The organism is Lentibacillus halodurans (assembly GCF_900112045.1).
GTDB lineage: Bacteria > Bacillota > Bacilli > Bacillales > Amphibacillaceae > Lentibacillus > Lentibacillus halodurans.
This window is the reverse complement of record NZ_FOJW01000012.1, coordinates 57,672-115,342: the sequence shown is the minus strand read 5'-3', so window position 1 is coordinate 115,342 and position 57,671 is coordinate 57,672. Positions and strand designations below refer to the sequence as shown.

At 42.8% G+C, this 57,671-nt stretch carries 54 protein-coding genes (2 of these 54 cut by a window edge); 7 read left to right on the top strand and 47 right to left on the bottom strand.

What is annotated here, in order from left to right; translation table 11 throughout:
- From BM195_RS14205 to galU, 11 genes are all read right to left on the bottom strand, one after another.
- Positions 1 to 923: the 5' portion of an ATP-grasp domain-containing protein gene (locus BM195_RS14205; RefSeq protein ID WP_090239837.1), read on the bottom strand. It extends 703 nt beyond the left edge of the window; only the first 923 of its 1,626 coding nucleotides appear in the window; it begins with the start codon at positions 921 to 923; its stop codon lies beyond the left edge, outside the window.
- A 40-nt stretch (positions 924 to 963) separates the two neighbouring features.
- Positions 964 to 2,400, bottom strand: a complete 1,437-nt coding sequence (locus tag BM195_RS14200) for an ATP-grasp fold amidoligase family protein (RefSeq protein WP_090239832.1) — start codon at positions 2,398 to 2,400, stop codon at positions 964 to 966.
- Positions 2,378 to 4,639 carry a glycosyltransferase family 2 protein gene (locus BM195_RS14195; protein WP_090239826.1) on the bottom strand — a complete coding sequence of 754 codons (2,262 nt, stop codon included), beginning with the start codon at positions 4,637 to 4,639 and terminating at the stop codon, positions 2,378 to 2,380. The genes BM195_RS14200 and BM195_RS14195 overlap by 23 nt, the downstream gene beginning before the upstream one ends.
- On the bottom strand, positions 4,626 to 6,545 hold the full coding sequence (locus tag BM195_RS14190; RefSeq protein ID WP_244535773.1) for a glycosyltransferase family 2 protein: 1,920 nt from the start codon (positions 6,543 to 6,545) through the stop codon (positions 4,626 to 4,628). The genes BM195_RS14195 and BM195_RS14190 overlap by 14 nt, the downstream gene beginning before the upstream one ends.
- 21 nt (positions 6,546 to 6,566) lie before the next feature.
- The gene (locus BM195_RS14185) at positions 6,567 to 8,114 is read right to left on the bottom strand and encodes an ABC transporter ATP-binding protein (protein WP_090239818.1); all 1,548 of its coding nucleotides are present in this window, start codon (positions 8,112 to 8,114) and stop codon (positions 6,567 to 6,569) included.
- Positions 8,115 to 8,246: 132 nt separating this feature from the next.
- Complete coding sequence (locus BM195_RS14180; RefSeq protein ID WP_090239814.1) at positions 8,247 to 9,023, bottom strand: ABC transporter permease; 777 nt, start codon at positions 9,021 to 9,023, stop codon at positions 8,247 to 8,249.
- Positions 9,024 to 9,055: 32 nt separating this feature from the next.
- A complete protein-coding gene (locus BM195_RS14175) occupies positions 9,056 to 9,859 on the bottom strand; it encodes a glycosyltransferase family 2 protein (RefSeq protein ID WP_090239810.1) in 804 nt (267 codons plus the stop codon).
- Positions 9,860 to 9,867: 8 nt separating this feature from the next.
- Complete coding sequence (locus tag BM195_RS14170) at positions 9,868 to 10,992, bottom strand: glycosyltransferase (RefSeq protein ID WP_090239807.1); 1,125 nt, start codon at positions 10,990 to 10,992, stop codon at positions 9,868 to 9,870.
- Positions 10,993 to 10,998: 6 nt separating this feature from the next.
- The gene (locus tag BM195_RS14165) at positions 10,999 to 12,129 is read right to left on the bottom strand and encodes a glycosyltransferase (protein ID WP_090239803.1); all 1,131 of its coding nucleotides are present in this window, start codon (positions 12,127 to 12,129) and stop codon (positions 10,999 to 11,001) included.
- A 389-nt stretch (positions 12,130 to 12,518) separates the two neighbouring features.
- Positions 12,519 to 13,826: a UDP-glucose dehydrogenase family protein gene (locus BM195_RS14160; RefSeq protein WP_090239800.1), complete on the bottom strand. Its 1,308-nt coding sequence runs from the start codon at positions 13,824 to 13,826 to the stop codon at positions 12,519 to 12,521.
- Positions 13,823 to 14,719: a UTP--glucose-1-phosphate uridylyltransferase GalU gene (galU, locus tag BM195_RS14155; RefSeq protein ID WP_090239797.1), complete on the bottom strand. Its 897-nt coding sequence runs from the start codon at positions 14,717 to 14,719 to the stop codon at positions 13,823 to 13,825. The genes BM195_RS14160 and galU overlap by 4 nt, the downstream gene beginning before the upstream one ends.
- A gap of 265 nt (positions 14,720 to 14,984) precedes the next feature.
- On the opposite strand from galU, the gene BM195_RS14150 reads away from it, so the two are divergent.
- On the top strand, positions 14,985 to 15,668 hold the full coding sequence (locus BM195_RS14150) for a C39 family peptidase (protein ID WP_244535769.1): 684 nt from the start codon (positions 14,985 to 14,987) through the stop codon (positions 15,666 to 15,668).
- A 114-nt stretch (positions 15,669 to 15,782) separates the two neighbouring features.
- On the opposite strand, the gene BM195_RS14145 is transcribed toward BM195_RS14150, so the two are convergent.
- From BM195_RS14145 to BM195_RS14120, 6 genes are all read right to left on the bottom strand, one after another.
- Positions 15,783 to 17,243 (bottom strand): APC family permease, encoded by a 1,461-nt coding sequence (locus tag BM195_RS14145; protein WP_090239794.1) that lies wholly within the window; start codon positions 17,241 to 17,243, stop codon positions 15,783 to 15,785.
- Positions 17,244 to 17,608: 365 nt separating this feature from the next.
- Positions 17,609 to 18,679 carry a glycosyltransferase family 4 protein gene (locus tag BM195_RS14140; RefSeq protein ID WP_090239789.1) on the bottom strand — a complete coding sequence of 357 codons (1,071 nt, stop codon included), beginning with the start codon at positions 18,677 to 18,679 and terminating at the stop codon, positions 17,609 to 17,611.
- A gap of 205 nt (positions 18,680 to 18,884) precedes the next feature.
- Complete coding sequence (locus tag BM195_RS14135; protein WP_090239785.1) at positions 18,885 to 19,190, bottom strand: PTS sugar transporter subunit IIB; 306 nt, start codon at positions 19,188 to 19,190, stop codon at positions 18,885 to 18,887.
- Complete coding sequence (locus BM195_RS14130) at positions 19,187 to 19,519, bottom strand: PTS lactose/cellobiose transporter subunit IIA (RefSeq protein WP_211772932.1); 333 nt, start codon at positions 19,517 to 19,519, stop codon at positions 19,187 to 19,189. The genes BM195_RS14135 and BM195_RS14130 overlap by 4 nt, the downstream gene beginning before the upstream one ends.
- Positions 19,520 to 19,531: 12 nt before the next feature.
- Positions 19,532 to 20,818, bottom strand: coding sequence for a PTS sugar transporter subunit IIC (locus BM195_RS14125; RefSeq protein WP_170848268.1), 1,287 nt, complete (start codon positions 20,816 to 20,818; stop codon positions 19,532 to 19,534).
- Between the two features lie 73 nt (positions 20,819 to 20,891).
- Positions 20,892 to 22,202, bottom strand: coding sequence for a 6-phospho-beta-glucosidase (locus BM195_RS14120; protein ID WP_090239776.1), 1,311 nt, complete (start codon positions 22,200 to 22,202; stop codon positions 20,892 to 20,894).
- Between the two features lie 233 nt (positions 22,203 to 22,435).
- Between BM195_RS14120 and BM195_RS14115 the strand changes: the two genes are divergently transcribed.
- From BM195_RS14115 to BM195_RS14105, 3 genes are all read left to right on the top strand, one after another.
- Positions 22,436 to 23,167 carry a GntR family transcriptional regulator gene (locus BM195_RS14115; RefSeq protein WP_090239771.1) on the top strand — a complete coding sequence of 244 codons (732 nt, stop codon included), beginning with the start codon at positions 22,436 to 22,438 and terminating at the stop codon, positions 23,165 to 23,167.
- 22 nt (positions 23,168 to 23,189) lie between these two features.
- On the top strand, positions 23,190 to 23,885 hold the full coding sequence (locus tag BM195_RS14110) for a ChbG/HpnK family deacetylase (protein WP_090239767.1): 696 nt from the start codon (positions 23,190 to 23,192) through the stop codon (positions 23,883 to 23,885).
- 74 nt (positions 23,886 to 23,959) lie between these two features.
- Positions 23,960 to 24,361, top strand: a complete 402-nt coding sequence (locus BM195_RS14105; protein WP_090239762.1) for a hypothetical protein — start codon at positions 23,960 to 23,962, stop codon at positions 24,359 to 24,361.
- A gap of 110 nt (positions 24,362 to 24,471) precedes the next feature.
- Here the strand turns inward: BM195_RS14105 and BM195_RS14100 are convergent, their stop codons facing one another.
- The 3 genes from BM195_RS14100 to BM195_RS14090 form a co-directional block, all read right to left on the bottom strand.
- On the bottom strand, positions 24,472 to 25,113 hold the full coding sequence (locus tag BM195_RS14100) for a TetR/AcrR family transcriptional regulator (protein WP_090239758.1): 642 nt from the start codon (positions 25,111 to 25,113) through the stop codon (positions 24,472 to 24,474).
- Between the two features lie 162 nt (positions 25,114 to 25,275).
- A complete protein-coding gene (locus BM195_RS14095) occupies positions 25,276 to 26,292 on the bottom strand; it encodes an ABC transporter permease (RefSeq protein WP_090239754.1) in 1,017 nt (338 codons plus the stop codon).
- Positions 26,270 to 27,010 carry an ABC transporter ATP-binding protein gene (locus BM195_RS14090; protein WP_090239750.1) on the bottom strand — a complete coding sequence of 247 codons (741 nt, stop codon included), beginning with the start codon at positions 27,008 to 27,010 and terminating at the stop codon, positions 26,270 to 26,272. The genes BM195_RS14095 and BM195_RS14090 overlap by 23 nt, the downstream gene beginning before the upstream one ends.
- Before the next feature lie 291 nt (positions 27,011 to 27,301).
- Here BM195_RS14090 and BM195_RS14085 point away from each other — a divergent pair, with 291 nt between their 5' ends.
- Together BM195_RS14085 and BM195_RS14080 are read left to right on the top strand one after the other, a co-directional pair.
- Entirely contained in the window at positions 27,302 to 28,009 is a 708-nt protein-coding gene (locus BM195_RS14085; RefSeq protein WP_090239875.1) for a threonine/serine exporter family protein, read from the top strand.
- A gap of 98 nt (positions 28,010 to 28,107) precedes the next feature.
- Entirely contained in the window at positions 28,108 to 28,551 is a 444-nt protein-coding gene (locus tag BM195_RS14080) for a threonine/serine exporter family protein (RefSeq protein WP_090239746.1), read from the top strand.
- Between the two features lie 2 nt (positions 28,552 to 28,553).
- Here BM195_RS14080 and BM195_RS14075 read toward each other — a convergent pair whose 3' ends face one another.
- The 5 genes from BM195_RS14075 to BM195_RS14055 form a co-directional block, all read right to left on the bottom strand.
- The gene (locus tag BM195_RS14075) at positions 28,554 to 28,844 is read right to left on the bottom strand and encodes a hypothetical protein (protein WP_090239744.1); all 291 of its coding nucleotides are present in this window, start codon (positions 28,842 to 28,844) and stop codon (positions 28,554 to 28,556) included.
- Between the two features lie 308 nt (positions 28,845 to 29,152).
- On the bottom strand, positions 29,153 to 32,218 hold the full coding sequence (locus tag BM195_RS14070) for an efflux RND transporter permease subunit (RefSeq protein WP_090239741.1): 3,066 nt from the start codon (positions 32,216 to 32,218) through the stop codon (positions 29,153 to 29,155).
- The gene (locus BM195_RS14065) at positions 32,215 to 33,087 is read right to left on the bottom strand and encodes an efflux RND transporter periplasmic adaptor subunit (RefSeq protein WP_090239737.1); all 873 of its coding nucleotides are present in this window, start codon (positions 33,085 to 33,087) and stop codon (positions 32,215 to 32,217) included. Before BM195_RS14065 ends, BM195_RS14070 begins: the two co-directional genes overlap by 4 nt.
- Before the next feature lie 26 nt (positions 33,088 to 33,113).
- Complete coding sequence (locus BM195_RS14060) at positions 33,114 to 33,977, bottom strand: TetR/AcrR family transcriptional regulator (RefSeq protein WP_170848267.1); 864 nt, start codon at positions 33,975 to 33,977, stop codon at positions 33,114 to 33,116.
- A 194-nt stretch (positions 33,978 to 34,171) separates the two neighbouring features.
- Positions 34,172 to 34,669 (bottom strand): competence protein ComK, encoded by a 498-nt coding sequence (locus BM195_RS14055; protein WP_090239731.1) that lies wholly within the window; start codon positions 34,667 to 34,669, stop codon positions 34,172 to 34,174.
- 258 nt (positions 34,670 to 34,927) lie between these two features.
- On the opposite strand from BM195_RS14055, the gene BM195_RS14050 reads away from it, so the two are divergent.
- Positions 34,928 to 35,119, top strand: coding sequence for a YjfB family protein (locus BM195_RS14050; protein ID WP_090239728.1), 192 nt, complete (start codon positions 34,928 to 34,930; stop codon positions 35,117 to 35,119).
- A gap of 144 nt (positions 35,120 to 35,263) precedes the next feature.
- On the opposite strand, the gene BM195_RS14045 is transcribed toward BM195_RS14050, so the two are convergent.
- The 22 genes from BM195_RS14045 to BM195_RS13935 form a co-directional block, all read right to left on the bottom strand.
- The gene (locus BM195_RS14045) at positions 35,264 to 35,548 is read right to left on the bottom strand and encodes a hypothetical protein (protein WP_090239718.1); all 285 of its coding nucleotides are present in this window, start codon (positions 35,546 to 35,548) and stop codon (positions 35,264 to 35,266) included.
- A 248-nt stretch (positions 35,549 to 35,796) separates the two neighbouring features.
- Positions 35,797 to 36,216 (bottom strand): 3-hydroxyacyl-ACP dehydratase FabZ, encoded by a 420-nt coding sequence (gene fabZ, locus BM195_RS14040; protein ID WP_090239713.1) that lies wholly within the window; start codon positions 36,214 to 36,216, stop codon positions 35,797 to 35,799.
- 412 nt (positions 36,217 to 36,628) lie between these two features.
- The gene (locus BM195_RS14035; RefSeq protein ID WP_090239702.1) at positions 36,629 to 37,027 is read right to left on the bottom strand and encodes a DNA-directed RNA polymerase subunit beta; all 399 of its coding nucleotides are present in this window, start codon (positions 37,025 to 37,027) and stop codon (positions 36,629 to 36,631) included.
- 73 nt (positions 37,028 to 37,100) lie between these two features.
- Entirely contained in the window at positions 37,101 to 37,931 is an 831-nt protein-coding gene (locus tag BM195_RS14030) for a flagellar hook-basal body protein (RefSeq protein ID WP_090239698.1), read from the bottom strand.
- 10 nt (positions 37,932 to 37,941) lie between these two features.
- Positions 37,942 to 38,745 carry a flagellar hook-basal body protein gene (locus tag BM195_RS14025; RefSeq protein WP_090239694.1) on the bottom strand — a complete coding sequence of 268 codons (804 nt, stop codon included), beginning with the start codon at positions 38,743 to 38,745 and terminating at the stop codon, positions 37,942 to 37,944.
- A 108-nt stretch (positions 38,746 to 38,853) separates the two neighbouring features.
- Entirely contained in the window at positions 38,854 to 39,855 is a 1,002-nt protein-coding gene (mreB, locus tag BM195_RS14020; RefSeq protein ID WP_090239689.1) for a rod shape-determining protein, read from the bottom strand.
- Positions 39,856 to 40,614: 759 nt separating this feature from the next.
- Entirely contained in the window at positions 40,615 to 40,899 is a 285-nt protein-coding gene (spoIIID, locus tag BM195_RS14015; protein WP_090239684.1) for a sporulation transcriptional regulator SpoIIID, read from the bottom strand.
- A gap of 432 nt (positions 40,900 to 41,331) precedes the next feature.
- Positions 41,332 to 41,547 (bottom strand): hypothetical protein, encoded by a 216-nt coding sequence (locus BM195_RS14005; protein ID WP_090239675.1) that lies wholly within the window; start codon positions 41,545 to 41,547, stop codon positions 41,332 to 41,334.
- Between the two features lie 96 nt (positions 41,548 to 41,643).
- The gene (locus BM195_RS14000) at positions 41,644 to 42,690 is read right to left on the bottom strand and encodes an AimR family lysis-lysogeny pheromone receptor (protein ID WP_090239670.1); all 1,047 of its coding nucleotides are present in this window, start codon (positions 42,688 to 42,690) and stop codon (positions 41,644 to 41,646) included.
- Positions 42,691 to 42,960: 270 nt separating this feature from the next.
- On the bottom strand, positions 42,961 to 43,893 hold the full coding sequence (gene spoIIQ / locus BM195_RS13995) for a stage II sporulation protein SpoIIQ (protein WP_090239665.1): 933 nt from the start codon (positions 43,891 to 43,893) through the stop codon (positions 42,961 to 42,963).
- A 470-nt stretch (positions 43,894 to 44,363) separates the two neighbouring features.
- On the bottom strand, positions 44,364 to 45,485 hold the full coding sequence (gene spoIID, locus BM195_RS13990; RefSeq protein WP_170848266.1) for a stage II sporulation protein D: 1,122 nt from the start codon (positions 45,483 to 45,485) through the stop codon (positions 44,364 to 44,366).
- Positions 45,486 to 45,669: 184 nt separating this feature from the next.
- On the bottom strand, positions 45,670 to 46,689 hold the full coding sequence (locus BM195_RS13985) for an ABC transporter ATP-binding protein (protein ID WP_090239656.1): 1,020 nt from the start codon (positions 46,687 to 46,689) through the stop codon (positions 45,670 to 45,672).
- Entirely contained in the window at positions 46,686 to 47,645 is a 960-nt protein-coding gene (locus BM195_RS13980; RefSeq protein ID WP_090239652.1) for a C40 family peptidase, read from the bottom strand. Before BM195_RS13980 ends, BM195_RS13985 begins: the two co-directional genes overlap by 4 nt.
- Before the next feature lie 142 nt (positions 47,646 to 47,787).
- Complete coding sequence (locus tag BM195_RS13975; protein WP_090239870.1) at positions 47,788 to 48,705, bottom strand: S66 peptidase family protein; 918 nt, start codon at positions 48,703 to 48,705, stop codon at positions 47,788 to 47,790.
- Between the two features lie 316 nt (positions 48,706 to 49,021).
- Positions 49,022 to 50,668: a peptide ABC transporter substrate-binding protein gene (locus BM195_RS13970; RefSeq protein WP_090239649.1), complete on the bottom strand. Its 1,647-nt coding sequence runs from the start codon at positions 50,666 to 50,668 to the stop codon at positions 49,022 to 49,024.
- 19 nt (positions 50,669 to 50,687) lie between these two features.
- Positions 50,688 to 51,695 carry an ABC transporter ATP-binding protein gene (locus BM195_RS13965; RefSeq protein ID WP_090239645.1) on the bottom strand — a complete coding sequence of 336 codons (1,008 nt, stop codon included), beginning with the start codon at positions 51,693 to 51,695 and terminating at the stop codon, positions 50,688 to 50,690.
- A gap of 9 nt (positions 51,696 to 51,704) precedes the next feature.
- Complete coding sequence (locus BM195_RS13960) at positions 51,705 to 52,661, bottom strand: ABC transporter permease (protein ID WP_090239641.1); 957 nt, start codon at positions 52,659 to 52,661, stop codon at positions 51,705 to 51,707.
- Position 52,662: 1 nt separating this feature from the next.
- Positions 52,663 to 53,595, bottom strand: a complete 933-nt coding sequence (locus tag BM195_RS13955; protein WP_090239637.1) for an ABC transporter permease — start codon at positions 53,593 to 53,595, stop codon at positions 52,663 to 52,665.
- A 367-nt stretch (positions 53,596 to 53,962) separates the two neighbouring features.
- On the bottom strand, positions 53,963 to 55,297 hold the full coding sequence (murA, locus tag BM195_RS13950) for a UDP-N-acetylglucosamine 1-carboxyvinyltransferase (protein WP_090239633.1): 1,335 nt from the start codon (positions 55,295 to 55,297) through the stop codon (positions 53,963 to 53,965).
- A 33-nt stretch (positions 55,298 to 55,330) separates the two neighbouring features.
- Positions 55,331 to 56,047, bottom strand: coding sequence for a YwmB family TATA-box binding protein (locus BM195_RS13945; protein WP_090239628.1), 717 nt, complete (start codon positions 56,045 to 56,047; stop codon positions 55,331 to 55,333).
- Between the two features lie 310 nt (positions 56,048 to 56,357).
- Complete coding sequence (locus BM195_RS13940) at positions 56,358 to 56,591, bottom strand: DUF1146 family protein (RefSeq protein WP_090239623.1); 234 nt, start codon at positions 56,589 to 56,591, stop codon at positions 56,358 to 56,360.
- Positions 56,592 to 57,607: 1,016 nt separating this feature from the next.
- On the bottom strand, positions 57,608 to 57,671 hold the final stretch of the coding sequence (locus BM195_RS13935; RefSeq protein WP_090239618.1) for a F0F1 ATP synthase subunit epsilon. Its footprint extends 332 nt past the window's final position; only the last 64 of its 396 coding nucleotides appear in the window; its start codon lies off the right edge, out of view; the stop codon is at positions 57,608 to 57,610.

Below are 57,671 nucleotides of genomic sequence, written 5' to 3'. Positions count from 1 at the left end.
TCTACAGCTCCATGAACCAAACCAGGAATTGCGTGTATTGCGCTAACTGCAGTATCTTTTATTTCTACTGGCAAATCTTCGAGTGTATCTACGGGATCGCCTCCGAGTGAAATATTACTCTTTTCGTTAAGAAAAACCTTTTCTCCTTTTTTAGGTACACTTTTCAAATCATAGTTTAATTTATCAATGTGTGTTTCCAATTCCTTATTAATATTTATTGGACAACTTTTCAGACGTGGATTTTTCATCCTTTCTTTATTTTTATTTTTAATTAAAATTTCTATGGAACTCATACCATCACCAATTATATTTGCCGGTATTCTGTTTATAGCACCAACTACTTTATTTCCCACAATATAAATTCGATATTCATTACCAGGTATATACTGTTCTAAAATCACATTTTTATATTTAAGTTCATCACGCACATAAATAAGGGCATAGTCTAATTCATTTTCATCTTGAATATTGGTAATAATTCCTCTACCAAAACTACCGTCCACGGATTTTACTACAACCGGAAAACCGATGGAAAAAGCGTATTTATGAATATCACTATTGGGTTGGATTTCTGAAAAATATTTCCCTTCAGGTACAGGGATTCCTCTCTTATTAAGAATATGTTTCGTTTTGCTCTTGTCTTTACCTATATAAACAGCCTGATTACTAACTTTATCTCCACGGGTACGAAAAAAGTAGTGTGTTCTATCAGCAGAGCTTAATGAAAAAAGCTGACCAGGATTGTCTACAAACCACGTTTCCATTACACTAAATTTTTCCGAATCCTTAATATGCCATCTAAGTGTTAAACCTCTCTGCCATCCTTCAAGCGAGACGGCATACGCGTCCAGCAAACTGCCATGGACGTGTGAAACAATTTCACTGGACAGGTGTGGCAGCCATTCTGTATTGTTCTCTACCATTTAGACTTCCTCCTAAAACCCTACCTGTTGAACATTCGTATTATTTGTTCACCTTATCTGTTAATTGTGTAAAGGATATAAATTGCGTTCCTTCTAGAAGATCACTCATCAGCCGTCCTTGTGCTTCAACAAAATAGTCACCAAGCCATTGATCTGTTGTTTGATCAAATTCATCATAATTGCCCGGCTTTGGCGTGAATTCACCAAAAACCAGCTCATTTCCGGATCTTAGAAAGTCAATCCTGATAAACGGTGCCGGTATTTTCATGCTGATGTCCGAAGCAGCTTCAATCTCATCAAGGGAAACGCCTTTTCCCTTAAATAAATGCTGATCATATTTGCCTGTTCGCACGCGTTCACCGGTTGCCGTCCACCAGCAGTATTTCAACTCCGGAAAGCGGACAATCTCAAGGATAATTCCTACTTTACCGTAAAAACAATAAAATTTAATATCACTCGCAGGTTGACTGTCGTGTTCCAATATAAGCTCTTCGATTGTCCATTCGTCCTGATCGACCCAGCCGGAATCAAGATCCTGTTTCATACTTGATTGTAATTCTTCCCAGCTGTCGAGTTTTTTCGACCTTTTCATATCTACTATATCATTAAAATGCTTTACAAGATAGACACCTCGTGATCCCGCTCCATCAGCGGGTTTAATGACCATGCCTTCTTTTTCCGGAAGATCGGTCATACGGTATGTTCTATCAGATGTCCACGGTCTTCTGATCCCAATGTCGTCTGCAAACATATAGGCTGCCATCTTATGATCCAATAGCCATTCAGGCAGTGAGCCTGAAAGCTGCATTTGCCGCATGCGCATATTTAAGCTTGTCCGGAACGAGACGGCCGGTCTTAATGAAATATCATTCGTCAAACCGGCTCTTATCATGAATTCCGGAATATCTTCCAGTTTCAAGCCGGTCATGACACTGGCGTACACCAGGTTTCGGAAATCCTTTTTTTCGTTCATGAAAACGCGGGCTGCATAGCGCAAGGCATAATTATAGCTGGCTTCATGTTCTTTTTTTTGCCGAATAAGGTTACTTAAATATGCCAATAAGTTTCCGTTATTTTTGGCCGTATTGACACCCTGCTCGATTTGATTGCTGTCCGGTTTACGGCTGTCCATTATAAGACGCCTGTTCTCTTCCTTTGAATCGTTCAATGCCTGCTGTGTTTCTTTTAGCTTTTCTTGCAATTGCATAATATATTCGTTTTGCCGTTTTTTGGAATTGGAGAATAAGCCAGTCACTTTTTGTAAAGGTTTGGCATATTGCCATTTTTTGCTTTTTTCGATATGCCTGAGATGTTTTTCATTCGTTTTGATCACTTCATCCATCTTTTCAGCTTGGGCTTCTTTTTCCATAAGCCGTTTAACCAATTCCATTTCTTTTTCCTTTTCAGATTGGTTCATGGCATTGGTTTCCGGTACATCTTTTAAATGGTTATGATCATGCCTGTTTATCGTCACCATCCCCTTTTACATACGGGTTCTCATCGACCAGCCAGTTCTCGAGAAAGTTGCCGTATGAGGTGCGATCCCTGGTGAATACATCCTGCCAGTTTTCATTTGCCATATGAATAAATCTCAATTCCCGTCCATGGCTGCTTTTTAATATATCACGGATTGTCTGATTTTTGGGGTACCATTTTCCCTTTTTATCAAAATACGTCACAATTCTTTTGGAGCAGGTTCGAATATCATAACCAGCCATTTGTGAAGGTGGCTGCTCCATGACTGTCAGCACGGTATTCGGTTTAATATCAGGTATATACTGCTGCCTTTCCTGTAAGATGGACGGACTTTTAATTATCAGAATGTCACACGTAATGGATTCGCCATACACCAGCATTTGTACATTACAACCGTCTATCAGTTCACGTATGGCAGGGTTTATGGTTCTTGGTGTACTGAATTGGTACTCTCCCATTTGTACTAGCCCTGTCCGCATTCCCATCAATCCATATGCACGTATTTCATCCATCGTTTCCTGGAGCAGATCAGCTGATAATCGGAAATCTGCTGCTACAACAATATCAACATGACGATGCCCGGAGGTTTTGGTTTCCCGTTTTGGCCACATCGGCTCTGGAATCGGGAAAAGCCGATCCTGTTGAATTGTAGGATAGCATAATGAATCCGTCCGGTTATGATAGAATTCAAAGCTTTCAACATATTCCTTTCGCACACCTTTGAAAAACCCGCTATAACCAAATGCTGAACTGCCGGTCAGCGATGCGACCGATTGTCTTGGTAAAGATAATGGACCTGTCTTTAAATCCACTATACTGGCTTTGCCGAACACTTTTAGCAGTCTGCGCTTAAATTCACCATCAGCTGCAAACCTTACACTGTCCCAATAGCCCATTTTTTTCATGACCGGTTCACGTCTGAACATCAATGACGACATATTGGAAAAGATATATGTTCCCGGTGTTCCGCGACGGTAAAATTTCAGTTGCTCCGTCAGTCGTGCGTGTTCCGAGGTGTTAGCCATGATTTTTTTATTGTTCATCAGGTGTCTGGCTTGTATTTCAATCTTTTCTGCATGTGACCAGTCATCTGCGTCATTGACTGTTACAAAATCACCGGTTGCTACCTGCAACGCGATATTTCGGGCAATGTACGGACCGCTATTAGTCGGTGTTGACATCAGCCTTATTCGAGAATCGTGTTTCATATAATCTCGAACGACATCTTTTGTATTATCGGTACTGCAGTCATCAACAACAAGGAGCTCAATATTCTGCCATGTTTGGGACAGAATCGACTCGATGGCGGTTGAGATACCATTTTCTGCGTTGTAAGCAGGTAAAATAACCGTTACTTTCGGGCCGCTTTCGATTGTTTTGCCGATCGGCTGTGTTGTCAAGTCATCATACGTGATGGCTTTGGTCGAATGGATGCTCCTCTCGCACGTTTGGGCTTCGTGCTCGCTCGAATTGGTGCTCCAATCGATCGATTTTGCGCCACACCTGTTTTTATCAGCTCTAAAATAAATCCGGTTGAGTTTATAAGCTTCCATGACCTTATTTATCCATTGCGTACGTACTTCGACTGCTCCTTCCAGGTTGGCATAGGCCAAATATAAATCCGGATGCTCCTGCATACGAAGCGCTTGATCAATCTCCTTTTTGCCTTCTTCCGGCTCGTCCAGTATGTCATGGCATTCAGCTTTGATAATCGCTGCTTTTCGTAATCGGTCTTTATCGTTCTCTCCATCCACGACAACCGGCAGATAGTCCAGCGCTTGTCGCACACCTAGCTTAGAATATTTTCCGGCATGCCATAAAGCCAGCTCCCACGCGACAGCACGTTTTTGATAACGATCTTCCGGCTTTTCATATAATTTTTCCAAATCGGCCAAAGCCTTTTCTGTAAATCCTAATTCATATAAGTAATACCTATATTTCTTTAATCGATTTTCAGCTTTTTTTCGTTTGTAAGATCTGCTGTACAGCTGTTTTAGATTGCGTCTCCCAAGCAAATAAGCAGTAGTAGACCTCAAAAACCTGATAAAATTTTGCTTCAATCGATTGAATGCTTTGACTTTCCGCTGGATAGCATTGAATTGAGCTTGTCGTTGAATCAATTGTTCTTCCGTCTTTTCATATCGTGCCTGTTTTTCAGCAAGCTCCTGATCTAACCTGGCCAATTCTTCCTCCAGTTCGGCGCTTCGCTTTGCATCAAGCTTTCCCTTATTGACTGGCATCGTCAAATACCTTCCCGTCTTTCATCATAATACTGATAGGAATTGCTTCCTCATGCCATATGGCCGTTTTTCCAAAATAGGATTGCAGATGCTCGCGGCAACATTCAATGTCCAGCTCATCAGGCATCACATCTGCCATGACATGAATATTATCCGCCGCTATATCAGGGATATATTGCTGCCAGTCTTCAAGTACGGCTGGGTCCATGACAATCAGTCTATTCGTACTAACTTTTTCACCATAAACAAGCATTTGCAGCCGATCCCCATCAAGGAGCTCCCGAATCAATGAATTAATCTCTTGATCGAAAGCCAGATTATAATGGTACATTTGAATGAAACCAATTCGCTTATTGGCAGCAGGCAAACTGTTGATAGTCTGGAGTATCTTTTCATGTTCATCTGCCATCCGAAAGTCAGCCGCCATTATCACGTCAAAAAACCTTCTTCCCGATGGTTTTTCTTCGCGATTAGGCCACATCGGTTCTGGCACCGGAAATGGCCGTTCTTTTTGCGGATACGGATAATACAATGTATCAGCACGATTATGGTGATGCTCAAGACTATCAACATATTCCTTTCGTACACCTTTGAAATAGCCATTATAGCCAAACGCCGAACTGCCCGTAAGAGATACGACAGATTGTCTTGGCAAGGATAGCGGTCCGGATGTCAGATCCACATACCTTGCTTTACCGAACACCTTAATAAGCCGACGTTTAAACTCGCCATCTGCAGCAAATCGGACACTATCCCAATACCCGACTTTTTTGAGGACAGGTTTTCGTCTGAACATGATCGAGGACATATTGGAAAAAATATACCTGCCAGGCATCCCCCGGCGATATAGTTTCAATTCTTCGGTCAGCCGTGCATGTTCTGATGTATTGGCAATGACTTTTTTGTTAATTTGCAGATGGTTTGCCTGAATTTCGATTTTTTCCGTGTGTGACCAGTCATCTGAATCGTTGATGGTAACATATTCACCGGATGCCGCTTCTAAAGCGATATTACGTGCAACGTATGGACCGCTGTTGCCCGGTGTAGACAACAAGGTGATCCTAGTGTCTTGTTTCATATATGCTCGGACGATATCTTTTGTTTGATCAGTGCTGCAGTCATCAACAACCAATAGCTCAATATTTTGCCACGTCTGGGTTAGGATCGACTCAATTGCTGTAGCGATGCCATCTTCTGCATTGTACGCAGGTAAAATGACAGACACTTTTGGGCCATTTTCGATTTTTCTGTCCATTGGTTTGGTTTTCAAATCATCATAGACGACCGAATCATGATCCGTTTGAAAGAAAACGGGCTGCAGATTGTACACTTCCATTGCTTTATTGATCCACTTTGTTCGTGCTTCGATTGTTTCCTCCAGGTTGGCATACGCCAGATATAAATCAGGATGCTGTTGCGATCGAAGCGCTTCGTCAATGATTTGTTTGCCTTCATTCGGCTGATCGAGTATATCGTGGCATTCTGCCTTGATAATGGCTGCCCGCCTTAATTGATCCTGATCTGTCTCACCATCTATGACAGCCGGTAAATAGTCCAGCGCCTGACGTGCACCTGCCTTCTTATATTGATTGGCATACCATTGCGTTAGTTCCCAGGCAGCTAGCCGTTTCATATGGGAGTCATTCGTCGTTGAATAAAGCTCTTCCAGTTCAGATAATGCTTTATACGTAAAGCCCAGTGTATATAGGTGGTGTTTTAATTGTTTCAGCCTTTGTTTTTGTGCATGCTGTTTTCCATGTTGTGTCAGTTTTCTCAGTATATTTTTCTGCTTGTCCGTCAGCAAATTGGATATGGCTTTTTTTTGCTTCTCATTAAGCACCGTATATAATATCCAATCAATGATTTTGCTGACTCCTTTTTCCATGAATTTGATCAAAGCATTCACCACCGTTAATTGACTGTCAGTTCACTTTTGCTGATGTGCTTTTTTTACAGATTTTTCCTCGTTATTCAATCCCAGCGATTCGCGGTATTTAGCAACAGCTTCTTCCGCTTCCCCATCAAAGCGAATTTGGCCTTGTTCCATCCAGATGGCGCGTGTGCAAACTTTTTCAACGAAATTCATATTGTGTGACACGATGATGACCGCTTTAGCACTCTCAATCATGTCCTGAATCCGTTCGCTGGCTTTTTCCTGAAAGGCGAGGTCACCGGTCGATAACGCCTCATCAATAATAAAGATATCCGGCTTAAGTGTCGCAGCTATGCTGAAACCCAGACGCGATTTCATACCACTCGAATACTCTTTCACCGGTTTATCAATAGCATCTTCAATCCCAGAAAACTCCACAATCTCATCGTATTTTTCATCGACACGTTGTTTCGGGATACCGAGCAGCATTGCATTCAAGTAAATGTTATCTGTACCAGTGAGCTGCGGATTAAAGCCGGTTCCATAGCCTAAAAGAGCCGATGTTTCACCGTTCAGTCCGATTTTCCCCTCATCAGGCTGGTATATTTTAGTCAAAACTTTGCATAAAGTACTTTTACCAGCACCATTATGGCCGATAATCCCGACAACTTCTCCAGCTCTGATTTCAAAATCCATATGCCGGAGCGCCCAGAAATTCTTTTTATTTTTCAATTGAAAGGAAACACCGACATTATTCGCCTTAACAACCGTTTCTTCCTGTATATTTGATTCTGTTTTATCAAGCTGAAGCAGACGCTTTTTTCGCGGTGGACGGGCCGGCAGCGAGGCTTTATAGTTTTCGATGACTTCTTTTGGGCCACCGTCGTCGCGGATGACACCACCATCTACCCAGATGAGTCTATCGCAATTCCGCTGCGCATATGGAAGACTGTGTGTAACAATAATCACCATTTTGGCACGCTTGACTAGCTCCTTCATCTTTTTTGCAGCTTTTTGGCTAAACTTGGCATCACCGGTATTCAATGCTTCATCCAGAATCAAAATTTCCGGCTCCAGGTGTGCTGCCACACTAAAGCCCAGTCTCGCTTTCATGCCGCTGGAGTAGTATTTCATCGGCTGATCCATAAATTGGCCAAGATCGGAAAAGGCATGAATATCATCAATATACTGATTGATTAAATCTTTATCAATCCCGAGCATCATACCGTTCAAATAAACATTTTCACGGCCTGTCAGCTCTTTATTGAATCCCATACCAAATGAGAACAGTGCCGTCACTTTGCCATCGACGCGCATATCACCTTGATCTTGACGGAGAATACCCGTAATGATTTTACTTAGCGTCGTTTTTCCCGCACCATTAGAACCGATAATCCCAAGAATTTCCCCTTGCAGCCCTTCAAAGTTTATATCCTTCAGCGGCCACACCGGCTGCGGTTTTTTCACTTTGCCACGGTTCTTGAAGAAACGGAACACCTTTGATTTATAGTCATCCTGTTGCTTGCCGGTTTGAAAGAACACACCTATATTTTTCGCTTTAATCACTTTTTCTTCTGTTGTCGCATTGTTGTTATTTGCCATGCTAAAACCTTCTTTTATCCGCCTTAATGGAGCGTAATCTCCCCAAAAAACGTGGGATAACGTTCCATTAAGGTCCGATTCTGTTTAACTAACATCCAGTGTAAAATGCACTCCACTAAATGAAGTTTCACTTTATAAAGCTTTAATAATTTTATGCTCGTTCCGGCTGTAATGATATAGTGCCAGCACACCTACTGCAATCGATATAACTGTGATAACCAGAAGCCCTGTAAAGTCGGGAGATGTCTGACGCATCAGAATGTCGCGGTAGGCACTGACAATAATGGCAATCGGATTAATATCGACAAAAAAGCTGTATTTATCCGGCAATCGCCCACCTTGCCATATAATCGGTGACGCATAGAAAAATATCCGTGTCACATAGGTCAGGATATTGTCAATGTCCCGGACAAATACGGTGACATAAGCCAGTACAAAGCCAACTGCCAACAGGAAAATCATCGTGATCATCACAAGCAGCGGCAAATAGACAATATGCCACTCCGGCGTGACACCGAAGAATACTAGGAACATGGCTATGACAATTAAGCCGAATAAAAAGTTAAACATCTGTGAAATCGTAAATGACAATGGAAAAATCGATTTTGGCAAATAAACCTGATTAATAATCGAACTGTAGCGCAAAATCGATTTTGCTGATGAATTGACAGCTGAGCTGATCCACCTCCAGACGACGAGCCCGATGACAAGGAAGACCGGGTAATTTTCATCGCCTCTTCCCAATATAATGACGACTAAAAAATAATACACGAGTACATTCAATAACGGATCAAGCAGCCACCAGAAATAGCCCAGATAGCTATTGCGATGCTCTGCTTTAAGTCCTGATTTCACTAAATAAAATAATAAATCTTTTCGTCTTAGTATTTCCTGTATATATGTTTTCATAACTTCAAATGACACCGCCTGATTTCGTACAATTAACTGCTTCGAGTCGACAATTTGAATTTTATCAGATTTTGAACGCCTTTAGCTGCATAATGCAAAAAATACCATAAACTTTTCAGCAAGTTCTGATGCTCGATTTGTCGGTAAACATACCATTGCCTTTTGGCAGCTTTAATTTTGTTGCTTGAGATCGAATTTTCGACTGTCCTGTATTTGGAAAGCACTTCCGGCAGCCCGTAGGCACGAAACCCTTTTTTGGTAATCGCCAGCCAATAAGCATAATCCTGTCTGGTCCGGATATTGACCATTTTTTGATGGCCGACTTTGTCTCTGTCAATCATGACCGTCAGACAGCCGATGACGCAATGTTTCATTAAATCATCATACCCAACCGACTCAGGTGCTTTCGACACGGTATCTCTTAATGTGCCGTCCTCTTCCATCCGCACATATTTCGTGAACGAAAATGCAATATCTTTTTTTTGCATAAAATGGAGCTGTTTTTCCAGTTTTTCCGAAAACCATAGGTCATCACTGTCCAAAAACGCAATATAGCGCCCACTCGCATTTTCCATTGCGGTATTGCGGGCAATAGCTGATCCACTATTTTCCTCTAGCTCGACCAATTTAATCCGTGTATCCTGTTCTTCGTACGTTTTGACAAACTCAACCGTTCGATCCGAGGAGTAATCATCCACAATTATCATTTCCCAATTGGAATAGGTTTGAGCGAGCACGGATTCAATGGTCCCTTTAATAAATTCCTCCGCATTGTATGCTGGTGTAATAACTGAAATGAGCGGATTCTGTTCTTGTTTAAAGTCTTTATCTTCCATATCATCACCTATTTAGTGTTAGCAATCAACCGGTCATACCATAAGATCAGCTTTTGTTCTTCTACATCCCAATTTAATTGATCCATGACGGCTTTTTTTCCGTTTTCCCCCATTTGTTTTGCCTTATCAGGGTTATCCCGCAAGTAATCAATGGCTTCTTTGATTTGCGATTCATCATAGGGATCGACAGCCACGCCGCATTCATATGTCTCCACAAAATTTTTCCAGACAGTGAAATTCGAGCATAAAATAGGGATACCCGCATTCATATACTCAAAAAACTTTGTAAGCTCTTTTTTCTTATAATGCTGTGTAGGCGGAAATAAAGCAATGCCGGCCAGCCAATTACGGCTGAGATACTTCGCTTCGATATCCTCTTTCTCGATAAATCGATCGATGCCTTCCAGTTTAAGCCGATCCTTTTGTTCTCCGGCAATATCATTTATTTCCTCGGCCAAGTGACCAGGGCATTTTCCTACAAAATGGACTGAAACCTTATCGTGAATCAGCGGAATTTTTGCATGAATTTGTGCCCCACGTACATATGACACATTTCCAGTATACAATAACTCGTCTTCCAATGGTTCATGCTGTCGTTCATGTTCAACAAACGTTTGATTAACTGTTGGATAATTCAGTATACAGTATCCCCTTGGATAAATATCTTTATAATACTTCTCAGCTAGACAAAGCGCCATCCTCCGAGAAAAAAATTTCTCCATATACTTATACGCAGCAGCTGCTAATTTTTTTATGGGCTTTGTTAAATAATCTTTTTGCAAAATACTGGTGATATAATCTTCATGTATATCATAAATAACGACATTATGCTTCTTTTTCAAGAGCCACCCCACAGGAAGCAACTCAGGGTCATGAAAGTGGTATACATCTGCATCCAATTCCTTAGACTTTTTATACGCATCCATTGTTCCAAAAATCATACGTGTCAGTCTGCTATTATATGTCTTGACAGGAATATGTCTGATCGGATGCACACCATCTTTTGCTTCCTGGGCAATCAATGTTACATCATACCCTGCGTCTTTCAATGACTGGCATTCTTTGTGATAAATTCTCGGATCATACGGATGGTGAACGGTCGTTAAATGCACGACACGCTTTTGGGTACTCACATTACGTCAACTCCTGTCGCCCCGATCAATTGTCCGGATAAATACTTCACCATATTGCTTGGCAATTGTTTTCGCATCAAATTCATATGCACGCTCTTTGCCTCTGTCGATCATTAGCATCAATTGTTCATTGTCGATTTGCAGTGTTGCAAATAGTTTCTTCGCTATATTTTCAGCGTTCCCGACTTCACACATCACACCAAATTCCCCGTCATTTAACACCTCTGCAGCACCTGGTCTGCAATCGGTAGAAACGACCGGGATTTCGGCTGCCAATGCTTCAGCCAATACATGGCCAAAACCCTCATGGATTGATGACAGTACAAACAGATCCGCATGTTTGAAATAAATGTAGGGATTGTGCTGAAACCCGAGAAAATGTACTTTATCGGAAATGCCGAGCTCCTCCGCCTTTGCCTTTAAAAAGACTTCCAGTTCTCCCTCACCAAGAATGACTAACCTGGCGTTCACCTTGTTGTTCACTTTTGCAAATGCTTGGAGCAATGTTTCATGGTCTTTATCCGGAACGAGTCTGCCGGCAGTCATGATAACTTGTGCATCACCGTCAAAAATATATTTGTGTTCTTCAGCTATCTCACCGTTATCGATATGCCGCTGTATGCCGTCTACATCAACCGGGTTATAGATGACTTCAATTTTTTCGGGATTTACTTTATACCGCTTGGCTATATTTTTCTTAACACCTTTGGACAAAGCGATTACTTTACTGGATAACCGATATAATAAACCATAGCCTCTTAATTTTATATTTGCTGAAAAACTTCCACCTAAATAAGCTGCTTCCCGGACAATATTTTTCGCTGATGTAAAAGACAATAAATTTGCCAGAATAGCAATCGTATTATAATTAGGGATTGTGCTGAATACGATATCTGCCCGTTCATTTCTGATCACTTTAGCTAACGGAAGAATGGCAGAGCGTAACCTTTTCGTTTCCAATTTGATAAACATTATATCCGACTTTAATTCGTCTTCATAGCTTCCATTGTAATTTAACGTTACAAGGATGGGATCAAATTTTGATCTGTCCAGGTTATTGATAATATTTAAAAACGTCCTGGCCGCTCCACCGCCACCCATTTGATAAATGAAAAAAAGCACTTTCTTCTTATTCACAGCATTCAGCCTTCCCCTGACAAGATCAATCTTATCCCGCCTTAACAGAAAGTAAGCTCCCCCCACAACAGAATGATAGAAGACACTTTAAAGTGCGATAGGGGGCACAACTGTCTGTTAAGGTCCGATTCTGTTCGGGCATGTACGATGCAGGCCACAAAGGCGTTGCAACAGGACGTTGCGAATTTAGCCTTTGGTCCTTGTCATTGCAGTGGATAAACCCGCTCCACTGAATGAAGTTTCACTTTATATTGTTTCTATTAATCTCAACGCATTATACCATAGCACAGCAAATTAATAAATTGTCAAAATAGTAACGGATTTATGGTGACAAATCACTTATTGCCCAAATCAAAAAGGAGTCGGCGGTTGGCCAACTTCCTTTTTATTTAACGATTTATGACAGGTCGTCCAATGGAGTGATATTCAACGTCATTTCCGATCCGCTCATCTAAATCGAAGCAATTTCTGCCATCAAAGATGACTGGATGATTCATATATTTTTTATAGTCACTTAACGGAATCTCCCTTATCTCGTTCCATTCTGTCAGTATTAATGCTATGTCTGCTCCATCCAGGGCTTCCTTAACATTGGCAGCATAAGTGATTTTGTCTGACAATATTTGTTTGGCATTTTCTGTTGCAACCGGGTCATATGCATGAACAGCAGCACCTTTGTCAAGGAGACTTTCTGTCACAAAAATAGATGGGGCCTCTCGCATGTCATCGGTATTTGGTTTGAACGCCAGCCCCAATACGGCCACTTTTTTTCCCTTGATCTCTTGAAAACGTTCCATGACTTTATCCACGAGTATGACTTTTTGCCGTTCATTTACGCCTATAACATTTTCTAATAGCGGCATATCATAACCCACATCTTTGCCAACTGATATGACGGCTCTCGTATCCTTTGGAAAACAGGATCCGCCGTAACCTATACCGGCATTCAGAAAAGAACTTCCGATACGCTTATCCATCCCCATTCCATTCGACACGTTATCAATATTGGCGCCCAGCCTTTCACACAGGTTGGCCATCTCGTTAATAAAACTAAGCTTCGTGGCCAAAAATGCATTTGATGCATATTTGATCATTTCGGCACTGCGCAAATCTGTCTTGACGATAGGTAGATGAAAATCAGCATTTACTTCTTCCAAAACATCAAGTGCTGATTGGTCATCAGAACCAATAATGATCCTGTCACCGTTAAATGTATCATACACCGCTGATCCTTGACGTAGAAACTCGGGATTGGAAGCAATTTGAATTGTTATATTTTCTGATAATGCGGATTGTATCTTTTCTTTGATATATTCATTCGTTCCAACCGGTACCGTACTTTTCGTAACAATAATCGCATCCTGCTTTAGCGCAGCCGCAATCGATTCACTTGCTTTATCGATAAAGGTTAAATCTGCAGAGCCATCCTCTCCTTGCGGGGTACCGACGGCAATATAAATCAGCTGATTATCTGCAAGGCCTTCATTATAATCCGTTGTGAAGTGAAGGTTTTCCTTTTCGATATTTTTTTGCATTAGATCGGTTAAACCTTTTTCATAAATGGGGCTTTTTCCTTCTTTCAATATTGCAATTTTTTCATGATCAATATCGATACAGGTGACTTGATTACCGATTTCGGCCAGACAAACACCGGTTACCAGGCCCACATAACCTGTTCCGATAACTGCGATATTCATTTTGTGTCCTCCTGGTTTTTTAGGTTTTCGAGTGTTTTTTCCATATAAGCTTTAATATCTGTGTGCAAATCTTTTCGCCTCAATGCGAAATCAATCGTCGCTTGAACAAATCCTAATTTATTACCAACATCATATCTTTCACCTGTGAAATTGTATGTCAAAACCTGTTCCTGCTCATTCAGTTTTTCGATTGCATCGGTCAGCTGAATTTCGTTGTCTTTTCCAGGTTCCTGATTTGCCAATATGTCAAAAATCGATGGATTGAGGACATACCGTCCCATGACTGCCAAGTTGGAAGGTGCCTTCTCCTTAGGCGGTTTTTCTACGAGTGATTGAATTGTTCCTGCGTTTGGACCATAATTCTGGAAGCCCGGTTTTACAATGCCATATTTGGAAACATCTTCTTCCGGTACACTATGGACACCGACAACAGACAGCTGATGCTGTTCATATAGATCGATCAGTTGTTTTAAACATGGTTCATCCGCTTCTACGATATCGTCACCCAAAAGGACTGCAAACGGCTCAGTTCCCACAAAACTACTAGCACATGAAATCGCATGACCTAGCCCTTTAGGTTCTTTTTGCCTGATGTAGTGGATGTTTGCCAGATTCGAAATGGATTGTACCATCTCCAGCATTTCCGACTTACCGTTTTGAGCTAGCTTTTCTTCCAGTTCATAAGAAATATCAAAATGATCCTCAAGTGTTCGCTTGCCTCTTCCGGAGATAATAATGATATCTTCAATTCCCGAAGCAACTGCTTCTTCAACAATATATTGAATGGTTGGTTTATCGACAATTGGCAACATCTCTTTAGGCTGTGCCTTTGTAGCCGGCAGAAATCTTGTACCAAGCCCGGCTGCAGGTATGATCGCTTTTCTGACTCTCATATTTTTTCTCCTTTGGAATACGCTTGTCAAAATTGCTCGTTTTTATGTTCTATTCATTATAAGTTTATCACTGGGCTAAATCGTAATCAATCGACAGTATTCTATATAGCTTGCCTGTGACCGCAAAGAAAAAGACCTGATGATTGTCCAGGTCGTGAGTGAAGAGTTATTGATCGGGTTTTTGTCAGATTCAGTCTAAATACATTTCAATTCCATTTATGTTATATTGGCCTATAAATACTGTATTTTCAAGGGGGATAAGTGTTTGGCAAAAAAGCTGTTGATCGGTTTTATTTTGTTCATGTCTTTTTTTATTGCGGGTAGCAAAAGAGTCTTTGCACCAAGCATGAAAGTAAAAATCAAAGGTGTTCCTTCCTGTAAACAATATCCGGACTTGCCTACAGGCTGTGAAGCCACGTCACTGGCAATGCTGCTGAACTGGGGCGGCATGCAGGTAAGCAAATATGATGTGGCGAATGCACTGCCGAAAGGCGATAAAGTGCACAAATTCGGCAGCGAGTGGAAAGGTGCTAACCCAAATAAGGCATTTGTCGGGGACCCGTATACCGACTCGGATGATGGAAGTTTTGGCGTGTTTGAAGGGCCGATACTAAAGACAATTGAGGCATTTATGCCCGGAAAAGGGATTAACTTGATCGGAAGGCCGTTTGATGATCTGCTTAAAATCATTCGTGCGGGAAAACCGGTGATGGCATGGACAACACTCGAGCAACGTCAGACATTTTATGGCAAATCGTGGACAGATGAAGAGGGAAACGTAATCGACTGGTACGAGAATGAACATGCTGTTGTTCTGACAGGTATTGATGGGGATTATATGATTGCGCATGATCCGCATACAGGCAGAGCGGAATATTATGAATGTGATTTATTTGAACGGAATTGGGCGTCAATGGGCGGACGCGCTGTAACATTGAACGTCGAATAAGTTTTGAACGTAAAAAACCACGGAGCAGTATGATAACTCCAAAAGTGCGATTTTCACGCTAACTTTTGGCGTCAAGTACAGCTCCGGGGCTTTTTATTACATATATTGACGGGATTAACCGCGATTCTTCGCTTCAATTTTCTTATTGCCCAAGATCAGATAATTAAGTTCTTCTTTCGGTATTTTTTTCAGCTCTGTCCGGTTCGCCAAGTAGAAAACAGCGCCAAGGGCAATCCAAATAACGAGTGCAATAAATGATTCCATCCCCAGTGCTGCCGGTGATCCCGGGATCAGCAGAAGTCCAAGAAATGTAACGCTTGCCAGCATACCAAAAGCTGCGAGCGTCTTTTTCACCGGTGCGACGACATGTTTTTTCGGATTGAAGTCTTTGCCTTTTGACCATTTAAATAACGTGAATGCAGTAAAACATGTATAAAAATAAGCAATCGTTACACCTACGGATGACATATCAACGACCCATGTCAATGCCTGGCGGCCGAACCATGGTGCCAGCGCTGCAACGGCCACGGTAAAAATAATGCCGACATACGGTGTTTCATATTTCGGATGCAGTTTGGAGAATGCCTTTGGAATAATTTTCGCACGTGACATGGCGAACAATAGACGGCTTGATGAAATGGTAAATCCATTTAACCCTGTGAAAATCCCCATTGTCAGTGCGGTAACCAGAATAACCAGTCCCATATTACCGAGCATTCCTTGAATCGCTGCCCCTGTTCCCCAAGTTCCTTCCTGAGCGACAAGTCCTTGCCATGGCTCAACCATTGCCGTTGCAAGAATCATCATGCTGTAAAGCAGCGCAGCAAAGAAAATGGCCAAGATAATTAATGTAAAGGCTTTTTTGGATGAAAAATGAAATTCCTCTGCTGCCTGTGGAACATTATCAAAACCGACATATGCCCACGGCGCAATCGCAACAATGGAAATGATAGCCGCAAATGCTGTCGTGTCAGCCGGGAATAATGGTGCAACATTGTCAAGACCCGCTCCAGGCTGTCCGCCGACCATGAACGTAATGGCAATGACACCGATGACCATGATCGAACAGAACACAAATTGCATGCGCCCTGATAAACTGGATCCTTTCACATTGAAATAACCAAAAATACCCAATAAAACAGATGCAATGATGACTTCCATAAAATAAACATCCCAGCCTGCAATTGTGTACATATGCATGTTTTCAAGCAATGCCGGGAAAACAAATTTAACCATTAATGAAAATGCGGATGCGTTCAACGCAACAATACATAAATAGCCAAGTGTCAAAAACCATCCACTGATGAACGCGTGTGTACGTCCCAGACTAATATACGAATAAGCGAACTCTCCGCCTGATACCGGAAAACTTTTGATCAGAAATCCATAGCTCACAGCAATCAGCATCATCAGCAGCGCGCCAATGAAAAACCCGAGGATAACACCTAATGGCCCTGCCGTGGACATCCAGGTGGTCGGCTGTACAAATGCCCCCCAGCCAATAGATGACCCCAGGGCGATTGCCCAGACCCAATGTGGCTTTAGTGATCTCTGCAACGTCGTTCGTTCTTCCATGCTTCGTCTCCTTTTTAATCTCTTTTTGGATACCCCTCATTTATACCAAACAAGACCTATATTCGCAAAATTCATATGCCTGGAAAAATGTATGATATTATGCATTAATTCGGCGTATTTGAGTATTGGTGTGATTGTCAGATTGGATTTTCGCTTGTTTTGGACAGATTTCAAGTGATTTCAATTTTTATTCGCTGTGTGAACAGCTATACAGCAAATGAATCGGCGGTTGATTGATTTCATTCTTACGTATATAGTGCTGTGCTGGTCAAGTTGAGCTGCCGTGTTAAACGCCACTTTTCTCCCTTTACTTTTTGTTATATACAGGATACATAAATTTGTCAGCTATATAATGATCATCAATTCTACCCCTCGCGCTTCCGAAACATTCGTCCCACCGAATCCAGTACTGGCTTTTTCCCACCCATTACAAGTCCGCCAAGTTCGGCAAAAATATGCAGCAGTACGAGCACTAGAAACGTGATGATGAGTGCTGTTGTCAGGCTGGCATAGGAAAACAGAATAGCCATAATCCCAAATAAGGCGCTGAACGCATAAATGATCAGCACTGTTTTCCGATGACTGAATCCGGCTGTGACCAGCTGATAATGAATGTGCTTATTATCCGGCATCATGATCGGCTCTTTATTATAAGCGCGGCGGACAATCGCAAACACCGTGTCGAAAATCGGAACAGCAAGCACAATGACCGGAATGATAAAACTGAACAGGGCAATATTTTTGAAAAGACCAACGATGGATACCACTGCAATCATATAACCTAGAAAATTGGATCCGGTATCCCCCATATAAATTTTGGCCGGGTAAAAATTGTGGTACAGAAATCCGAGATTCGCACCAATCAGGACGATGCACAAGTATGCGGCCAATACTTGACCATCAATGATCGCCATGATAAACATGCTTGCGAGCGCAATCGTCGTAACGCCTGTGGCGAGCCCGTCCAGTCCATCGATCAGGTTAATCGCGTTGGTAATACCCACAATCCATAGAACTGTAATAAGCACACTTGTGAAACCGAGATCGACCATGCCGATAACCGGAAGTGTGATACGTTCGATAATCAGCCCGGATGAGATGAGAAATGAAGCAGCAATAAGCTGCCCGGTCAACTTAATAACTGGCCGGATTGAAAAGCGATCATCCAGCGCACCGGTGATGAGGATGACAATCGCTCCGAGAACAATCTCCGGCAGATGCTCATGGCGCGGCTGTAAAAAAAGTCCGCCCAGCAAAACACCCATGAAAATGGCCAGACCACCCAGCCTTGGTGTTACTTTCTTATGCATTTTTCGATAGTTCGGTAAATCAACTGTCTTTAGTTTAATGGCCAGTTGTTTGACCGGATATGTTAGCATAAATGTAGAAATAAGAGCGATCAAAAAGGCAATCGCCAAATCGGTAAAGTTAAACATCATCTGTCTCCTTGGATGTATCTATGGCTAGAGTTTCTGCTCTTCGGCCGATGTCGAACGTTGTTGTTTAGGTTAAATTATAGCGAATTGGGGGATGCGGGGCAAATTTTAATGGCGTCAATTAGGCAAATGAGACGAACGAGTAGCGCTTTTCAATACAAATACCTGTCACATGAAATGACTTTGTGACAGGTATCTTAAAGACTTATGCATTTTTTAGTTCAATTGCCTGATCTAATACCTTTTCTCCTTTAATCATTCCATATGCCATCTGATCAATGATACCAACTTTTATTCCTTTTGGTTCAGCGTGTTGTCTTATTTGCTTTTCGAGATAGCGTACTTGCGGTCCGATTAAGACAACATCCAGCTGATCCAGGTTATTTTTTAGATCCGCTTCCGCAAAGGCGTCAATTTCTACTTTAATCTCTCTTTCCTCCGCGGATTTACGCATTTTATTCACCAGCATGGATGTAGACATGCCTGCCGAGCATACAAGTGCAATTTTCATTTTGAGTGATCCTCCAATCGTTCGATTCGTTCATATATCTCAATCATTTCGTTCGCCAAGTCTTTTACGGTCATCGCTGTCATCAAGTGATCCTGTGCGTGCACCAGAATCACATTGACCTCATGCTGCTTCCCTTCTGCTTCATCCTGCAACAGTTCAGTCTGAATATGATGTGCTTCGGTAAATTCATTATCTGCCTCACTTATTTTATTGCGTGCTTCATCAAATTTAAATTCTTTTGCCAATTTGATCGCTTCCATAGCATTGGATCTGGCATTTCCGGCATGCAGAATAATATTAAATGATAACATTTGCATATTTTCTGTTATTTCGTTCATGATTCATCCCTCCATTTTCTGCTTAAGTGCCCTTGCTCCTGCTTGAATAAACGGAATATACATGAGGGTCGCTACTGTTAAGTTGACAACTTGCAAGGCAACTCCCTGCCAGTTTCCGCCTGTTACCAAATATCCGCTTAAAATGGGCGGTGTAGTCCATGGTACGATCGCTACTGTTTTCGGAACAATGCCTGTTGCGAGTGCTGCATAGGATATAATCGTCAGCGTAACTGGTACAAGAATGAATGGAATCAACATGACCGGGTTCAATACAATCGGCAGTCCAAAGATAATTGGTTCGTTAATATTGAACAGCCCGGCTGGTGCAGCAACCTTTGCCACTTCATTGTAAGGATGCTTACGTTCTCGGCGTAACACGATAAAGACTGCAATCAGTAATGCAATCGTCGTTCCCGATCCGCCCATGAATACAAATGAGTCCAAAAATGGCTTTGTTACCAGATTTGGTACATCAAATGCTGACATCCCATTCCGAAATAGTTCAAGATTTTCTTCAATCAGCGGTAAATAAAGTGGCTCGATAACCGAACCGATAATGTTCGTTCCATGCAGCCCGAAAAACCATAGCAAATGATTCAGGAAAGATATGATAACAGCTGCCGGAAGTGTATTACCCAATCCCTGGAGCGGTTCCTGGATCGCGTTAAAGATCACTTCAAAGATACTTGTTTCCACAAAAACCGTCATAAGTGCCTGAAACAATCCAACAACCAGTAAAATAATCGACGCTGGGATCAATGCCTGAAATGACTTGACGACCCCTTCAGGAACTCCTTCAGGCATTTTAATGGTCCATTTCGACTGGACAAGCAAGCGGAACAGTTCAGTTACGATTAAAGCGACGATAATTCCGACAAACAGCCCTTGTGCCCCAAGCCATGTCGTACTTAATCCTCCGTCGTCTGTCCATGGTACGAGCATAATGTATGATGCTGCGGAAATAAGACCTGCAGACAAACCATCCGCTTCGTATAATTTAGCTAAATTATACGCAATTGAGAAAGATACTAATAGTCCCAATACGGCAAACGTTCCATTCCAGATACTTCCCCCGACTGACTGCCAATTTCCGTCACCAAATATACCGTTCATCCATCCAACAAACTCAAAACCACCAAGTGGTGGAAAATTGTTAATTAGGATAGCCAATGATCCAATGATAATTAACGGCATAATGGCTATAAATCCGTCACGAACCGCTATAAGATGACGCTGTGACCCGATACGACCGGCAATTTCAATAAACTTTTGCATAAACTTGCTATTCATTCCAATTCCCCCTTGTTTAAATGGTCATCATCATTCCACCGACTGAATTTCATACTTGACGATCCGATATCCCCTAAAAATGAAACTGTGGCAAATACGATTGATGTGCTGTTAAAAGTTCGTCAAGCACAATTTTACTTTGCTTTTCATCTCCCATTAACGGATTCATCACAAATGCTTTATATGCATCGTTATAATCACCGGTTATGGCGGCTAGAATGACAAGTTCCTCAAACGCCTTCATTTGATACACAATGCCTTTGACACTTGCCGGAAGTGCTCCCTCTGTGATCGGCTCAGGTCCATGGCTGGTAATCACACTATTGACTTCAATAACTGCGTCGTCCGGCAAATCAGGAATTGCCCCATTATTGGTGGTGTTTACCGTCTGCACATCTTCCCTGTTGTTATAAATCGAATCCATCAAACTGCACGCTACATCACTGTAAAATGCACCCCCCCGCTCTTCCAGTTCTTTTGGCTTATCTTGCAGTTGCTGGTTACTGTAAATTTCAAACAGAGATTTTTCCAGTTCCATCACTTTTTCGGCCCGCGTTCCGTGTTCATGGAACGATTGTATATCCTTTTTCAGGACATCCCTCGTTTGAAAATAATATTGATGGTATGGATTTGGTAATAGCCCGGTAGATTCAATAAACGTTTTAGACCAACCAAGGTTTACAATATTTGCCGGAGAATAATTAAGTTTATCTCCCTGCAATTTTTCCAAAACTTCGTTTGTGCGGTCGATACCTTGAACATACACTTTTTTTCCGAATACAAAATGATTCATGCCGACAAATTCGATTCTTACGTCTTCAGGTGAGACGTTTAATATTTCCGCAGTTGAATGCCGCATATTAAACGGAATATTGCAAACCCCGATCACTTTTTGGTGAAATGAGTGTTTTAATAATGCTTCTGTAACAATGCCCGCGGGATTCGTGAAGTTAATGATCCAGGCATTTGGACAAATACGATGAACGTCCTCAGCCAGCTCCATTAAAACCGGAATGGTACGGAAAGCTTTCATGATTCCGCCTGCACCATTTGTTTCCTGCCCGATAAATCCATGGCTTAATGGAATACGCTCATCTTTAGCACGTGCATCCAACCCACCAACACGTATTTGTGTCGACACAAAGTCCGCATTTTCGAGTGCTTTTTCCCGGTCGAGTGTCCATGATAGTTTAATAGGTTTTCCGGATTTTTCAACCATCCGTAACGCAAGATTCCCGATAACTTCAAGCTTTCCTTTGCCTGCCTCAATATCAACTAGTACAATTTCACTTACCGGGAAGCTGTCATAGCGTTTGATCATACCTTCAATAATCTCTGGTGTGTAGCTGGATCCCCCGCCAATCACTACCAATTTCAATGCCATATCCGTCAGACTCCTTTTGTTTTTGTAATCGCTTTTATATCCGGCCAAAAAAGATGTTTGACCCTGTTAAGCGATTTTTCCTAGTTGGTTGTTTAATGATCACTAAAAATGTATCATACAATTATATAAATGTCTATACATATTTATATTTGTTACTACAATATAGAAAACATTGTATTCAGTTGTATTCTTTTGTAAACTTTATATATAAAGACCATTAAAGGGAGTACATTATGGAAAAAAACCAATCATTGCATGCGTATATCAAAGATGAATTACTTAATCGAATTAAATCGGGCAGCTATAAAAAAGGTGAAAGAATCCCTACTGAGCTTGAACTCTGCAAGGATTTTAATGTCAGCAGAACAACGGTCAGATCAGCATTAAACCAGCTTACACTTGAAGGGTATTTAGTTCGGAAACAGGGAAAGGGTACATATATTGCAGACAAAAAAGTAAGTCAGACACTGTCGCACACTATGAAACGCTACAGTGATCAGGTCGCTGTCCAGGGTAAAAAAGCTAAAATTGCGTTAATCAGTATTCAGGTTGTACCCGCATCAGAGAGGCTTGAGCAATCTCTTAACGTCGCGGAAAATGATCCGATTCAACGCGTGGAACGAACACGTCATGCAAACGATGAACCGACACAATATGAAATTTCATATATTCCCTGGGGTGTTGCACCCGGAATCACCCAACTGCACGCTGAAACATCGTTATACGCGGCGTTAAAGGAAGAATTCGGCGTACACATCGCTAAAACAACGGAGCATGTGGAAATAACATTGGCAGATGAAAACGTATCAACCCTCTTACAGTGTGAACCAGGTCTGCCGTGTTTTTATATTGAAACGGTTGCGGAAGACGAAAATGGAAATAAAGTTGAATTTTCACGCTCCTATTTTCGGGGTGATAAAACAAATTTTATGATTGAGCGGAATTATTCTTTGGACGACCATTAATTTTTGATAGCGGGGGATTAGCATGAAGGTATTGTTTAACGCAGATGATTTTGGTCTGACCAAAGGGGTTACAGACGGCATTATAGAAGTACATAGAAACGGTGTTGTCGGGGCAGCTACCATGATAATGAATGGCCATGCGGTGAACTATGCCGTAAATCAGGCACTGAAAAACCCTCCCCTGCGATTAGGCGTTCATCTCGTTCTAACTTCAGGAAGACCTATTTGTAGCCATGTACCCGGCCTTGTCGATCAGGACGGCTATTTTCGCTATAAAAATACATTTAGGGAAATGGAGCCACCGCATGTGGAGGAAGTGGAAAAAGAGTGGCGGGCACAAATTGAAGCATTTCTGGAGACAGGACTGACATTGCATCATCTTGACAGTCATCATCATATTCATGGTTGGGAACCGCTGAAGGAAATCGTGGTTAAGTTGGCTCGAGACTACAACGTTCCAGTCCGTTATATGGAGTCACTGAAAGAATTCCCTGACATTCTGCTGACTGAATCCCTCTGGTCGGGGTTTTATGGTAAAGGTGTAAATGCCAATATTTTTGATAAATTAAAAGGTTTGAATGCTGCGTCAGTCGAGGTGATGACCCATCCAGCCTATATTGATGATTTGCAATCAATGAGCTCGTACCTGGACAAACGTGAAGAGGAACGGAAGATATTGTGTGAAATTAGCCCACCAGATTGGGCGGAGATGATGTAGACATTTGAGCCATTCACGGCATTATAGTAAACTATAAGCGATTGATTAGCAAAGGGGGGGTGGGGAGACATTTTATGGCATACATTTTTGTGGCTGCGGCATTGCTTGCAGTCATCCCAATTGTGGTCATTTTTAAGATGAACCTCGAAAAAATACGTGAAAATCCGGAACAACTTAACAAGGTACAAACAAATTTTTTCATCGGACTGGCCATCAGTGAAATGATTCCGCTAATCCTTATCGTTTATGGCCTGATGGATGCAACCAAGGTGAATAGCATTGAGGAACTATATGCACCAAGTATTATTATTTTACTGTTGATGGCTGTTTCGGTTTTTTTCATGGACCTGCAGAAAAGAATAGACGTTGAGTCAGAATCAAAGAAGGCGATAAACAAATTTGCAATGATTGCCATTCCGTTAGTCATAGTCATACCCTTAGTTTCACTTATTGGTCTGTTTTCAATGGTACCATAAGGGAAAAGCGCAGCACCTTTCGTGTGATGCGCTTTTTAATTGGATTCCTGTTTTTGGCTGTCTTCCGTAATCATTTACAACTCTAAAAGATAATCGGGTGGTGCAGGCACCTATGATCCGGCACCTATCCCCCCCATTATAACCCCAATCATTTGCCTAATCTCAGCTTCGTCATCCCACTCTTTATCCGGCTGCAGGATGAAACGTGTCATCATAAATCCTAATATAGTCGGTACCACTATACGAATGATCGTATCATTCGGCAAGTTCTGCAGATCCCCTTTCTGCTTGTAAAAATCAAGTGCCTGATTAAAGGCCGGATAGACTTTTTCAGTGAAAACACGTTTATAGGCCATCTGAATTTCCGGATGAAATGCCAGTTCCTGCAGAAGGATTTTGATTAATGGTACATTAGCCTGTGCAAACTCAAAACGGTTATTGATAAATGCATGAAGCAGGTCCGCGAAGCTGTTATAATCTTCATGGAAAACCTGATCAACAAATTTTGTTGCGAATAATGGAGCTGAGATGTTAGTGATCACAGGTGTGACAATCGCCACAAGCAAGTCTTTTTTTGTACTGTAGTGGCGGAAAATCGTCCCCTCAGCAACACCTGCACGTTTAGCAATCTCACTCGTTGATGTATTGTAATAGCCTTTTTCCGAAATCAGTTCAATGGCTGATTTCAGGATTTCAATTTGCTTTGGTGTCATATTTTCTTCGTTACGCAATGTGTCCATCATATCTGACATAAGTTTCCTCCTGGTTTTATCCACCTTAACGGGCAGTAAGTCCACGGTTCATAATTTCAGAAAAACCAAGAAACAAAAGCTGCGGACAACTGCCCGTAAAGGTCCGATTCTGTTCAACTAACATTCAGTGGCGAAATACGCACCACTGAATGAAGTTTCACTTTATAATGTCCGGTGACGTTTGAGTGCGATGATGTTTAATATTATAAATGCTGCGGAAAAACCAATCAATACACCGATATCGCCGCTAACCTCAGCCAATCCCCCGCCGCGTATCATGATTTCCTTTAACGCTTCCGCACCATACGTTAATGGCATGATTTGCCCGATAGCACTGATCCATTCGACTGATTCTATTGGAAAAACACCCGAAAAAAATACTTGTGGCACGATAATAATTGGGATAAACTGAATCATTTGGAATTCATTTTTGGCATAGGCAGATAACAGTGTTCCAAGACTCAGTGCCGTCATTGCCAGCAGGAATGCCATCAACAGTACTGACACGAATGATCCTGCCATGTAAATATCAAGTACATATATGGAAAAAGCAGCTATGATGATTGACTGAATGATGATAAATATGCCAAATCCGAGCAGGTAGCCGATCACAATCTCCCACCGCCTTAACGGGGTTGCCAGCAATCGTTCAAGTGTCCCCTGTGTCCGCTCTCGGAGAAATGATACACCACCGATGATAAACACGAAAAAGAATACGAAAAACCCGATTAAGACCGATCCCGTATTATCAAATAAGTTTAAATCGGATGAACCATGCAGGAACGACACATCCAGATCGGGTGCGTTTGGATTTAATTGCTTGACCGCACTGCTGACAGCGTTTTGGACAGCGGATGTTGCAGTCGGTTTGCTGCCTTCCATCGTCAGTTCTGGCTGATTATTTTCAAACGACAGATAGGCATCTGCATCATCGTTCTCAAGCAGGGTGCCGGCACGATGCGCATCAACCTCCAGAATTGTTGCACCCTGCTCCTCAAGCGCTCCCTGCATTGGTTCCGGTATATCTGTGACAGCTATTGCAGGAGTGTAGTCCTCTATATCAAGGACAAGCCATAACAAGGTCATGACCAGAAGCGGTGCGATCATCATGAGTGCGATGCTGCGTTTGTCCCGTAAAAATTGCCGGATGATCCGTTTAATGATTGCTTGAATTCGCATGACTGCCACCTCCAAAGTGTAAAAATGCATGTTCCAATGACTGGGTTTCACTCTTTGCTTTTAAATCGTCCGGACTGCCCTGCGCGATAACGTAGCCATCTCTTAACAGAGCGAGATTGTCACACTTTTCTGCCTCATCCATGACATGCGTTGTGACGATGATTGTTGTGCCCTGCTTTTGTTTGTTCCGCAATTCTTCCCAGATGGATGCTCGCAGAACTGGATCAATCCCAACTGTTGGCTCATCCAGAATCAGTACTTTTGGGTGATGCAAAAGGGCAATTGCCAATGACATGCGTCGTTTCATACCGCCTGAAAATTTTTCTAATGTTTTATCAAGATGTTCTGTGAGATTGACGAGGCTGGCTGCTTCAGTGATACGTTGTTTTCGCAGTTTTTTTGGAATTTTGTACAGGCTTGCGAAAAAGAGCAAATTCTCTCTTGCTGTCAGCTCATTGTATAACGCATCCGATTGCGCCATATAGCCGATCTTTTGCATTTGATGAAATGATGGCATTTGTTCATTCTCGATGTGGATAATGCCATTGCTCGGGGTTAAAAGTCCAATCATCATTTTGACAAGTGTGGTTTTGCCTGAACCTGATGGACCAAGTAAACCAAAGAGCTGACCTTCCGGAATGGCAAGGTTCACGTTCTTTAATACAACCTCTTTATTATAGCTGTGCTGAATGCTTTCCATTGTAATGAAGCTGGACATGCTAGCACCCTCCTTATCTTATCATATATGTGAGTGATTACTCACTTTAATCATAATTGGTTTATGGATATTTGTAAAGGGGCAAATACTTTTTTTAGTACACCCTTTTTGACGAATTGGATACGACTGTAGTTATAAGATGGATAGCGAGATGGCATATTCATCAACAAGAACTAAATACAGGTATCACGTAGTAATAATACAGCTTTCAAAAACAAATTCGAGGCTTTATAATTGAAACAGAAAGGTGGTGCGGGCGTGCTGGATCATGTCTTAATTGCTAAAGTATGCATGCTGGCAGGGAAAATTATGCTGGAAAGCGGAGCAGAAACTTATCGCGTGGAAAATACGATGAACCGAATAGCTGCTGCATTCGGATTGGATAATGCACAAAGCTATGCGACGCCGACCGGAATTAATTTTTCTGCTGACTTTGCAGATGTGACAAACTTCACGCGTATTGAAAACCGATCAACGGACTTGCATAAAATCGCAGAAGTTAACAGCATTTCGCGTGATATTACGGCAGGTAACGTTACGATCAATCAGGCGCTGGCACGATTAAATAACGTTGATAAAAAGCAATTGACATTCCCTTATTGGGTGCAAATTATGGCTGCAGCTTTTGTCAGCGGGAGTTTTTCGTTTATGTTTGGCGGGGACTGGCCTGATTTCATACCGGCATTTTTAGCTGGCGGAATTGGATATGCTGTCATGCTCGGTGCCGCAAGATTGATTGAAATAAATTTTATCGCGCATTTTGTCGCATCATTATTTATTGGGCTTCTGTCGATGCTTTTTATAGCAACTGACTTTGGCATGCATTTGGATAAAATTATTATTGGAGCTGTAATGCCGCTTGTTCCAGGTCTGCATATCACAAATGCAGTTCGCGATTTGATGGCCGGGCACCTGGTTGCAGGCGTATCCAAAGGAGTCGAATCCGTGCTGACTGCTTTTGCGATTGGTGCAGGCATTGCAGTGGTTTTCGCGTTTTAGGCAGCGGCTGTTTGCTGTCCCATGAGCCAGCATGTTTTTCGAGTAAATGCCCTGTTATGGGACGAAGATTGTGCAGCAAACGAAAGGGAGATATTTTGATGATCATCGCTCAATTGATAACGAGTTTTATGGCAGCTGCGGGGTTTGGTGTGCTGTTTAATGCGCCAAGAAGAGCGCTCGTCCTATGCGGGCTCGTTGGCATGTCAGGATGGATTTTATACTATATACTTTCATCGGGTGGCATGGATGTTGTGCCTGCAACGGTATTTGGGGCGATACTCGCGGGGATGCTCAGTCAGTTTTGCGCCAAAATGTTCAAAATGCCGGTTATCATCATTAGCGTATCCGGTATTATTCCGCTCGTCCCGGGTGGTGTCGCCTATGATGCGATGCGGCATTTTGTCGAGAACGATTATTATACAGCTGTTCAGCTATCGGCAAAAGTGATGCTTCTCGCCGGTGCCATTGCGATTGGTTTAATGTTTTCGGAAGTGGCGAACCAGCTCATGACAAAAATACGTTCGAAAAAGACTGAGGTATAGGATCAGTGTTTGTTTATTGCAGCATCGATCAATAATACAATAGCAGTGATGATGTGCATGATCATGCCAATGATCGGAATAACACCTATGAACGAGGTAACCATTCCAAGTACATTTCCTGCAATACTGCCTTTCTCATTCCGTGCGATAAATAATGTGACCATATGCAGGATGAACATGATAAACAGGGCACCCCAAGTTGTACTGAATATGAAAGCACCTCCGATAAAAGGAATTCCAAGAAATGCCTCACATCCACCAGTTATCCACTTCATAATTCTAGACAACGACATCTTTTTGCCTCCATTCGAAATTGCTCTACTTATCATAGCATATTTTCTGCGGGGAAACGAGCTCAGGATTAGATTTGCTTTAAATTATGTTATGTAAATTTTGCAAAATTTACGCCGCTGTCTGAATTCAATTGCAACTGCTGAATTTGGCGCAGGTGCCGCGCGTTTGCACAGTATGACGCTCCCTTGCACCCACACATAGATGCCATGGACGCTACACTATATTGACGTGCACTTTAAATTGCCATAACACCATCTCTTCAACAAAAGCTCCCTGCCTTACAGCAGAGAGCTTTTATGAATCATGATTAAGTTTTTTTCCGTCGCAAAATTTTAGCAGTCAGATCGTCAAATAACGTATAGATGACTGGAATCAGCAGTAAAGTGAAAATACTGGAAACTGCCAGGCCGAAAATGATCGTTACAGCTAACGGCTGCTGCATTTCAGCACCCTCACCCAGTGCGAGTCCAAGTGGTACCATTGCCAAGATGGTCGTTAATGTCGTCATCAGGATTGGACGCAGGCGGTTTGTTCCTGCCTCGAGAATTGCCTCATAGCGGCTCTTTCCATATTCATCACGCCGCAGAATATTGATGTAGTCAACGAGCACGATTGAATTGTTGACCACGATCCCGGCGAGCATAATGATCCCGATAAAGGCCGGAATGCTGAGCGGCAAGCCTGTAACAAACAATCCAAGCAAGACGCCTACAACCGTAGCCGGCAGTGAGAACATGATGATAAACGGGAACAGGAAGTTTTCAAATTGAACAGCCATGACTGCATAGACCAGGAAGATAGAGAACACAAGTGCAATGGACAGATCCGTAAACGAGCTGGCCATATCCTCCGCTTGACCCCCCATGTCATAACTGTAGCCTTCAGGAAAACTCATATTATCCAATTCCTGCCTAATGTCGCCCGTAATGCTTCCTAAATCACGGCCGATAATTTCTGATGTCACATTCAGCTGTGGTTGCTGATTATCACGTTGCAATGTGACCGGACCCTGTACTTCTTCTAATGTTACCAGAGATGCTAATGAAACAGATGCGCCGCTCTCAGACTTGATTTTCATATCTTCCAAATCATTGATGGTGCTGCGTTCTTCTTCCGGATACATCAAGGTAATGTCCATTTCATTGCCGTCTTCACGATATTGTGCAGCCGTCTGACCGGTGAACTGCAGCTGAATCTGGCTTGTGATTTGCTGCTCAGTCAATCCGTACATCGCCGCTTTTTCGGAATCGACTTGGATATGCATTTGCGGATCACCGTCTTCAGCTGATGAAGACGCATTATGCACACCTTCAATTCCAGAAATAACATCGACCACCTCGTCCGCCAGATCACGAAGCACGTCATGTTCAGGTCCGTTCAGACTAATTTGAATCGGATCTCCCAAACCAGCAGCACTGTCCGTTGCCATCACAGATATGTCTGCTCCCGGAACGGAATCCAGGTCTTCACTCATGGACTGAACAATATCATCTGTCGTCTGGGAACGCTCGGATGCCGGAACCAGTTGCATCATATAGGTGGCCTGGTTGCTGGAGGATCCCATTCCGGCTCCTCCACCACCCCCGACATTTAGATAGTTGGTTTCCATCACATCATCATAAGCTGTCAATTTTTCATTCACGTCTTCAGCCACACTTTGTGTATGCTCCAGTGAGCTTCCCGGCTGTGTTTCGATATTTACCTGAAGCTGACCCTGGTCGGATGATGGCATAAATGAGGCACCAATCATTGGAATGAGCGCCAGGCTTCCCACAATGATTGCAATCGATCCAAAGACAGTTGTTTTCCGGTGTCCAAGAACCCATTTAAGCACTGCACGATATCCATTGTTCACACGATCCAGAAAACGGTTGAACCAATAGCGCCTTCCGCTTTCCTTCGTCGCTTTGGACAGCAGTTTGGACGAAAGCATTGGAACGAGTGTGACCGCTGCAATCAAGGATGCAATCAAGGCAAATGATACGGTCAAGGCAAGCGGTGTGAACATATCAGACGCAATGCCTTCAACAAACACCATTGGCAAAAAGACGACTAATGTAGTTGTCGTCGAGGCAATCACGGCTGGAGCCAATTCTGATGCCCCTTTAATGGATGATTGCGTCAGCGAATACCCGCGCTGTCGGTATGTGTATATATGTTCCAGAATCACAATCGAACTGTCAACCATCATCCCGAGTCCAAGCGCCAGTCCCCCCAGCGTCAGCACGTTCAGCGTTTCGCCGGTAAAATACATCAGTGTAAACGTTGAGATGATGGCGATCGGAATCGACAGACCAATAACAATCGTTGCCCGGAGGCTTTTCAGGAATAACAGTAAGACCAGGAATGAGATAGCACCACCGAGCAGGATATTTTGCACAACCGAACTGATCGACATGTTTATATATTCAGATGTATCAATAATCACATTTGTGCTTAATCCTGACGGCAGTTCCCCTTCTATTTCATCCATGCTGTCATTGATATTACCTGCCACTTCCACTGTATTGGCATCTGTTTTTTTCATAATGGACAGTACGACGGCCGATTCGCCGTTCACCATTGTTTCGCCCGATGATTCTGCATGTGTATCTTTCACTTCTGCCAGATCATCAACATGTACCGTTTCACCTGTTTGGGTCTGTACAAGTGTTTCTTTTATATCATCAATAGATTCGAAGTCACCGGTTACCCTTAGCTGCAAATCCTGATTACCTTTTTCCACGACACCGACTGATGCTGACTGGTTTGCACTATTCAGCGCCTGAGTGATGCTTTGGGCTGTGACACCATATTGCTGCAGTTCAGACTGGTCGAGGACAATTTGGACTTCCCGTTCTTTTGCCCCTTCAACGGTAACTGATGCAACACCATTCTGCCGTTCAAAAAATGGTACAATTTGGTCTTCAGCAACTTGTGTCAGTTTAGCCGCATCATCTCCAGTCAGACCGACCCACATAAGCGGCATTTGATCCGGATTAAACCTTAACACGCTCGGATCACCGGCGCCATCAGGCAGTACCCCCTTAACCTGATCGATGTTTTCCCGTACATCAAGCAATGCCTGATCAAGGTCCGTCCCATTGTTGAACATCATCATCACAAGGGAGGAGCCGGATTGTGACTGTGACTGAACTGTTTCAATTCCTTCTACTGAGCTGACTGATGACTCAATCGGCCGGCTAATCAGATTCTCAACATCCTCTGGAGCTGCATCTTCATAGGAAGTTGCTACAACCGCAATCGGCAGGTCAATTTCCGGAAATAGATCAATATTGAGGTTGCGTAATGATACGGTCCCAAGCGCAATAATGGCCAGGACGATCATGATCACACCAACAGGTCGTTTGACAGATGTTTTGACGAGTTTCAAGAATTATCCTCCTCCTGCCCCTGTACCACGTTGACGTTCATGCCTTCTGACAGGGTCAAAAGTCCATTGACAACGACCTGATCCCCTTCCTGGACGTCACCTTCGACAGCTGTTTCCTCCGACTGTGTTTCCTGTATCGTTATATCCTTTCTAACAGCCTGATTATCTTCCACTACATATACAAACGTCTCATCGTTTTCTGTGACAACAGCTTCCGTCGGGAGAAGTACTGTATCTTCTATCCGATTTTCCGGGATATCCATAACAGCAATTGCCCCGGATAAAATGTTGTCATCTTCATTATCCACAGTCGCCTCAACCGGATAAAGCCCGGTATCATCAGGCATTGTACTGATAGCTGTAATTTCTGCTTCATATTCCTGTCCGTTCATCGTAACAGGGTATGTGTCCCCTGTTTCCAAAAGATCTAGTGTTTCAGTCACCACGGAAAACGTAAGGGTCATTGGATTGAAATCGGCAATGACCATGAGCGGCTCTTCATTGGAGACCATCGCGTCCTCGTCAGCCGTTAGCTTCGTAATATCACCTGCTGTTGAGGCATAGATATTCTGGTTTCCGGCAGCTGTTTGAATGGTAGCCAGGTGGTCATCCTCTTCTACTGTATCACCGTTTTCCACTTCCAACTCCGTTACCTCCCCGGGATTCTGTACCATAACCGGTGTTGTACTGTCAGGTTCAGTACGTCCATATAGCGATTTTTCAATAACCAGATCACCTGCTGTGACTTCCTCTATTTCAACCGATACGACTTGCTCTTCCTGTTCATCGTTAGATTCTTCATCTTGATTACATGCAGCCAGAATTCCTATCAGCATGAGGGCTGCGATGCTTAAAAACAATTTTCGCATGACTGTAACTCCTCTTCTTTGTTTAATTAATCCAATAAATCGATATGTAAAAGACGTCCCATCTCTTTACATTCTTCTTCAAATTCCGGCATACGCTGAAAATGGACCAGCAGCCCCTGAATGATTGGCTTTTGCGGGTGTTCTTTGCCAGTTTCATTTAAAATCATCATTATGATATCGTGCAGCTGGCCTGCTTTTTCTTCGGGCAATTTCAATGAGTTGATTTTTGCTTTCATGGAAAATAATAATTCCGATACTTGCACCTCCCCCTGATACAAGTCAGGAATATGATTTTTTGTAACCAGTGGTGCTTCCTCGTGCTTCAGCATACCGCTTACCAAATCATCCATCCTTCTTACGAGATAGGCACCTAAATGGTTTCGGTCAATTTCAATGCCATCAATGATAATCCATTTGACGTAACCGTTCATTAATCCTTCCAGCTGGATAATGATATCCGGATAATAACACGCCATCTGTTCGCCATAAATATTTTCAATGTTTTGCCGCAGCCAGTGAAAATTTTGCAGCTTCATTTGCTGGATGAACGTATCGGTACTTTGCCCGATTGAAATATTTTGACGAAGCTGCATCGTGAGAAAATCCTTATACTTGTAAATGTACCTTATAACCACGCCAATTTGCTTGGCCAGGCTGTCGCGTGGGGCGAGATTCTGTTTTTGCACATTCTCGATCCGGGCGGCAATCTCCTGATGATAATAATTAAGCGACGTCATGATAAAGTCTTTTTTCGATTCGAAATGCAAGTAGAAAGCACCTTTGGAAACGCCTGCTTCAGATGCAATTTCCTCAATGGATGTCATGTGATAGCCTTTTTCGGCAAATAACTTCATCCCGGCTTCGATAAGCTTTATTTTTTTCTTATTCATCATATAACACCTAGTTTCATGTTATGAAGTACCAACCTGATAGATGGAACCATTCATTTTGCTTTTGACAACTGAACTAACCAGTCAGTCATTTTTCCATTTTACACGTGGAATGCATTGAAATCAAGAATAAATCACCGTTGCCATTGCCCCCGCAGCACATCCTAGTCCTGATCGCACCGAGTGTCTATCTGCTAACGGCTCCATATGAATGGGCGGTTGCCAAAGAAAAGTGAACGGTTCAGTTTGGCGATGATCTGGCTTGTTCGTTTATATTGCATGTCGAAAGATGTTTCGGAAGTATTGACAAATAGGCCTGTTCCGTCATGAAATTTGACATATGTCCTGTCATCCTGCTGTTCAAAATAATCGATATGGTAGAAGGAGAGCCATACATTGTCTTTGTTTTTGGAAGAGGACGTCGGCAGCATGTAAACGCCTTTTTCCGGAATAACCGGAACCGGTACTTTACTGTTCAGTTTCAGCAGATCTTTCACTGACTCACGCCGGCCTTCCAGCGTCGAACCGTATAGGACACATGTGTGATCGATAATTTGCTCGGGGCGATGAACAGAGTGCCGTTCACGGTGAACCTCTAAAATGCGCGAGCGGTAATAAGCGGAATCCTTTGTCATTACTGCCTTGGTTTGCTGGCCGATAATGTAAACTGGTGATGAAAATGATCCCTCCATTTATTCTCCCCCCTTCCATCTATGTAAAATATTGATCGTTCTAACAGATTTCATCTGTTTTCTAAGCCTATTGTACTATGTTACGAATGGTTTATCTATTTATGACGGGAGTTTTTTCAAACTATTAAAATAAGATGGAGGAGATTGCCTTTACGTTATGTAATGAAAATTCATGAAACGGGTTCAACTTTTGCTCTTTTTGTCGATAAAAGAGGTGTGGTCATACATTTTGACGGTTGTTATTAGGAGGGTTTTATCGTGGATGTAGCAGCAATGTCTGTTGCCATGTCAAATCAGCAGGTCCGTTCAGATGCCGGTCTGGCTGTTATGAACAATGCGAAACAAGTGGCGGAGCAGCAAGGACAGCAATTGATTGAAATGCTGAATCAGTCACAGGGGGCTTCAGCGCCACACCCGTCACTCGGAAATGCGATTGATATGAAAGCATAACGGAAAATCCTCTGCTTCAGCAGAGGATTTTTTCAGTATGGAATTGTTGCAACACAAACTTCATTAAAACATTGGAGACCTGAATGATTTGGGTACATGAACGAACCGGAAAAATCCCCTGATATACAAGGGGATTTTTAAAGATTAGTTGTTCTCATCTTCCTCATTAAGCGGGGCTTCATCATTTTCATTCATGCCATCTGTGTCGTCCTGATTTGTATCGGTTCCATCTTCATTCGTGCCATTGTCGCCGTTATCAAGCTGCGGATCGTCCTGGTTCTCACCATTCATATCAGGACTGTCTTCTTCCTGGTTCAATGGTGCTTCATCTTCTCCCGCCGGATCCTCTTGTTCATCATTTCCGCAAGCGGCAACCAGTGACAATGCCAAAATAGGTGCACCAATTTTTATAAGCCATTTACGTTGCATAATGTTGTCCCTCCTTTAAGTTCACTTTCGCCTATAGCTTAACCATTTTATTAAAAGTGATACTTATTTTTACAAATTGTTTGATGTGACGTGAAAGGGTGATACAAGTGCGTAATGTTCTGATAACAATTCAAATCTCGCTGATAAATGTAAGAAACGGACGAGCGCGCCGATACAGTCTGAAACGCTTTTAAAACAAAACATAAAAAAATCCCCACAACTAGGGTGGAGAATCGGATGTATCTTTCCTATTTCACAGCAAATGTAATTTCTGCTTCACAGGCTATTTCGCCGTCAACGGTTGCGACGCCTTTTCCTTTACCAACCGGTCCTTTTATCCGAATGATGTCAACTTCCAACTGTAGCTGATCACCCGGTTTCACCTGCCGTTTGAAGCGGCATTTATCAATTCCCGCCAAAAAACCGATTTTGCCCTCGTTTTCGTCAATGCCAAGTATACCAATGGCGCCGGTCTGGGCCAGTGCCTCAACAATCAATACCCCGGGCATGACCGGATATTCGGGAAAATGGCCTTGGAAAAATGGCTCATTTGCTGCTACATTTTTTAATCCGACAACACGCTTGCCTTCTGCTATTTCAGTAACCTTGTCCACCAGCAGGAATGGGTAGCGATGCGGGATTGTTTGTTTAATTTGTTCGATATCCATTTAAACGCTCCTTTTATGGTGTATGCTGTATCCATTATAACAGATGTTCAGCCGTTATTTTGACAGACCAAGAACAAAGGTGCAAGCGGCCAGTTTAGCGACGTACGGATTGGACTGAACCGCAGCAGATAAAAGAAACACGATAAGCGTAAGCGAAGCACTGACTGTTGTTTGAAGGAGTCCCGCAGCAACTTTAGCACTGGAGCCGGACTTGGCTTGTTTTGTAACAAACATATATAAGGGGACTAGCTTATCTTATTAGAAAAACTTGCCGTTCGTCTTCGTCTCCCCAAAGGCTTGATCTATACAACCACAGATTTTGCTGTCATCCTAAATTTTATTTTTTTAATAAGCCCAACAATGTATACCCCTTTGATATTACAAAACATGCCCGGTATTAGCGGACATGCAGTTATTCTTCTTTCACTACGATATCGATAATATGCTGCCATGTTTCCCATTCCAGCGCATCAGTTGGGTTTCCGTTTCCAATAACACCATAGCCAATCATTAAACCTGCTCCCAGTGCAATTGCCGACAGTGCCAGTATAACAATAATCCGCAACCAAATAGGAAAAATACGGCGGCGCGGTTTTTTATGATTCCGCTTTTCTTGTTTTCGTTTTTTCTTCTGATCTTTGCGGGTCGCGCTGTCTGATGATTTTTCGGTCTCCTGCTTCTGCTTTTTTTTCTGTTCTTTGCGTGTCACCTTGTCCGGTGCCTGTTCCTGCTGCTGCAGTTCTTTTTTTTGATCCGCCGTTATCTGGCTGTTTTGTTCAGTTGCTGTTTTTTCCTTCTGGTCTGTTGACATGGCCTGTTTCTCCTTACATCCGTTTGTTGCTTATCAAGTTCGGCAGCTGAGCTTCACAAATGATGTATCTGACTCATCGAAGCTGGTTGACGAGTCCCATCATTTGGTCTGACATGGAAATCGTTCTTGCATTAAACTGATATGACCGCTGTGTATTCATCATGTCAGTCATTTGCTGGGAAAGATCGACATTCGATTGTTCCAGAGCACCGCTTCGTAAGACCTCTGTACCCGGATCAACCGGCTGCATCATTTCGGCAAAATCATATCCCAATTCATCCAAATCCGGCAACCGGAATGCATTATCACCGGCTGTTTCTAGCAATCTCGGGCGAGCAGCTTCAGTGATTGCCAGATTTCCAGCGTTCTCCGTTACATTACCACGTTGTACCGAAATTTGTCCATTCGGCTGGATATTGATCTCATCAAAACCTTCTGCTATTACGATTGGCCCATTTTCTCCCAATACCGGGTAGCCATCTTTAGTCGTGAGCATGACATCCTGATTATCGTTAATCGGGCTTAAGTAAAATGAACCATCACGGGTGTATCGCGTTTCTGTCATATCATTTTCGGTTACCTGAATTTGAAACAAATGATTTTTTTCCAATAAGGCGGTATCAAGGGCTCGATCGGTTTCCTGAATGGCCCCGGGTGACAGATTAATGTTCACTGACCCGAGTCTTGCACCCGAACCAACCCGTACACCATCAGGAGTCAGGCGTCCTTCCCCGTTGGCAGGATCGGTCATGTTGTCAATTTGCTGAAATAATAAAGAGGAAAAATCCGCCTGCCGTGTTTTGTAGCCTGTCGTTTGACTATTCGCCATGTTATTTCCAACAACATCCAATTTATTCTGGAGTTGATTCATCGTAACCGCCGCCTGAATCATCGTCCGAGACATCAAATCCCTCCTAGCCTAAGCGGGCAATTTCACTGACTGCTTTGCCCATACTTTCATCATAAGCTTTCAACACACGCTGGTTTGTTTCAAACATACGATAAGATTCCATCATTTGCGTCATGGACTGTGCCGCGTCTACATTTGACCGTTCCAGCACGCCCTGCTGAACGGTATATGCAGCTTCACCCGGTACAGCGCCGGCTTCTCCGTTGAACAGCCCGTTACCTTCCTTGGCCAGTTCATTGACATTATCAGTATATGCAATACCAAGCGAAATATTTTCACCGGGCAGCTGTAAGGTACCATCTTCTGTTAACGTAAACTCTATGCCATCTGTCTGAATCGGCGCTCCGGCTTCATCCAGCACGTAATATCCTTGCGTTGTTACAAGAAACCCTTCCCCATCAACGGTAAAGTTGCCATTTCTGGTATAGCGTTCTTCACCATCTTCATTTTGCACAGTGAAGAAAAGACCGCCTGTTTCATCCGGAAGTTCCCCGTCAACCAGTGCCAAGTCAGTGGAGATGCCTGTTTCCCGTACATCACCCTGCCCATAATCCGGGATATTTTCATGAACATACACCCCGGTATTCATCGATCCAATCGGGTTTTGCATCGGGAAATTTAAGCCACGTGACGTTGGCACATCATTTTTACTCATTTGATGCATCAGCATCTCGGGAAAGGCGCGCAATGCAGTCTGATCTGCCTTATACCCCGGTGTCTGGGCATTTGCTATATTATTGGATAAAGCCTCTTGCTGCCGCTGCTGTGAAACCATTCCGCTGGCAGCTGTGTAAAATCCTCTCAGCAATTGGTCCGCCCCCTTTATCAGTTTGTTAGGTAGGTCGCCAGTTTTCAGCAGTACTGTCATTATTCGTTTCCGAACGTCTGTTTAAAAGATCAATGTTTTCAAAAAGAATCAAACGATTTTTTTTCGTTCAATTTTATCAATGTTCTCCAGCATAATGCCTGTCCCTTTGGCAACACAATCCATCGGGTCTTCAGACAATAGAACAGGTACTTTTAATTCCTCAGCGAGCAGCTGATCAATTCCATGAATCAATGCGCCGCCTCCAGTCAAAATAACCCCGCGGTCAATGATGTCAGCCGACAATTCCGGCGGTGTCTGCTCCAGCACCTGTTTGGCCGCTTGTACGATGAGGGCAACCGGCTCACGCAGGGCTTCTTCAATTTCATCAGAATATACCGTGATCGTACGCGGCAGGCCTGTCACCATATCACGGCCGCGTATATCCATCTGCTCGTGGCGCGAATCTTTAAATACTGTGGCAACATTAATTTTGATTTCTTCAGCTGTTCGCTCGCCAATCAGCATTTTATATTCTTTTTTGATGTATTGAAGAATTTCCACATCAAATTTGTCCCCGGCCATTTTAACGGATTCAGCCGTAACGATATTGCCCATGGACAACACCGCCACATCTGTTGTTCCGCCGCCAATGTCCACGACCATATTCCCGCTCGGCTGGTAAATTTCCATGCCGGCTCCAACTGCTGCCACTTTCGGCTCTTCCTCCAGATACACTTTTTTGCCGCCGGATTTTTCAGCAGCTTCTTTGATTGCCTTTTGCTCCACTTTTGTAATGTTTGTCGGGCAGCAAATCAGCATTTTCGGTTTAGAAAAGAACCCTTTCACATTTATTTTATCAATAAAATGCCTCAGCATGGCTTCTGTCACATCAAAATCAGCAATCACACCGTCTTTTAATGGCCGAATCGCTTCGATATTTCCTGGTGTTCGTCCGACCATGCGGCGTGCTGCTTCCCCGACCTCAAGCACACGGCCGGCAGTGCGATCCATCGCCACAACGGATGGTTCATTCAAGACAATTCCTTTTCCTTTCACGTGAATCAACACATTGGCAGTTCCAAGGTCAATCCCGATGTCCCTAGAAAACATTCATTAGATCCTCCCTGCTATCAAAATACTTTCTCGTATCCGTATGTACACAAACTGCAACTAATATTATATTTTACCACAAAATACAACAGATAACTTCCATTTTTGAAAAAAATATTGGGATAAATTCACTAGGATTAGGTCAAAGGTAGCATGGTTTTTGTCTTAAGAAAACCAGGGGGGGATTTTAGAGCACTTACTTCTAAAGACCAGCTGCAGCTGTGTTAATCTTCGTATAAAGTTGATGATTATGAACTGACGGTTTGGTTTTCTGGCTGGAGTTTTTGTGCTCCGACTGAAGTTTCTGCTCCACGGCAGAAGTTTCCACTCTCGGGCTAAAATACGCCCCTTTGGTAATTTAAGGATGGATATTTTTGCAGGAAATGACCGGAAAGTGTCGAATAATTATTTAAGAAAACTGAAGAAAAGAAGTGTTTAACTTTTGTTCCCAACAACTTTAACGTACAGAAAAAGTCACACGAGCTGCTGGCTTACGAGGCCATTGAACACTTGGACAACTCGATATGTCCTAAAATTGGATGATGCACGCTGAATTTGGTTGATTTCCTCTTTATTTGGTTCGTATATCCGGCATTTGGTTGATTTTCATCTTATTTGTTCATAGTATCGGTCATTCCCACACCAAAAACCCAGCCGCATCCTGGCCGGGCTTTGGATCAAATATACCTCCCTCTTCAGCAGATTGTGTTACTGCAGGGCCACCACCTCCTTTGATGCTCGTCAGTCGTGGAAAACCGATTATCCTACTGGTTTGAAGGTGGAATCTTCTGTCCTTTTGTCTTCTCTGTACTTATTGCGGGTTGCTTCACCCCCGCGAAGATGGCGAATTGATTTGTGGTAGTTAAGTACATCCTTGACCTGGTTATAAAGTTCCGGATTTATTTCCGGCAAGCGTTCTGTTAAATCTTTGTGGACTGTGCTTTTGGAAACACCAAATTCCCTTGCGATCAATCGGACAGTTTTCCTCGTCTCCACGACATAATTTCCTATCCTGATTGTCCTTTCTTTGATGTAATCGTGCACACCGTTCGCCTCCCTAAGTTGGATATTTCCGAGGTGTGGTTTGAGACAAGGTGATACAATGTATGCTGTTCACTTATCTGCTGAACATATCCTTCTGTGCAGCTCTGGCTGTATTTATATCACTGAATCAAATAAGGGAAGACTCTTTTACATATGAGGTTTGTATGTATCAGGTGAAAAATTTGGATGACTGGACACAGGAAGCTACACAAGCTCTCACCTCAGACTTTTCTGAATGCTTGGTTTGTAATATTTTATTAACGTTTAGTGAGGATTATGATTAAAATTGCATCTTTCGGGGCGGTGGACAAGAAGTAATTTTTATGATAACAATATCATTATAAAAAAAGAAAATAGGGTTCAGGCTTTTTGTATTGATTTAAATCAAATATACAGACTATGGGCTTTTCTATTTAACGAACTTTCCTGTTATTAATCCAGGTCGCCCATTACCGGATCAGAATCCAGATCGCCCATTACTGGGTCAGAATCCAAGTCACCCATCACTGGATCAAAATCCAGATCGCCCATTACTGGATCAGAATCCAAGTCGCCCATTACTGGGTCCGCCACATCAACGGCATCAAATGCCAAGGTACCTGCCAACACCATTGTCATAACACCCAAAGTAACGATAAACTTTTTCATATTTTAGCCTCCTTAGATTTTCTTTAAATTTAAAGCCTGACCCTATTTTCATAACTAACGAATTGATACGCGGGGAATACACCCGCCATGACAGAGCTAATCGCTCATTTTTTGAAGCGCGTTTAGTGGCAGTCTGCTGAAGAAATAGTCGCTTCGCTTTTCAATAAAATTGTTGTACGACTGGAGAAGTAAGCTTTTATCCTGTTTGGCCATTCCCAAATAGTACATTTTGAAAGGGCTGTCAATCTCTATTTCCTTTAAAATCGCCCTTGCTTTGAAATAATTTCCTTTCGCTATTTCGATATGAGCCTGTTCACTTTTATCTGTTGATGTGATGTTTTCCACTTTTTTAAAGTGTGCTGATAAAAACGGAATATTATTTTGTACAATAATATTTGCAATACGATTCAGGTCATCTTTTTTGGCGATTTTCAGTGCTTCGTTAAGATGATACATGCCCTGATAATATGTATCATACATATACGAAAGCGCGAGATTGATGTGGAGGCTGATTTTCGTTTTTGAGTTGGTTGTGCGTGTCAAGACCCGAAAAGCATATTTGCGCGCCATAATTACTTCGTTGCGGACAAGAAAATAAACGAACAAATTGTGATATAAACGGTCATGGAAAAATTCCAGAAGAAAGTGGTCATTTATTTTTTCAAATAAGTATTGCTGCTTTTCCAGAATGTTACCTAATTTGCCGTATTCACCCCGGCCATAATAAACAGTGACTTTGATAAATTCGAGCAAGCACTTCAGTTCAGGTTCATCCGTTTTCATAGCGTTGACATGTCTCAGGATTTCTTGATCTGAATAACGCCTTTGTTTGCGATCCAGCGTCAATTGATAGACCTCTGCCCATTTCTGATTCGAGGGGTTTTTTGACGATTTATTTTTGATGATTGATTGCTGCAAATCATCATAGTAACCATTCATATATAAATATTCCATGCCTTTTTTTTGGGTATTATCTGATGTTGTTTCCAGACAAAATTTGCGAATCAGCTGCTCGACCGTTTGCTCATCATGCTCCTTTTCCAATACCAGCATCACTTGTTCCAATGTCAACTCATCATTATTGGATAAGTTGATGAGCAAATCCGACTTCTCGGATTTCTGTGTCGCTTTGGAATAGTGCATGAAATACACCCCTCTTAATCAGAATGCTCGAACTAGGTAAATAGTACCGGTATATTGTGACCAATTAACAAAACATTCTGCAAAATTGATTGGTTTAATTATATAATATCACAAATTTCAACAAAATAAAGGATAATCCTTCGACAATTTTCGCAGTGAATTTTTAATCGTAGAAGATATAACAGCCAAACAGACAAAAAAATAACCCTAGTAAAATCACTAGGGTTTTGCGTTAATAGATTACGCATTTGTGATGGGGAAGCTTTCAGTTTACTCTTCCTCTTCGGTTCCACCAGTCTGATCATCATTACCTGGTGTTTCCTCATTGTCCATTGCATCATCTGCATTTTCGTCTGACTCTGAATCCTCATCCTCAGATGCGTCAGGCTCTGTACCTTCCTCTTCTGTAGCATCGGATTCAGCACTTTCCTCTTCTGTGGCACCGGATTCTGCATCTTCTTCGGTACCTTCAGACTCCGCATTTCCGTTTTCGGCTTCTTCATCTTCAGCCAACGCCTCATCCAGAGCACTTAACGGCTGATTGAAAAAGGTTTCCGGATTTACATCTTGTCCATCTTTTCTAATTTCAAAATGGAGATGTGTTCCGTTGTCTTTTCCGAAAAGATTTTCGCCGGCAGTTCCAATGACATCACCCTGTTCAATCTCTTCATCGGCAGAAACCTGAACATCGCCAAGACTCGCGTAATGGGTTGTCACATCATTTTCATGTGTTAACGTTACAACATTACCAAGCAGCGGATCTTCTTTGACTTCCGTAACTGTTCCACTTAATGACGACAACACATCAAACGTTTCACCATCAGCAGATGCAATATCAAGACCTGTACTTTGGTAATAGCGGTCGTTAAATACGACAATTGCATTCTCCTGATCTTCCTGGTCTGCGTTGTAATCATAGTATTTAGTTACGATTTCTGCTTGATCCATGTTCTCAACAGGCATTTGAATGACTTCCTGTTGATCCACTACAGGCTGTGCATCTTCATCATGTTCAACTGGTGCATACTCCTCTGTATTCTCTTCTTCCTGAGTCTCATCAATCTGGTTGCCAAGGTTTTGGTACCATATGACCAATGACAGAAGAAGCGCAGCAATCGTCAAATACACTGCCGGGAAAAACCACTTCTTGCGAAAAATGCGACTCCACTTATTTTTTGGAGTTCCGTTGTTTTCCTCTTTCATATTGTCATCACCTCAACAACCATTCTGAGCAGAAAAATAGAAAACTATACATTTTATCCAAAAAAATTCCCGGATTTATGGATTTTTTTAAGGATTCAGGGTACATTAAGGGGGTTAATGTTATGATTCGCTCTAATTCTTGAAATCATCTGTTGCCAGTTTAGAAGTTTCGGTTCAAATTTTCCTGCCCGGCGTTTCAGAGGGATCACCTACTTGGAGAAGTTTTCGGTTTCGGTATTCTCCTCCCTCTTTTTTGCAGGTCGCTCCCAGTTCGTATCCTTATCTCCCGCCTTTTGCTGCAGCACTGCCGGCTACGTGTTTTGCTCTTCCGCCCTTTGCGGAGATACTGCCCCCGTTTTCTGAACTTACATCCGGTTTTAAGCTGAAATGCCAATCAAAAAATAGAAATGCCCTGAGATGGAGCGTTCCATCCGGGCATTTCCTTCCGTTGATGATATTCGTGGAAACGTTTATTTTGCCACCAGTGTAGGTGCAGTATCCGAAACAGTGCTGATTTCCACACCTTGGTAGTAATGCTTTACAATCTCCTCATATGTTTTGCCTTCTTCGGCCATCCCGTTTGCACCAAATTGACTCATGCCAATTCCATGTCCAAAACCTTTTGTCGTAAAAATCAAATGATCGTTCTTTTTCTCAACGGAAAAATCACTTGACCGCAAGCCGAGGTCTTCGCGAATGTCTCTGCCAGAATACGATGTTTCACCTATCGTAACCTGGTCCACACGATTGCCTTCTGTTCTGCTGATCTCCATGGAAAGGTCTTCAACATTCGGGATATCCGTCTCAAGCAGGTCTTCCACTTCGGCTATGGTAAATACTTTCTGGTCCAAATACTTTGGTGTATTTGTATCCCAGGGGCTTTCCACACTTCGTAAATAAGGAACTTCATCATCCCAATAATCCTCAGAGTTTTCGGTATAGCCGTTACTGGTTGAAAAATATGCAGCAGTAATCGGTGTATTCTCATAGGTTAAAATTTCACCTTTTGTTTCAGCGACCGCTTTTTTAATTTTGTTCATTTCCTCATCATAGTCACTTCCCATTGAATTCCGCAGTTCCTTATCATTATGGTAAACTTGATCACTTGTCGTATCTGTTACATCCGGCTGTTCTCCATTGTCCTGGTGAAGCAGCCGATTGACAATAAACGTTCGGGCAGCAAGTGCCTGTGCTTTCAGTGCTTCCAATTCAAATTCGGCCGGTGTTTCAGAAGCGACGACCCGGGAAACATATGTCTCCAGCGGTACCGTTTCAACTTGCTCGGAATTTGCACGCATGACTTCAACAGCGAACGGGGAATCCCCCATCGCAATTTCGACATCACCGGGGTTTTGTTCGACGGCCTCTTCCTGCTCATTTGCATCCGACATAAACGGCACAACGATTAACGTAGGAACGACCAAAATAACCGTGATTAAACACGATAAAAACAGAACAGTTGAACCTTTCCACGATGCAAGGGGCTTATTGAGGCGAACTGGCTTCCTGTTTTTTTGAAGCAGCTGTAACGATTGACTTTTGCGCTGTTTATTCTTTTTCCGGACCCTGGGAATAATTTTACTTTTTTTCATGAACTGCCTCCTTATCTTTATGGTTTGGTGTAGTGACTTAAAAGGTTGTGTCTTGGTACAGCCTCTAGCATTCCTACTATTAAATTTATACAGTGCATGAAAACAATAGAACCAGAGATTTTTATAAAAACTCTTGCCGGTCTCCTTGATCGCTTTTCACAGTGAATGAAATAAAGCCCGTGCATTATGACTGCACAGGCTTTTTCCTGATATGAATGTCCGGCTCATTGGTTTGGTTTAATGTTTCATCATATAAGTGACAGGCGACATAATGTTTCTTTTCAACTTCCTGCCATTCCGGTTTTTTCGATGCACAGACATCCATTGCAAATGGGCAGCGGGTCCGGAATACACAGCCGCTCGGCGGATTGATCGGACTTGGCAGTTCACCTTCTAGAATGATTCGCTCCCGTGTATCCTCAATATCCGGGTCCGGAATCGGGATGGCTGACAATAGTGCCTGTGTATACGGGTGTAGCGGATTATCATAAAGGGAATCGCTGGATGTCAGCTCGACCATGTGCCCCAAATACATAACACCGATGCGATCGGAAATTTGTTTGACCATGGATAAGTCGTGGGCAATAAATAAAAAGGTTAGCCCTTTTTCTTTTTGCAGTCTTTTTAATAGATTGACGACTTGAGCCTGAACGGAAACATCCAAGGCAGAAATGGGTTCATCAGCAATGATAAAATCCGGATCCAGTGCCAGTGCACGGGCAATACCGATCCGCTGCCGCTGCCCGCCGCTGAATTCATGCGGATAACGGTTGGCATGATCACGGTTCAATCCTACCTCTTCCAGCAGCTGAATGACCCGATCCAGCTGTGCTTGCTTGTTCGGATAAAGGCTGTGTACTTCCATTGGCTCAGCAATCACTTCCTTAACGGTTGACCGGGGATTCAGTGATGCATAGGGATCCTGAAAAATCATTTGCATGTTACGGTAAAATTGAAAGGTTTCCTTGTCGTTAAGTTCATGCACATTTTGGCCATCATAGAGAACATCTCCTGCCGTTTTGTCATATAAACCCATAATCGTGCGCCCGACCGTTGTTTTTCCGCAGCCTGACTCGCCGACAAGTCCGAATGTTTCTCCTTTATTGATATGAAACGTTACGTCGTTGACCGCTTGCAGTATTTGCTCTTTTCCCATATGAAAATGTTTGCGTAATTTATTGACTTGTAAAATCTTCTCATTCATGATAAGTTCCCCTCTGTTTGCTGCCAGTAACGTTTGGCCGCACAAAGCTCTTTTTCATATTTCGTTCCTTCAAGCTCGATCAATTCAACGCCTCTGCCTGTTTGCGGCGAGTGAAGCATTTTCCCGTCACCATAATAAAATCCGACATGATGCAGTCTACCTTTTCCTTCTTCATAAGCAAAAAAGATTAAATCACCCGGCTTGAGCTCGTCATATGGAATCGTTTGGCCTGCCTTAGCCTGATCGCCGGCATCACGAGGAATCTGGTATCCGTTTGCTTTATGCATGGCATAGGCAAAACCCGAGCAGTCATAGCCGAACGAACTCATGCCGCCCCAGAAGTAATCCAGTCCCATGTAGCGCTCCCCCGATTTCAGCAGACGGCTTCCCGTCCGTTTTTCCAGTCCTTGATCTGAACGGAAAACGGTCACAGCATTTTTTGACAGAAAGTTAAGGCCGTGTGGTGTGATAACCTTAACGCGGTCTGTTGCTTCACTTTCGACGGGTAAAATGGTCATGTAACTGAGTTTCATAAATTGCTCGCCATCGTCCGTTTCCAGCCAGGCATGTTTCGCAGTGACGGCAGCTGAATAGCCGCGCTGCCAATCATGTTTGCTCAATTTTCCCAGCTGTTTGAGCGGCACCCACCCAGGATATCCGCACTGATCCTTTTCTGAGCTTTGCGTCGGGATGACAACATGAGCCCAGTCATCTCTCGTTTCGATTACCATAACGGCCTCTCCGTATAATGTTTGTGTCTGTACACGATTTTCATCGGATAGGGCTACAGTTGATTCATATGTCAGACCTTCAATCCATTTATCCATGTCTGTCGGATTGCTGATACCTTGTTTATCCATATCTCTGGGAGAAGATGGTGTTGTCCATATAGTCGCAACCTGGACTGCCGTCACCCATAGCTCCTCAGAAAATTGATCAAACGTTTGTTTAGTCATGAGCTCCCCCCCTTTTTTTTGGTGATCGACATTTTCAAGCCCTCCGAATACGTGGCCTCTATTAACAATGATTTCTCACAACAGTTCAACTTCAAATCCTTTATATGCTTAGAACTAATATTTCACCTTTTAATGTAATTGTTTATTGTACGCCTGCTTCAACTGTCAACGATTTATCTGCCGTTGACAGCATAGCTTTTTCACCCAATGGCAGCGAAAAGTGCGGAATGCAGTGCCCGATTTTAAATCCGGACATGACCGGACAGGAAAGTATCGCAACATAATCATAGAAAACATGATTTAATGAAAGGGAAGGTTTTCCTTCCGGCGGGTCAGCTTCAGCAAAGTCTCCGAGGACAACCCCAGCTGCCGCATCCAGTTTGCCGGCAAGTTTTAGCTGATTAAGCATGGAATCAACACGGTATGGTTCTTCACCGATGTCCTCCAGTAAAAGCAACTTCCCATACGTATCAATTTCGTATGGTGTACCAAGTGAACTGACCAGGAGCGACAGATTCCCGCCGACAAGCTCACCTGAGGCTTCTCCAGGTACGATCACCTTTAACGGGGAAATAGCCTCTGAATAGTGTAGTTTCACAGGATTAAACAGCTGTTTGAACATGCTTGCTGACAACTCATCAAAATCACTGTCGGCAATATCAGATGCAGGCATGGGACCATGAAATACCGTAAGCCCTGTTTGCTGAAGGATGGCTGTGTGTAAATAAGTAATATCACTATAACCCCATAAAATTTTCGGGTTTCGCTCAACTAAATGATAGTCGATTTGACTGGCGATCCTCGGTGTCCCGTAACCACCCCGGGCAAACATAATTGCTTTAATTGAATGGTCAGCCATCATCTGATGAAAGTCATCAAGCCGTTCAGCATCTGTACCGGCCAAATAGCCGTGCTGCAGGTGAGTGCTTTTCCCGAGTTTGACATAAAGTCCCATCTGTTCAAAAAATGGGATTGACTGTTTTAACCGCTTGGTATCAGCCAGGCTTGCCGGTGCCATGATTCCAATTGTATCGCCTTTTGTTAATCGTCGCGGTTTCATGTGGATCCAGTCCTTTTTATGTATATTGGTCACGTCATCACCTCAACTCTGGGCAAGTTTATGATGATAGAAGTGGAAGAAGGAGTGGCTGCTATGAGCCATTCCTTCCACACTTCACAATGTTGGTCGTTAACCACCTTGTGCGATAAGGTGCTGATCACGCGAATTTCGGATGTCATCGAACGTTCCCGCCCCCATTTGTCAGGCAAAACCCCACTACCCTCGTGCAATGCAGCACTTCCGCCGGACGCGCCAAACACTATCACACTTTTTTTAGGTAAGATTTCGGCATCCGAAAAAAATCTGCCCCGAACATCTATTCCTTATCAGCCCATTTCAATTCCAGATATCCAACTGGATGGCGTACAATGTCTTTTACATTATCTTTGTAAATGTAAACTTGGTTATAATAATGAATAGGGAAGATCGGCATTTCTTCTGCCACCAATTTCTCTGCTTCATACATATGCTGCCAGCGCTCCTCCTCATTCGTCTCCTGTTTCGCTTGTGCAATCAATTCATCATATTCGTCATGCGACCAACCCGTACGGTTCATCGAAGAATCAGTTGTAAAGCTTTCCAGGAAGTTAACCGGATCGCCATAATCAAAAATAAATGAGCTTCTAGAAAACTGCAGGTTCAATGCTTTCTGGTCTTCCAAAAAGACGTTCCATTCCGTGTTGGCCAGTTCGACATCAATACCAAGATTTTCACTAAACATATTTTGCATAGTTTCCGCAATTGCTTTGTGTTGTTCATCCGTATTGTATGTGAGTGTTACCGGCGGCAGTTCATCATATCCTTCCGCTTCCATGCCTTCTTCAAGCAATTGTTTTGCCTGCTCCGGATCAAAATTCACCAAATCGCCGTTTACATCACGGAAGTCTTCTCCGGATGGGGTTGTAAAACCTGGTGAGACGAATGCTTTGGCTGCTTCTTCTTTATTTTTGGTGACATAGTCAACAATGTCCTCCTGATTGATAGCCAGGGCGAATGCTTTCCGGATTTTTTCGTTTTGGAAGGGCTCCTCTTCGACATTAAAGCGGTAAAAATAAAGGCCTGCCTGGTCTTCAATGACAACATTATCACCGTTAATCAGCTGATCCGCCATATCAGACGGGATTTCCGTCACATCGAGTTCATTACTTTCAAACATCTGATACTCGGTATTGACATCATTCACCATGGCCCAGTTCACCTTATCAAGATTGACCGTATCACGATCCCAATACTCCTCATTTTTGGCCATAATCATTTCCTGATCATGTGTCCACGATTCCAGTTTAAATGGTCCATTGGCAACAAACGAATCTGCTTCTGCATACCATTCCGGGTTTTCCTCGGCAACTTCTTTATTAACCGGAAAAAATGCTGGATTGGTCAATACATGGAGGAAGAAACCGGTAGGAGCAGTCAGCGTCACTTCAAACGTTTTGTCATCAACTACTTCGACTGCCACATCTTCTGGTGAACCTTCACCGGAATTGTATGCCTCTCCGCCTTCAATAAAGTAGCCGAGAAATGCTGCAGAAGATCCTGTTTCCGGGTCCAGCAGCTGGCGCCATGCATAAGCAAAGTCCTCAGCCGTTACCGGGTCGCCATTGGACCAATTGGCATCTTCACGAAGATAGAACGTATAGGTTTTCCCGTCATCGGAAATATCCCAGTCTTCTGCAATAGCCGGTTGTGGCTGGTCATCCTGGCCAAGTCTCGTCAATCCCTCCATCAAGTTGTTCAACACATTCCATGAAACAGAGTCAAAACCAACCGGCGGATTCAAGGACCTCGGCTCTTCCCCGTTATTCATGTACAAGACTTTTTCTTCACTGCCGTCATTTTCTTCGGTCGCCTCTGAATCTGAGTCATCCCCTTCGTCGCCTTCATTTCCGGTTGATGTTGTACACGCCGCCAACAATAATATGAAACCGGCAAACATGAGTAATAAAAACCCCTTCTTCTTCATGTCTTTTTTCTCCCCCTTGTTATGTTTTGTCGGCTGCTTGAGCCAATAGTTGTTTGGCCCGGTCATCCTGAAGCCAGCAATCCACTTTGTGTGTAACGCTGCGTTCCGACTGGACCGGGTAAACTTTATCACACACCTCCATGGCCATGGGACACCTTGCTGTGAATGGACATCCTTGTGGAGGTGAGAATAAATCCGGTGGTGTCCCGTCAATCGGGATCAGTTTTTCCCCTTTGATATCCAGCCTTGGCACTGATTTCAATAATCCTTTTGTATACGGATGCTCCGGCTGATAAAAAATTTCCTGCCGTGTACCTTCCTCAATAATTTTTCCGGCATACATGACGACAATGCGATCGGCTATTTTAGCAACAACGCCCAAGTCATGTGTGATTAAGATGATTGAGACGCCGGTTTGATCCTGAATACGTTCAAACAGTTCCAGAATCTGTGCCTGAATCGTTACGTCAAGTGCAGTTGTCGGTTCATCGGCAATCAGGAGCTCCGGCTCACAAATCAGCGCAATAGCAATCACAATGCGCTGACGCATACCGCCGCTGAATTGATGCGGATATTGTTTGAGCCGCTCTTGCGGGTTCGGGATCCCAACCAAATCCATCATTTCCAACGCTTTCTCTTTCGCTTCCGCACTTGATGTTTTGCGATGCTCCATTAACCCTTCAACCAGCTGTGTGCCAATCGTTAATGTTGGATTCAATGCTGTCATGGGGTCCTGAAAAATCATCGAAATATCAACACCACGAATGGAACGCATCTCTTTCTCAGATACACTGGTGAGTTCTTTTCCTTTAAATGTAATGGTTCCGTTTGAGATTTTCCCCGGAGGATCAGGTATCAGGCGCATTATCGCGTTCGATGTCACACTTTTTCCGCATCCCGACTCGCCGACAATGGCCAACGTTTCCCCTTTTTTCAAGTAAAAATTAACGCCTCTTACTGCTTTAACCGTACCGCCATATGTTGAAAATGTTACATGCAGATCTTTTACATCGAGTATTTTTTCCATCTGTTTCACCTACTCCCTCAGCTTCGGATCAAGTGCATCCTGAAGCCCGTCACCAAGAACATTAAATGCAAACATCGTAAACGAAATGAAAAAAGCCGGGAAAAATAGTGTCCACCAATAACCGGATAAAATTGCCCCTAATGCATCATTTGCCATGACACCCCAGCTGGCGTAGGGCGATTGGATTCCCAGCCCGAGAAAACTGAGGAATGCTTCAGCAAAAATCGCATTCGGTACCGTCAGGGTCATTTGTACGATAATCGGCCCCATCGTATTCGGAAGCAGATTTTTTCGGATAATTCTTGGTGTTTTGGTTCCAAATGATTTCGATGCGAGTACAAATTCAAAATTTTTGATCTGCAGCACCTGTCCCCTGACAATACGAGCCATGCCGACCCATCCGGTGACAGATAGGGCAATAATAATCGTTGTCAGGCTTGGTCCCATGACAACAAGAAGCAAAATAACAACCAATAAGTACGGCAATCCGTATAAAATTTCAATGATACGCATCATAACGCTGTCGGTGCGTCCGCCTTTATAACCGGAAATACCGCCGTAAATAACCCCTACAAAAAAATCAATTAATGCAGCCATCAATCCCACAAACAATGAAATTCTGGCGCCATACCATGTCCGAGTGAATACATCACGCCCGAGTGAATCTGTTCCAAACCAATGTTCAGCTGATGGCGGCAGGAACTGATTTGGACGGTTCTGATCGACCACTGAATACGGTGACAATATCGGACCAATAGTAGCAAGAATTCCCAAAATGATTAGAAAAACCAATCCCGCCATTGCCAGTTTATTTTTCCTCAGGCGCTTCCATGCATCTTTCCAGTATGAAAGAGACGGGCGTGAGACGGTTTCAGCCGCATCCAGATCCTTATCCTTCCACTTGAACCAATCGTCCGGGATATCGGCAGGAGAATGAGTGGGCTTTGTTTCGTCATTTGATGTCATGTTATTCTCCTCCCTTTTTGTGCAATTTAATTCTCGGATCGAGTAAACCGTATGCAATATCGACCAAAAACAGCATGATAATCAGAAATGCACTGTAAAACACCGTTGTCCCCATAATGACGGGATAATCCCGTTGATTAATACTTTCAACAAAATACTTGCCCATACCAGGAATGCCAAATATTTGTTCAATGACGAAAGTGCCCGTCAATATACCGGCGAGCAGTGTCCCCATAATAGTCACCACCGGCATGAGGGCGTTTTTCAGTGCATGTTTGATAATAATTTTCCACGGTTTTAGTCCTTTTGCGCGGGCCATTTTGATGTAGTCCTGTGTGAGCACCTCAAGCATCGTTGATCGTGTCAGCCGGGCGATAATCGCCATCGGACCGGTTGCAAGTGCGATGGTCGGCATGATCATATGCATTGGGCTTGACCAGGTGGCTGCAGGCAGAATCCCCAAGTAAACAGCAAATGTTTGAATCAGCAATGTCGCCAGGACAAAGTTCGGAATCGATATCCCCAAAACGGCAATCGTCATCGCCATATAGTCGATGATGCCGTTATGTTTCAAGGCAGCGAAAATGCCGAGAACGATTCCGGAAATAACTGCCACGATGATCGTGGCAATTCCCAGTTCAAATGAAATCGGGAATCCGCGTCCCAGCAGATCATTGACAGTTTCTGTCGGCTGTTTAATGGATGGTCCAAAATCAAATGTGATGATTGATTTAATGTAAAGAAGGTACTGTATGTAATAGGGCTCATCCAAATTATAATGTTCCTCAAGATTGGCCTGAACCGTCTCATTCGTCGTCCGCTCCTCATTCAGCGGCGATCCTGGCAGTGTTACCATCAGAACAAACGTCAGCGTGACAATGATCCAAATCGTCACAAGCATGATGGTGAACCTTTTTAAAATATAACGCAGCATGCCGTCACACTCCTAATGTCAATACACTTAAGCTGAAAGCGATTACAATTATTGGCAGCTCACCTGACCATTAATCTTTTAATCTACTATGCTAAAACCTTTATGATGACCGGAGCACACACAATCAATACTCCCTGTCATCAGTTTGGACAGTTTGTAATTTTATTTTAATTTTAACAGTTTTATTATAAAATGCAATATTGTATCATAAGAAAAACGAATTAAAATCATGCCGTCTCCCTTTTGTTTCAGGGATGAGTCAGCACCATCGAAAAGAAGTGAGAATCGTATTGCACGCTTAATCAATGCCATTACAACAGAAAAAACAGATGAATAAACATCTGTTTTTTCTGTCTACCTATATGATTTATGATTGGGATAATTGTGGTATGACTTGATCAGTTTGATAATCCACCTGCATAAATGGGTTAACCTGATCTCCATTTTCATCTACTCGCTCAATATCAGCACCCAGGGAAGCCAATTTTTCGGCAAAATTAACATAACCACGATCAAGGTGCTTTAATTCAGTGACACGGGTAAACCCTTCAGCACGCAGACCTGCCAGAATAAGTGCAGCTGCCGCACGCAGATCAGTTGCCGCTACCTCAGCACCCTGCAAGTCACCAGGTCCTTCGATAATCACACTTCGACCCTCTATTTTCATTTTCGCATTCATGCGCCGGAATTCCTCGACATGCATAAACCGATTTTCAAACACTGTTTCTGTTATAACACTTGTGCCATAGGCATTCAGCATGAGAGCCATCATTTGTGACTGCATATCAGTTGGAAACCCTGGATGTGGCAAGGTTTTAATGTCAGTCGCAAGCAGTTTATCAGGACCAATAACGCGAATGCCATTTTTTTCATCTGTGACTGTAACACCCATTTCCTCCAGCTTGGAAATGACGGATCGCAAATGTTCGCTTTCCGCATTTTCAATCAGGATATTTCCGCCGGTTATGGCTCCGGCGATCATAAAGGTGCCAGCCTCCACTCGATCCGGGATGATGGTATGTTTTACACCGTACATTTTTTCTACACCTTCAATACGGATCGTTTCGGTACCTGCACCGACTACCTTTGCACCCATCTTATTCAGAAAGTTTGCCAAATCTACAATTTCGGGTTCTTTTGCGCAGTTTTCAATAATGGTTTTCCCTTCTGCAAGTGCTGCAGCCATCATAATATTTTCAGTTGCCCCTACACTCGGCATATCAAGATATATTTTTGCACCATGGAGGCGTCCATCAGCTTCCAGTTCAACGTATCCATTGCCAACGTGCACACGTGCCCCCATTGCTTCAAACCCTTTCAAATGCAAATCAATTGGCCGTGAGCCGATAGCACAACCGCCCGGCATTGCAACTTTGGCATGGCCATAACGCGCCAATAACGGTCCGAGAACCAATACAGACGCACGCATTTTTCGAACATATTCAAAGGGAGCTTCCGTGAGTAATTCATTTGACGCATCAACATAAACTGTATTATTTTCAAAATGTACACTTGCATTCATGTTTCGCAGTACTTCATTGATTGTATACACATCAGCCAGGACGGGAACATCGGTAATATCACTTTTCCCTTCACTCGCCAGCATACTGGCAGTTATGACTGGCAGCACAGCATTTTTAGCTCCTTCTGCTTTGACAGTGCCGTTCAGCCGTTTCCCGCCTTTTACGATGATTTTGTCCATATTCTATTCCCCTTATAATCCAATTTCACTATATTAATATTCATTAATCAGCATAGGTGTGCCTATCGTTACACGTTTGCTGTCATGTGTACCGTTCTGGACCACCATTTGCAGGTTCATCGGTTTTTGCATTGTAATTTCCTGCTCCCACAACGGTGTATACCCGTACACGATTTTTTTAACCTTTGATGTTTCCACATTATCTGTTTGTGTTTGAATATTCGTTAATTGCAATGTTTGTTTCAGTTGATTTAAAAAATAAGCAATTTCTATTTTAGCATCAACATCTGCAGTTAGACAAGCAAATTTTGTCGACTCAGTTGTGAAATATGTCGCTTGTATGTCTTCCACTCTATTAATATAGAAGTCAGCGATTGAATCATTCCAATGTTCTCCCTGCAAAACTGCAACAAATTCCGCATCATACATAGCATTTTTGGGAATCACAACATTATACATTTCGGAAATGTTCATTTTTTTATGTGCGCGCTCGAAAGAATATTTTACCGCTTTTTCGTCTTCCGTTCTAGTGGCCTTATAACTATTTTCATCCTGCAGTTTATTTGTTATGTGTTCAATTGCATCCCTGTTCATCTCTTCTTTGATTGTCACTTGCCAGCTGTCAACCGACACCCCGTCTTCAGTTACAATTGATGCAATATCAGTCAGTTCATCCGTCTGTTTGGCCAATACCCCGGAGCTCATCATCATGAATAAATAAATACTTAAAATGATTGCCAGTTTTCGCATTAAAAAATCCCCCTTGATTTACTATAGTTATAGTATGAACAAGAGAGATCCTTCACATACAGTAAAGTTATTGTGTTATCAAATGATAGTTTCATAAAATAGAATTTCAATCAGTGGGGAATTCCAGCTCACACGGCGTCCTAGTGCAGGGATGTCACAAGATTTCTCCGTGCATTTACTCCCCTGCGATTTTGTGCCGGATAATCACAGCCGGCAAGCAGGACAGGCAGCTAATCCCTCATTGTCTTGATTCCAAGTCTTGAAGCGGGGATCCTGCTACCACAAAAGTGGAAAATCATTGCTTTGAAGCTCAAAAAAGAAACATCAGATCCTGTGACCATTGAATAAATTCAAGAAAAAACCTGCTGACACCTGTACCGATGACAATCGTGATAAACATAATCAACACACGTGCTTCGGTTTCGCGTCCCTTTCTGATCAGCGGATCGAGATTAATCGTTGTCATGACTCTCCACGTTATATAAATAAAGATTAAATGCGATATCATACTTATGATAGCAGTTACGCCTATTGAAGAAAACATAAATTTCACACCTTTACTTTTATCCCGGCAACACGTGCCTAATATCAATTGTTACTTTGCCATTTCTCAGAACTCTTGTCAATATTGACGATAATCGTCGGTAAAAATCCTAACTCAGAAACATGAAGTGAAACAGATAAGTTCAGATGGGAGAACACCTTCAGCTAATCATTAGTGAGATTGAACTTCAGACTAAAAACGATGACAATCGCCAATGTTTGTACTAGGATGGGCTGTACAAAAAATCTCCACTGATGGTGTTTCATTTTATCGACTGTATCTAATATTTCCCGGGAAATATCGACAGAAATTTATTTCTCTGTGGACATTTTGATTTTTCTGCTGTTTTTTTATTCTTTGGTTGATACTTTCTGCTGATATTTATACTCTTCTGAAGGTACTTTTGATTCTTCTGTCGATTCTTTCCCTTTTCTGCAGAAACTTTCTATATTCTTCTACTGATACCTCTGTTATCCTGTTGTTTTCCCTCGCTCTACCTGACAATCATAGGTTCTCTATCAAATGTGGTGGTGTGATTTTCACTCCACCATCTCTTATTCGAAACCTCTTTAATTAAAAATTAGTGATTATGGACAAGGCACGGAAGGAAGTATAGGCACTTTCCACGGACACCGAGCTTCCTTACAAAGACCGTTGCGGGGTCTCGGTCGCTCGTTTTTCCGCAGGAGTCTCACATATTTCCTGTGCTTTATAATTTATCCATATTTTTTAAACAAAAGTCTTTCTAATGTCCTTATCGACATATTATTTCCTTTTTCAATCAAGTCAAGTACAGAAAAAATCTCTTATAACACATTGTTACAAGAGATTTTTTCTTATCCCGTATCCTACAGTCAGTAGTCCGCCAAAAAACTACGGATAACTGACCTTAATTGCCCGATTCTGTTCGGGGCTGCACGATGCAGGTCACAAAGGCTTTGTCACAGGACGTGACGTTCTTAGCCTTTGTTCCTTCATTCAGCGGGGAAAAACGTCCCGCTGAATGAAGTTTCACTTTATCGCGCAACATCCAACCGGTTTACTGCGCGTTTGAGTGCTAATTCGGCCCGTTGGAAATCA

Excerpts from the sequence above, each read along its gene's own strand:
- BM195_RS14200 (WP_090239832.1), bottom strand. The coding sequence starts at position 2,400 with ATGGTGACGATAAACAGGCATGATCATAACCATTTAAAAGATGTACCG.
- BM195_RS14195 (WP_090239826.1), bottom strand. The coding sequence starts at position 4,639 with ATGCCAGTCAATAAGGGAAAGCTTGATGCAAAGCGAAGCGCCGAACTG.
- BM195_RS14185 (WP_090239818.1), bottom strand. The coding sequence starts at position 8,114 with ATGGCAAATAACAACAATGCGACAACAGAAGAAAAAGTGATTAAAGCG.
- BM195_RS14180 (WP_090239814.1), bottom strand. The coding sequence starts at position 9,023 with ATGAAAACATATATACAGGAAATACTAAGACGAAAAGATTTATTATTT.
- BM195_RS14175 (WP_090239810.1), bottom strand. The coding sequence starts at position 9,859 with ATGGAAGATAAAGACTTTAAACAAGAACAGAATCCGCTCATTTCAGTT.
- BM195_RS14160 (WP_090239800.1), bottom strand. The coding sequence starts at position 13,826 with ATGAATATCGCAGTTATCGGAACAGGTTATGTGGGCCTGGTAACCGGT.
- galU (WP_090239797.1), bottom strand. The coding sequence starts at position 14,719 with ATGAGAGTCAGAAAAGCGATCATACCTGCAGCCGGGCTTGGTACAAGA.
- BM195_RS14145 (WP_090239794.1), bottom strand. The coding sequence starts at position 17,243 with ATGGAAGAACGAACGACGTTGCAGAGATCACTAAAGCCACATTGGGTC.
- BM195_RS14140 (WP_090239789.1), bottom strand. The coding sequence starts at position 18,679 with ATGTTTAACTTTACCGATTTGGCGATTGCCTTTTTGATCGCTCTTATT.
- BM195_RS14135 (WP_090239785.1), bottom strand. The coding sequence starts at position 19,190 with ATGAAAATTGCACTTGTATGCTCGGCAGGCATGTCTACATCCATGCTG.
- BM195_RS14125 (WP_170848268.1), bottom strand. The coding sequence starts at position 20,818 with ATGAATAGCAAGTTTATGCAAAAGTTTATTGAAATTGCCGGTCGTATC.
- BM195_RS14120 (WP_090239776.1), bottom strand. The coding sequence starts at position 22,202 with ATGGCATTGAAATTGGTAGTGATTGGCGGGGGATCCAGCTACACACCA.
- BM195_RS14115 (WP_090239771.1), top strand. The coding sequence starts at position 22,436 with ATGGAAAAAAACCAATCATTGCATGCGTATATCAAAGATGAATTACTT.
- BM195_RS14110 (WP_090239767.1), top strand. The coding sequence starts at position 23,190 with ATGAAGGTATTGTTTAACGCAGATGATTTTGGTCTGACCAAAGGGGTT.
- BM195_RS14105 (WP_090239762.1), top strand. The coding sequence starts at position 23,960 with ATGGCATACATTTTTGTGGCTGCGGCATTGCTTGCAGTCATCCCAATT.
- BM195_RS14100 (WP_090239758.1), bottom strand. The coding sequence starts at position 25,113 with ATGTCAGATATGATGGACACATTGCGTAACGAAGAAAATATGACACCA.
- BM195_RS14095 (WP_090239754.1), bottom strand. The coding sequence starts at position 26,292 with ATGCGAATTCAAGCAATCATTAAACGGATCATCCGGCAATTTTTACGG.
- BM195_RS14090 (WP_090239750.1), bottom strand. The coding sequence starts at position 27,010 with ATGTCCAGCTTCATTACAATGGAAAGCATTCAGCACAGCTATAATAAA.
- BM195_RS14085 (WP_090239875.1), top strand. The coding sequence starts at position 27,302 with ATGCTGGCAGGGAAAATTATGCTGGAAAGCGGAGCAGAAACTTATCGC.
- BM195_RS14080 (WP_090239746.1), top strand. The coding sequence starts at position 28,108 with ATGATCATCGCTCAATTGATAACGAGTTTTATGGCAGCTGCGGGGTTT.
- BM195_RS14075 (WP_090239744.1), bottom strand. The coding sequence starts at position 28,844 with ATGTCGTTGTCTAGAATTATGAAGTGGATAACTGGTGGATGTGAGGCA.
- BM195_RS14065 (WP_090239737.1), bottom strand. The coding sequence starts at position 33,087 with ATGCGAAAATTGTTTTTAAGCATCGCAGCCCTCATGCTGATAGGAATT.
- BM195_RS14060 (WP_170848267.1), bottom strand. The coding sequence starts at position 33,977 with ATGAATAAGAAAAAAATAAAGCTTATCGAAGCCGGGATGAAGTTATTT.
- BM195_RS14055 (WP_090239731.1), bottom strand. The coding sequence starts at position 34,669 with ATGGAGGGATCATTTTCATCACCAGTTTACATTATCGGCCAGCAAACC.
- BM195_RS14045 (WP_090239718.1), bottom strand. The coding sequence starts at position 35,548 with ATGCAACGTAAATGGCTTATAAAAATTGGTGCACCTATTTTGGCATTG.
- fabZ (WP_090239713.1), bottom strand. The coding sequence starts at position 36,216 with ATGGATATCGAACAAATTAAACAAACAATCCCGCATCGCTACCCATTC.
- BM195_RS14035 (WP_090239702.1), bottom strand. The coding sequence starts at position 37,027 with ATGTCAACAGACCAGAAGGAAAAAACAGCAACTGAACAAAACAGCCAG.
- BM195_RS14030 (WP_090239698.1), bottom strand. The coding sequence starts at position 37,931 with ATGTCTCGGACGATGATTCAGGCGGCGGTTACGATGAATCAACTCCAG.
- mreB (WP_090239689.1), bottom strand. The coding sequence starts at position 39,855 with ATGTTTTCTAGGGACATCGGGATTGACCTTGGAACTGCCAATGTGTTG.
- BM195_RS14005 (WP_090239675.1), bottom strand. The coding sequence starts at position 41,547 with ATGAAAAAGTTTATCGTTACTTTGGGTGTTATGACAATGGTGTTGGCA.
- BM195_RS14000 (WP_090239670.1), bottom strand. The coding sequence starts at position 42,690 with ATGCACTATTCCAAAGCGACACAGAAATCCGAGAAGTCGGATTTGCTC.
- spoIIQ (WP_090239665.1), bottom strand. The coding sequence starts at position 43,893 with ATGAAAGAGGAAAACAACGGAACTCCAAAAAATAAGTGGAGTCGCATT.
- spoIID (WP_170848266.1), bottom strand. The coding sequence starts at position 45,485 with ATGAAAAAAAGTAAAATTATTCCCAGGGTCCGGAAAAAGAATAAACAG.
- BM195_RS13985 (WP_090239656.1), bottom strand. The coding sequence starts at position 46,689 with ATGAATGAGAAGATTTTACAAGTCAATAAATTACGCAAACATTTTCAT.
- BM195_RS13980 (WP_090239652.1), bottom strand. The coding sequence starts at position 47,645 with ATGACTAAACAAACGTTTGATCAATTTTCTGAGGAGCTATGGGTGACG.
- BM195_RS13975 (WP_090239870.1), bottom strand. The coding sequence starts at position 48,705 with ATGAAACCGCGACGATTAACAAAAGGCGATACAATTGGAATCATGGCA.
- BM195_RS13970 (WP_090239649.1), bottom strand. The coding sequence starts at position 50,668 with ATGAAGAAGAAGGGGTTTTTATTACTCATGTTTGCCGGTTTCATATTA.
- BM195_RS13965 (WP_090239645.1), bottom strand. The coding sequence starts at position 51,695 with ATGGAAAAAATACTCGATGTAAAAGATCTGCATGTAACATTTTCAACA.
- BM195_RS13960 (WP_090239641.1), bottom strand. The coding sequence starts at position 52,661 with ATGACATCAAATGACGAAACAAAGCCCACTCATTCTCCTGCCGATATC.
- BM195_RS13955 (WP_090239637.1), bottom strand. The coding sequence starts at position 53,595 with ATGCTGCGTTATATTTTAAAAAGGTTCACCATCATGCTTGTGACGATT.
- murA (WP_090239633.1), bottom strand. The coding sequence starts at position 55,297 with ATGGACAAAATCATCGTAAAAGGCGGGAAACGGCTGAACGGCACTGTC.
- BM195_RS13945 (WP_090239628.1), bottom strand. The coding sequence starts at position 56,047 with ATGCGAAAACTGGCAATCATTTTAAGTATTTATTTATTCATGATGATG.
- BM195_RS13940 (WP_090239623.1), bottom strand. The coding sequence starts at position 56,591 with ATGTTTTCTTCAATAGGCGTAACTGCTATCATAAGTATGATATCGCAT.